The sequence below is a fragment of the Amycolatopsis solani genome (genome assembly GCF_033441515.1).
In the GTDB taxonomy this organism is placed as follows: Bacteria; Actinomycetota; Actinomycetes; order Mycobacteriales; family Pseudonocardiaceae; genus Amycolatopsis; species Amycolatopsis solani.
Genome location: NZ_JAWQJT010000001.1, coordinates 4,091,106 through 4,148,047, shown reverse-complemented (window position 1 = coordinate 4,148,047; position 56,942 = coordinate 4,091,106). Strand labels below are relative to the sequence as shown.

Genomic DNA, 56,942 nt, shown 5'->3' with positions numbered 1-56,942 from the left:
TGGTGCCGTTCGACGCGAAGGCTCCGCTGACGACGCCGAACACGCTCAACGTCACCGATGCCGCCGTGCGGAAGGCGTTCGGCGACGCGCTCGTCGAGCTGCGCACGGCCGGGCTCCCGCCGGACGCGAAGCTGCGGGACGGCCAGGCCGTCACCCGCAACGGCGAACGCATCCCGATCCACGGCGCGCAGGGCTTCCTCGGCGTGCTGAACGTGATGACGCCGGTGTGGGACCCGGCGCGCGGCAACGCCGAGGTGGCGCACGGGTCGAGCTACGTCCAGGTGGTCGGGTTCAGCGGGCACGGGTGCCCGGACTCGTCGACGTTGCTCACGTACTCGCAGTCGTCGAACCCGAAGTCGCCGTACTTCAGCGACCAGACGAAGCTCTACAGCCGCGGCGAGTGGGTCAAGGGCCGCTTCTGCGAGGCGGACATCCTGCGCTCCCCCGCGCTGCGGATCGTCGTGCTGCGCTGAGTCCCCGGCGGAGGCGGGCGCTCAGCCGCCCGTCTCCGCCGCCAGCGCGCGCAGGTCGGCGAAGGCCTCGTCGAGGTGCTCGTCCAGGCCGCGCGCGGATTCCTCGATCCACGCTCCGGCCGCGTGGTGGAAGGTGAGCCAGCCGACGTGCGCGGCCAGCGCGGCCGTCCGGTCGGCGACGCCCCGCGCGCGCAGCGCCGCCGCCAGTGCGTCGCTCATCGCCGCGGCCTTGGCCAGATCGCGCTCCCGCAACGCCGGGGTCGCCGCGATGACCGCGAGCCGCGGTTCGGCGAACGGCCGGTTGCCCTCGATGATCCGCCCGGCCTTCCGGAACGCGCGGATCAGGACTTCGAGCGGCGGCAGCCCGTCGGGCGCCGCGGTCACCGAAGCCGTCAGGTCCGCCCGAAGGGTGGCTTCGCCGTCGAAGAGCACTTCGCGCTTGTCCGGGAAGTGCCGGAAGAACGTGCGCTCGGTGACGCCGGCCCGCGCGGCGATCTCGGCCGTGGTGGTCTGGTCGAACCCGCGTTCCCGGTACAGCTCGAGCGCGGCCTGCTGCAGGCGGCGACGCGCTTCTTCTCCACTCCGGGGCACCTCGTCAGCTTACCTGTAGCGACAGTCGCTGACACTACGAGGTAGAGTTCGTAGCGTCAGTCACTGTCACCAACCGGGAGATGCCTTCATGCACGTCTTCGTCACCGGTGGTTCCGGCCTCACCGGACCCGCCGTCGTCACCGAGCTGATCGCGGCCGGCCACACCGTCACCGGCCTCGCGCGCTCCGACGCCTCCGCCGCCCGGCTGGAGTCGCTGGGCGCCACCCCGCACCGGGGCTCACTGGAGGACCTCGACAGCCTGCGGACCGGCGCCGAAGCCGCCGACGCGGTGCTGCACATGGCTTTCGGGGGCGACTTCACCGACCTCGAGGACATGACCCGCCGCGACCGGACCGCGATCGAGGCGCTCGGCGCGGTCCTGGTGGGTTCGGGCCGGCCGTTCGTCAGCACGTCCGGCACGCTGGTCATGCCCGCCGGCCGGGAAAGCACCGAGCGGGACGAGCCCGACGCGGCCGGGCTGGCCGCCTTCCGGATCGCGGGCGAGCGGGCCTGCCTGGACTTCGCCGGGCGTGGCGTGCGGGCGAGCGTCGTCCGGCTCGCGCCGACCGTCCACGGTCCCGGTGACCACGGCTTCATCGCCTGGCTCGTGGACACCGCGCGCAAGACCGGGCAGTCGGCCTACGTCGGCGACGGCGCCAACCGCTGGCCCGCGGTGCACCGGCTCGACGCGGCCGTCGTCTTCCGCCTGACCCTGGAGGGCGCGCCGGCCGGGAGCGTGCTGCACGCGACCGCGGAGAACGTGCCGTTCCGGCGCATCGCGGAGACGATCGGGCGCGGCCTCGGCGTGCCGGCGGTTTCGCTGACCCCGGAGGAAGCCGCCGGGCACTTCGCCAGCCCGTTCATCGCCCGGGCCTACGGCACCGACGCGCCCGTCTCCAGCGCGTTCACCCGGGAGCTGCTCGGCTGGTCACCCCGCCATCCGACGCTGCTCGACGACGTGGCGGACGGCGACTACCTGTAGGACGTCAGGCCTGGGGCTGCTGCTGGCTCGCCAGGGTGCCGGCCGCCATCCGGCGGGCGACGTCCTTGCGCAGCCACAGCAGCCACAGCCAGATCGCCAGGAAGATGACGCCGAGCACGGTGATCGCGGGCAGCCAGAACACCAGCGCGATCAGCACCACCTGCAGCGCGAGGATCAGCGGCACGGCCCACGGGCGCTTGACGAACCCGCAGGTCACGACCAGCAGGACGGCCACCGCGATGACGGTCCAGCCGACGCCGGTGCTGATCCCGCCGCCGAGCTTGTTCACCACCGGGAGCGCGAGGGCGACCGTGATGCCCTCCATGATCAGGGTGCCCGACATCACGCCGCGGAAGCCCTTCATCGGGTCCTTCGGCTTGGGGGCTTCGGTCGGCTCGCTCACGCCGGCTCCTTCCCGAACAGCGTCCGCGTTTCGCCCGCGGTGACCACCGAGCCGGTGACGAGCACGCCACCGCCCGCGAGCGGCTCCTCGGGGTCGTCGCCGGCCTCCACCAGCGCGATCGCCGTCTCGATCGCCGTCTCCAGGTCGGTCTCGGCGACCACCCGGTCCTCGCCGAACACCGAGATCGCCAGCTGGTTGAGCTCGTCCAGCGGCATCGAGCGGGGCGAGGAGTTGCGCGTGACGACGATGTCCGAGACCACCGGCTCGAGCGCGTCGAGGATGCCGTGCGCGTCCTTTTCGGCCATCACGCCGACCACCGCGACCAGGCGGCGGAAGGCGAACTCCTCGGCGACGGTCGCCGCGAGCGCGCGGGCGCCGTGCGGGTTGTGGGCCGCGTCGATCATGACCGCGGGGGCCGCGCGGACCCGCTCCAGCCGTCCCGGGGTCTCGACCTCGGCGAACGCCTCGCGCACGGCCTCGATTACCAGCTGCTTGTCCTTGCCCGCGCCGAAGAACGCCTCGACCGCGGCCAGCGCGAGCGCGGCGTTCGCGGCCTGGTGGGCGCCGTGCAGCGGCAGGAAGATGTCGTCGTACACGCCGCCGAGGCCCTGCAGCTTCAGCAGCTGCCCGCCCACGGCGACTTCGCGCTCCAGCACGCCGAACTCGCTGCCGGCCCGCGCGACCGCCGCGTCGACCTCGACGGCGCGTTCCAGCAGCACCTTCTGCACCTCGGCGTCCTGCTCGGCGATGACGGCGACCGAGCCGGGCTTGATGATGCCCGCCTTTTCGCGCGCTGCGCTGACCGCGTCGGGCCCCAGGTACTCGACGTGGTCGAGCCCGATCGGGGTGATGACGGCGACGTCGGCGTCGGCGACGTTCGTGGCGTCCCAGGCGCCGCCGAGGCCCGCTTCGAGCACGGCGGCCTCGACCGGCGCGTCGGCGAAGGCGGCGAACGCCATCCCGGTGAGGATCTCGAACTTGGTCATCGCGACGCCGTCCGCGGCGGCACCGTCCACCATGGCGACGTACGGCGCGATGTCGTGCCACAGCTCGGCGTAGCGCGCCGCGGAGATCGGGTGGCCGTCGAGCGCGATCCGCTCGGTGACCAGCTGCAGGTGGGGGCTCGTGTAGCGGCCGACGCGCAGGCCCATCCGGGTCAGCAGCGCGTCGATCATCCGGGCCGTGGAGCCCTTGCCGTTCGTGCCGGCGACGTGCAGCACCGGGTAGCCCTTGTTCGGCTCGCCCAGCAGCTGCGTCAGCGCGGAGATCCGGGTCAGCGACGGCTCGATCTTCGTCTCCGGCCAGCGCTGGTTCAGCTCGGCCTCGACGGCCATCAGCTCGCGGCGGGCTTCGGGGCCGTCCGGGCTGCCGTAGACCTCGGGTGCGCCCTGGTCGTCGAGCTCGTGCAGCTCGGCGTCCTCGGGCACGGTCAGGTCGGGCACCGGGCCGGTGGCGAGGTTGTCGCCCAGCTGGCCGACGCCGCCGATGCCACCGCGCGCACCGCCGCCGGCCTCGAACGCGGTGTCGCGGACGTCCAGCTCGGGGTCGTGGTCGTCGGACTCCTCGTACCCCGACGTCCCCAGTTCGTCGACGCCCGCGAAGCTGTCCAGATCCGACAGGTCCGGCTTCCGACCTGTCTCATCCTGCGGCACTGACTCTCCTCCGGCCTGGGGTTTCGCACTTGCCTTCCGAGTCTACGTGCGTGGCGGATGGCACTCTCGACGCATGCCGTTCAACCACAACGACCACTACCACCCGCTCCTGCTGGACCTACTGCCACCGGGACCGGGCCTCGCGCTGGACGTCGGGTGCGGCACCGGCCGGTTCGCGCGGCGGCTGGCCGCGACCGGGATGGCGGTGGAGGCGATCGACGTCTCGGCGGCGATGGTCGAAGCGGCGGCGGGGCTCGGTTCGCCCGGGCCCGGCGAGATCGTCTACCGGCAGGCCGACGTCACCACCGACGCCCTGCCCGAGGCGCACTACGACTACATCTCCTGCCTGGCGTCCCTGCACCACCTGCCGTTCGAGACGCTCGCCAAGCTGCGGCGCGCGCTCGTGCCCGGCGGGGTGCTCGTGGTGCTCGCCCTGGCGCGGCCGAGCACGCTGCCGGACTGGGTGCGGGCGATCGCGGCGGTGCCGGTCAACGCGCTCGCCCGGCTGGTCGTCTACGCCGGCGAGCGGCTGAACGGCGGCGCGGAAGACGGCCCGAAGGCCCCGGTGGTCGACGACTACCCGACGCTGGCCGAGGTGCGCCGCGAGGCGGCCCGGCTGCTGCCAGGGAGCACCGTCCGCGTGCTGTTCTTCTGGCGCACGCTGATCACTTACCGTGAGCACGGCGAGGGTGACCCGACTGGCGGGTGAAGTCCCCACCCCGGCGGACCGGCGCTCGCTAGATGTGGAAGGGAGCGTTCCGCAGAACAGAACGGGGTCTTCATGCGCATCACCCGGCTGCTCGCCGTCGTCTTTTCGGCAGCCATCCTCCTGCCGGTGCCGGCCACCGCCGCGTCCGCGGCACCCATCGGCAGCTACGTCGCCCTCGGCGACTCCTACACCTCCGGGCCGTTCGTCCCGGTCCAGCGGCTCGACCCGCTCGGCTGCGGGCGGTCCACCGCGAACTACCCGTCGGTGCTGGCCGCGGCACTGCGGGCCGGCCGGTTCACCGACGTCAGCTGCGCCGGCGCGGACACCACGAACATGACGCGGCCGCAGGGCGTGCCGTTCAACGGCACCAACCCGCCGCAGCTCGGCGCGCTGCGGATCGACACCGACCTGGTCACGCTCGGCATCGGCGGCAACGACTACGGCGTGTTCAGCAGCCTGACCTCGACGTGCCCCGGCCTGCGGGCGAGCGACCCGACCGGCAACCCGTGCGAGCGGCACTTCGACGGCTCCGTGACATCGGCGATCGACAACATCGGGCCGCGGGTGGAGGCGGTGCTCGCCGCGATCCACGAGCGTGCGCCGCGGGCGCGGGTCCTGCTGGTCGGCTACCCGCGGATCGCGCCGGACAAGGGCTACTGCCCGGACGTGCTGCCGTTCGCCGACGGCGACTACGCGTGGCTGAACAGCGTCGAGGAAGCGCTGAACCGGACGCTCGCCGACGCCGCGGACGCGGACGGGAAAGCGGAGTTCGTCGACACCTTCGGCCCGTCACGCGGCCACGACGCCTGCGCGCGCGGCGGTTCGGCGTGGATCAACGGCAAGGACCAGAACGTCTTCGAGGCCGCCGCCTACCACCCGCTCAAGACGGGGATGGCGGGCATCGCGGCGGTCGTGCTCAAGGCGCTGCGCTAGCTCGGCCGAGGCGGCACTTTCCCTATGAAAGTGCCGCCTCGGCGAGCTCAGGAAGCCGGCAGGGCCGCGAGCCGCGTGGTGATGCGGTCGATGTCCGAGGCCGCGGTCTCCTTGCGGACCTTGATCTTGTCGATCACGGGGGCCGGGGCCTTCGCGATGAACGCCTCGTTGCCCAGCTTCGCCTCCGTCTGCGTCAGCTCCTTCCGGGCCGCCGCGAGGTCCTTCTCCAGGCGCTTGCGCTCGGCCGCCACGTCGACCGTGCCGGAGAGGTCCAGCTCCACCGTCACGACGCCGTCGGTCAGGGCCACCTCCAGGGACGCGCTCGCCGCGAAGTCCTCCGAAGGCGGAGTCAGGCGCACCAGCGACCGGACCGCCTCCTCGTGGCCGCCCGTGTAGCCCGCGAGGCGGGACGCCACCTTCTGGCCCGGCTTCAGGCCCTGGTCGGCGCGGAAGCGGCGGATCTCCGTCACCAGCTTCTGGACGTCCGCGATCCGCGCGTCGGCGACCGGGTCCGCGTAACCCTCGAAAGCAGTGGGCCACGAAGCGATCACCAGGGACTCACCGCCGGTCAGGGCCGTCCAGAGCTTCTCCGTGATGAACGGGATGAACGGGTGCAGCAGCCGCAGCACCGTGTCCAGCACGTGCCCCAGGACCGACCGCGTCGCCGCGACCCGCGCGTCATCGCCTTGGTACAGCTGGACCTTCGCCAGCTCCAGGTACCAGTCGCACAGCTCGTTCCAGGTGAACTGGTAGAGCGCGCCCGCCACCTTCGCGAACTGGAAGTCCTCGAACAGGCCGTCCACTTCGGACACCAGCGCGCTCAGGCGGCCCAGGATCCAGCGGTCGGACTCAGTGAGCGAAGCAGCGTCAGGCAACGGAGCAGAGACCGAAGCCCCGTTCATCATTGCGAACTTCGTGGCGTTCCACAGCTTCGTGCAGAAGTTGCGGGAGCCCGCCGCCCATTCGTCGGCCAGTGCCATGTCCGCGCCCGGGTTCGCGCCGCGGGCCAGGGTGAAGCGGGTGGCGTCCGCGCCGTACGCGTCCATCCACTCCAGCGGGTCGATCACGTTGCCGCGCGACTTCGACATCTTCTTGCCGTTCGCGTCGCGGATCAGGCCGTGCAGGTACACGTGGTCGAACGGCTGCTTCCCGGCCATCTGGTGCACGCCGAACATCATCATCCGGACCACCCAGAAGAACAGGATGTCGTAGCCCGTCGACAAAACACTCGTCGGGTAGAACTTCGCCAGGTCGTCGGAAGACGACGGCCAGCCCAGCGTCGACATCGGCCACAGGCCCGAGGAGAACCACGTGTCCAGCACGTCCGGGTCCTGCGTCCAGCCGTCACCCGACGGCGGCTGCTCGTCCGGGCCGACGCACACCACTTCGCCGTCCGGGCCGTAGTACACCGGGATGCGGTGGCCCCACCACAGCTGGCGCGAAATCGTCCAGTCGTGCATGTTGTCGACCCAGTCGAAGTACCGCTTGCCCAGCTCCGGCGGGTGGATCTGCGTGCGGCCGTCGCGCACCGCGTCGCCGGCCAGCTTGGCCAGCTCCTCGACCTTGACCCACCACTGCAGCGACAGCCGCGGCTCGACCACCGTGTCGCAGCGCGAGCAGTGCCCGACCGCGTGCACGTACGGGCGCTTCTCGGCGACGATCCGGCCCTGCTCGCGCAGCGCCGCGACCACCGCGGGCCGCGCCTCGAACCGGTCGAGGCCCTGGAACGGACCGGGCACCGTGATCTCGGCCTTCTCGTTCATCACCGTGAGCATCGGCAGGTCGTGGCGGCGGCCGATCTCGAAGTCGTTCGGGTCGTGCGCCGGGGTCACCTTGACCGCGCCGGTGCCGAACTCGGGGTCGACGTGCTTGTCGGCCACGATCGGGATGCGGCGGCCGGTCAGCGGGAGCTCGACCTCGGTGCCGACCAGGTGCGCGTACCGCTCGTCGTCCGGGTGGACGGCGACCGCGGTGTCGCCCAGCATCGTCTCGGCGCGGGTGGTCGCCACCACGATGGCGTCGCCGCCGTCGCCGTAGCGGATCGACACGAGTTCGCCGTCGTCGTCGTTGTGGTCGACTTCGATGTCCGACAGCGCGGTCTGGCAGCGCGGGCACCAGTTGATGATCCGCTCGGCGCGGTAGATCAGGCCCTCGTCGAAGAAGTTCTTGAACACCGTCTGGACGGCCTTGGACAGGTTCTCGTCCATGGTGAAGCGCTCGCGCGACCAATCGACGCCGTCGCCGAGGCGCTTCATCTGGCCCAGGATCTTGCCGCCGTACTCGGCCTTCCACTCCCAGACGCGCTCGACGAACTTCTCGCGGCCCAGGTCGTGGCGCGAAAGCCCCTCGCCGGCCAGCTGGCGCTCGACGACGTTCTGCGTCGCGATGCCGGCGTGGTCCATGCCCGGCAGCCACAGCACCTCGTAGCCCTGCATGCGACGGCGGCGGCTCATCGCGTCCATCAGGGTGTGGTTGAGGGCGTGGCCCATGTGCAGCGAACCGGTCACGTTCGGCGGCGGCAGTACGATCGAGAACGGCGGCTTCTCCGACGAGGCGTCGGCCGTGAAGTACCCGGCCGCTACCCAGCGGTCGTACATCGGTGCTTCCTCGGCGGCCGGGTCCCAGGCACCCGGAAGGTCGGTGGTCTGCTGCGGAGCGTTCTCGGTCACAATGGACAAGTCTACGAACCCGTCACGGCGGGTCACCCAGGGGGAAGGCACTCGGGATGGCAGAGCCTCAGCAGCCGCAGGATCCGGACGACCGGCGCCTCGAGACGCACCCGGACCTGATGAACCCCGATTGGCAGAAGTACGCCGAGCGGGACGCCTGGCTGGGCGCCAAGAAGGACCTCAAGAAGCGCCGCAAGCGCGAGCAGCGCGCGGGCGGCTACCAGCGGCCGGGGCAGAGCCGCTGGCCGGGCGTGCTGGCCCTGCTCCTCGTGGCCGGCCTGGTCGCCGCGGCGATCATCGTGCACCAGATCCAGGGCGTCGGCGTCAACGAGGACCCGTTCGTCTTCTTCGGCGTCAGCGCCTAGCACCGTGAGTCACCCCCGGAGCGGGGTGCATCACACCCAGATACACAGTCTGGACTGAACAGTTAAACTGTGTGCATGGGCGAAGTACCTCCGCACGTGGCCGAGAGCGCCGGCTGGATCCGCGGGGTCGTCGGGCAGCTGCACCGGCGGCTGCGCCAGGTCGACAACGCCGGGATCCTCACGCCGTCGCAGTCCGCCGTGCTCAACCGGCTGCACCGCGAGGGGCCGGCCACCCAAGGCGAGCTGGCCGCCGCCGAACACGTGCGGCAGCAGTCCATAGCCGCCACCCTCGGCGCACTCGACGAACTCGGCTACCTCGCCCGCACCCCCGACCCGGCCGACCGGCGGCGCGTCGTGCTCAGCCTCTCCGACGCCGGGCGCGACACCGTGCGCGGCATCCTGCAGCACCGCGAAGAGTGGCTGGCCCAGGCGCTGCTGGACGAGCTGTCCCCCGCCGAGATCGACACCGTCACGCGTGCTCTGCCCTTGTTGCAGCGCGTCGCCCAGCACTGAAGGAGCACCTCACGACCACCCTCACCGCACCCGCGAAGTTCGGCGCCCGCCTGGTCACCCCGCTGGTGGCCGGCGCGGTGCTCAACCCGATCAACTCCACCCTCATCGCCGTCGCGCTGGTGCCGATCGGGCAGAGCTTCGGCGCCGGGCCCGGCCGGACCGCCTGGCTGATCTCGGCGCTGTACCTCGCCACCGCGGTCGGGCAGCCGGTGGTCGGGCTGCTGGTGGACCGCCACGGCGCCCGCCGCGTCCTGCTGGGCGGCGCGACGCTGGTGATCGTCGCCGGGATCGCCGGCATGATCCCGCTCTCCGTGGAATGGCTGACGGGTGTACGGGTCGTGCTCGGCCTCGGCACGTGCGCCGGCTTCCCGGCCGCCATGGCCGTGTTGCGCCACCACGCCGAAGCGAGCGGCCAGGGCGTACCCGCCCGCGTGCTTTCGGTGCTGTCGATGTCCGCGCAGACGGTGATGGTGATCGGCCCGACGCTGGGCGGGCTGCTGATCGGGCTCTTCGGCTGGCCGGCGATCTTCGCCGTCAACATCCCGCTCGCCGGGCTGTCGCTGGTGCTGGCCTGGGCGTGGGTGCCGAAAGACGACCGCGGCGCGCACACCGCCACCCGCATCGACGTGCTCGGCATCACGCTGTTCTCCGCGACGCTGCTGGCGCTGCTGTTCTTCCTGATGAACCCGGGTGCCGAGGCCTGGCTGCTCGCTGTCGTCGCCGCTTTCGGGGCCGCCTTCGCGCTCGTCGAACTGCGGCGCGACCACCCGTTCCTCGACCTGCGGATGCTCGCGGCCAACCAGGCGATCCTGCGCACCTACCTGCGGCAGGCGCTGAGCTTCATGGCGATCTACGCGGTCATGTTCGGCTACGTCCAATGGCTCGAAACCACGCGGCGGCTGTCCGGGGAGGCGGCCGGGCTGATGCTGCTGCCGATGTCGGCCACGGCGGTCTGCGCGGCGGCCTTCTCCGGGCGCGCGTCCGGGATCAAGGCACGGCTGATCACCGTCGCGGTCGCGCTGGCCGGCGGCTCGGCGCTGCTGCTGTTCGTCCACGACGGCACGGGGGTGGGCGCGCTGCTCGCGCTGGCCGCGTTGTTCGGCCTCGCACAGGGCCTGACCAGCGTCGCGAACCAGACGACGCTGTACCGCGAAGCGCCCGCCGACCAGATGGGCACGGCGAGCGGCCTGTTCCGGACGGCCCAGTACCTCGGCGCGATCGTGGCCTCGACGCTCATCGCCCTCTGCTACGGCCCCCACGCGGACTCGGCGGGACTGCACCGGCTGGCCATCGCGCTGGTCGTCATCAGCGGCCTGCTGCTCGCCGTCACGATCGCCGACAAGGGACTCAAGCGCGACCCCTGTTAGCGCGCGCGGTGATCGAGGCGCACGATGAACGCATGACTCGCGAAGCGCCGGCGCAGGACGTGGACGAGACCCGCCTCGAGGTGGGCAAGCCGAAGGGGTGGGCGGCCGGGATACCCGGTGTCGCCGTGTCGCTCGCGCGCAGCGTCGAGCAGATGGGCACCGGCCGGACGATCAAGGCGTTGCGGCTGCTGAACCAGCGTGAAGGCTTCGACTGCCCCGGCTGCGCGTGGCCGGAACCGCGTGAGGTCGACGGCGAGAAGCGCAAGCTGGCCGAGTTCTGCGAGAACGGCGCCAAGGCCGTCGCCGAGGAAGCCACGAAACGACGGGTGGACCGCGACTTCTTCGCGCAGCACCCGATCGAGGACCTGCGCGCCAAGACCGACTACTGGCTCGGCCAGCAGGGCCGGATCACCGAGCCCTTCGTGCTTCGCGAAGGCGCGACGCACTACGAACCGATCTCCTGGGACGACGCGTTCGAGCTCGTCGCCGGCGAGCTGAAGGCGCTGACCGACCCGAACGAGGCGTTCTTCTACACCTCGGGCCGCACCAGCAACGAGGCCGCGTTCCTCTACCAGCTGATGGTGCGTTCCTTCGGCACCAACAACCTGCCGGACTGCTCCAACATGTGCCACGAGTCCTCGGGCGCGGCCCTGTCGGCCACCACCGGCGTCGGCAAGGGCTCGGTGAGCCTGGCCGACATCCACAAGGCCGACCTGATCGTCGTCGTCGGGCAGAACCCGGGCACCAACCACCCGCGGATGCTCTCGGCCCTCGAAGTCGCCAAGGGCCGCGGCGCGAAGGTCATCGCCGTGAACCCGCTGCCCGAAGCCGGGCTGATGCGGTTCAAGAACCCGCAGAACGTCCGCGGCGTCGTCGGCAAGGGGACGCCGCTGGCCGACGAGTTCGCCCAGATCCGCCTCGGCGGCGATCTGGCGCTCTTCCAGGCCGTCGGGCACCTGCTGCTCGCGTGGGACGAAGAAGCGCCGGGCACGATCGTCGACCGCGAGTTCGTCGCGCAGGCCACCGAGGGCTTCGACGACTACGCGAAGCACCTGCGGGAGATCGACTGGCCCGAGGTCGAGCAGGCCACCGGGCTGCCGCGCGAGCAGATCGAGCGCGTCGCGCGGATGATCGCCACGTCCGAGCGCACGATCTACTGCTGGGCGATGGGCCTGACGCAGCACAAGCACGCCGTGCCGACGATCTCGGAGATCGCGAACCTGGCGCTGGTGCGCGGGATGATCGGGAAGCCGGGCGCGGGCCTGTGCCCGGTGCGCGGGCACTCGAACGTCCAGGGCGACCGGACGATGGGCATCTGGGAGAAGATGCCGCAGTCCTTCATGGACGCCCTCGCCGCCGAGTTCGGCATCGACGTCCCGCGCGAGCACGGCCTCGACACCGTCGACACGATCCGCGCGCTGCGCGACGGCCGCGGCAAGGTCTTCTTCGCCGTCGGCGGCAACTTCGCGTCGGCGACGCCGGACACGGACGCCACCGAGAAGGCGCTCGAGTCGTGCTCGCTGACCGTGCACGTCTCGACCAAGCTCAACCGGTCGCACGTCGTGCACGGCCGCACCGCGCTGATCCTGCCGACGCTCGGGCGCACCGAGCGAGACGTCCAGGCGACCGGCGCGCAGTTCGTCACGGTCGAGGACTCGATGTCGCAGGTGCACACCTCACGCGGCCGCCTCGAGCCGGCCAGCGAGCACCTGCTGTCGGAGGTCGCGATCGTCAGCAGGCTCGCCGAGAAGCTGTTCGGCGCCGGGCACGCCGTGCCGTGGCGGACGTTCGAGGCCGACTACGACCTGATCCGCGACCGGATCTCGCGGGTCGTGCCGGGCTGCCACGACTACAACCGCCGGGTGCGCGAGCCGGACGGGTTCGTGCTGCCGCACGCGCCGCGCGACTCCCGCGAGTTCACCGGCACCGCCAACGGCAAGGGCAACTTCACGGTGTCGGAGCTGGAGTACCCGCGGGCGCCCGAGGGCAGGCTGCTGCTGCAGACGATGCGCAGCCACGACCAGTACAACACCACGATCTACGGGCTTTCCGACCGCTACCGCGGCATCGAGAACGCCCGCCGGGTGGTCCTCGTCAACCCCGACGACCTGGCCGGGCTCGGCGTGGCCGACGGCGCGCTGGTGGACCTCGTCTCCGAGTGGAGCGACGGCGACCGCCGCGCACCGGAGTTCCGCGTCGTGGCGTACCCGACGGCCCGCGGCTGCGCGGCGGCGTACTTCCCCGAAGCGAACGCGCTGGTCCCGCTGGATTCGGTGGCGGACAAGTCGAACACCCCGGTGTCGAAGGCGATCGTGGTGCGGCTCGAGCCTCAGCCGCGGTAGTCGCGCTGCAGTGTCTCGGTCATGCCGGTGACCACGGCCTGGACGTTGTCGAGGGTCGCCGGCGGGATGAGGGCGGCCTCCGTGCCGCCGTCGGCGATGGCCAGGCTCAGCACGACGTTGCCGGAGCGCACGGCTCCCCACTGCTCGGAGAACCCGGCCTCGTCGCCGACGCCGGTGGCGAGCCGGACGCCCGAGTGGTCGCCGAGCGCGTCGGTCATCAGCTGGGTGGCCTGGGCGGCGGCGTTGGCGGTGTCGGAGTCGGTGAACCGCACGACGGCGATCGTGACGACCCGGTAGTCCTGCGGGTTCGGCTTCCCGCCGCCGAGGTCTCGGGCGAACAGGCGCTTGCAGCCGGTGAGGTCGTTGCCCTCGGTCGAGCGGTCCTGCGGCACCACCTTGGCGTCGGCCGTCTTGATCGAGTCGGGCGGGACTTCGACGGTTCCCGGGGCCAGCCGGTCGCGGGTGTCCGCGCCGGGCAGCTTGCACGCGTCGATCGACTCGGGGTAGTGCGCGGTCCCGGACGCCGACTGGCACCCGGCGCACAGAACCGCGGAAGCGAGCACCGGAAGGAGCCACCCTCCGCGGGCAACGCTGATGCGCATAGGTTTCGGACTTTCGCTATTCTTTGAAATCGACTTTCCGGTTCGCCACCGGTCCGGTGATCTTTTCCGGTCCGTTCCGCGGTGCTCCCGCCGACGGTCATCGCACCCTGCCTCACCAGGCAGGCAGCGTCAAGACCACTCACCCGCGTGGTTCGCCGTGGTCCGGTCGGAGGAAAACACCATTGCGGGGCTTTGCGGAAAATCTTCGCGCGATTTCACGAAATCCGGCGCCGGGCGCCGTCAATTCACGCAGACGACCCCGCTCGAGGTGATCGGCTCGTCACCGGCCGCCGGGGCACCCCCGCCGCCGGTCGCGCCGGGGCCCGCGTACACCGAGCCGAGCACGACCTCGATGTGCCCGGCCGGCACCGCCGCCGACACCTGCGTCGTCAGCCCGCCCAGCAGCTTCGCCACCTCGGCGCCGCGGTCGGCCAGCTCGGCGCCGAAGCGCACCAGCGACGTCCGCCGCGTGGCCGTGTTGCCGGTCGCGCCGGGGGTGAACCCCTTGTCGCGCAGTAGGCCGGACACGCGCGCCGCGAGCCCTTCCCGCGGCCCCGCGTTGGAGACGTCGACGGTGGGCCCCTGCGCCTGCCCCGACGACGCCGGCGGCGCGACCGGGCCGATCAGGCTCGCCGCGAACGCCTTGACCGCATCCGGGTCGACCTGCACCGCGGTCGCGCGACGGTCCGCCGGGTCGTACCGGTAATCGGGGTTGACGATGGGGATCGTCTCGAACTGGATGCCGCCGCCGCTGACCCCGCGCATCTGGGCCACGAAGTCGAGCAGGTTCCACGACGCGTCGAGCACCACCGAGCGCTTCACCGCGTCGATGAGGTCCGAGAGCTTCCCGGGGTCCCCCAGCGTCCCCGCCGACAGCACCTGCCGCGCCAGCCCGGCGAGGAAGACCTGCTGGCGCCGGACGCGGTCGAAGTCGCCGCCCCGGAGGTTGTCGCGCTGCCGGACGAACGCGAGCGCGTCCGGGCCCGAGATCCGCTGCGGCCCGGCCGGGAAGTCGGCGCCCGAGTTCCGGTCCTGGGTGGCCGCCTTGAGGCAGACGTCGACGCCGCCGATCGCCTTGCTGATCTCGGCGAAGCTGAGCAGGTTGACCTCGGCGAAGTGGTCGATCTTGACGCCGGTGAGGTCCTCGACGGCCTGCCGGGTCGCGCGCCGCCCGGCGGTGAGGGCGCCCTGGTCGACCTTCGCCTTGTCGGTCTCGCCCGCGGTGCGCAGCCGCCGCGCCTCGGCGGCCTTCGCGCGCCCGAAGGCGGCGTTGATCTTGCCCTTGCCGCCGGGCATCGACACGTAGCTGTCGCGCGGGATGGAAAACGCTTTCACCTGCTTCGTCCCGTTCGGGATGCGCAGCACGATCAGGGTGTCGGTGAGGTCGTCGCCGTTGGCACCGACCCGCAGTTCCCGCAGCATGTCCGGCGATAGCGGGTTCCCCTGGGGATCGGTGCGGGCGTCCCGGCCGACGAGCAGGACGTCGAGCGAGCCGTCCGCGGGCTGCTCCCCCGGGCTGGTCTCGCCGTCGGCGTCGATCACGCTGTCGCGCGTGACTTCGTCGAGGGCGCGGAGGTTCGCGTAGCCGTACGCCGTGCCGCAGAAGACGACCAGCGCCAGCCCGGAGACGACGATCTTGCCCAGTGGGTGCACGCCCTACCGACGCGTCCCGCGCGACGGCTGCTGCACGGGTGAGCCAGGTCACATGCGCAGGTGGGAGGCGCCGTTGAGGTCGAGGATCGTGCCGGACGCCCAGGTCGCCTCGGCCGAAGCCAGGTAGACGACGGCCGCGGCGACCTCCTCGGGCGTGCCGACCCGGCCGAACGGGCTCTGCGCGCGCAGGGCGTCGTCGATCCGGTCCGCCACGCGCTCGGTGGCCGTGAAACCGGGCGCGACGGACGTCACGGAGATGCCGTGCGGCGCGAGGGAAACGGCGAGCGACTGGCCGAGTGAGTGCAGCGCGGCCTTGCTCGCGCCGTACGCCGGGTGGTCGGGCTCGCCCTTGAACGCCCCGCGCGACCCGATGTTGACGATCCGGCCGGGTGCGCCGCGCCCGATGAGGTGCCGGGCGACGCAGTAGCTCAGGTTCGCCGCGCCCACGAGGTTGACGTCGAGGGTGCGCCGCCAGACCCGCTGCCAGTCCGCGTAGGACACGGCGTCGACCGGGTGCGCGGTCTCCGCCGACGTCGCGACGGCGGCATTGTTGACCAGCACGTCGACCCCGCCGAGCCCGGATTCGGCGGCGTCGGCGATGCGCCGCGCCGCCTCCGGGTCGGCGAGGTCGCCGCTGATCAGCAGGTGCCCGTCGCCGTCCAGCCGCGAAAGCGTTTCCCCGGCGTCCGCGGCGCGGTGTCCGTAGTGGACGGCCACCCGGTCACCCCGCGCCGCGAACGCCGTGGCCACCGCACGCCCGATGCCGCGGGACGCGCCGGTGACGAGAACTCCCCTGCTCATCCGAAAAGCTGTACCAGCTTCAGGAACAGCTGGTACACGCCGTACCCGAACGGGATGACCACCCACGCCCAGGCCAGCACGATCAGCGGCACCCGGTTGGGCTTCGACGTCGAAGGCTCGCTCATCGGGCTTCACTCCTCGCGGCCGCCGGGACCGGCTCGTGGTACTTCTCCTTGACCGGGCGCACCAGCTCGTTGGCCACGAAGCCGACCACCAGCAGGCCGATCATGATGTAGAACGACAGCTCGTAGAGCGCCGGCCCGGACTTGCCCGCCGCCTTCTCGCTGTCGGCGATCCGGTTGACGATCAGCGGGCCGAGCACGCCGGCCACCGACCACGCGGTGAGCAGCCTGCCGTGGATCGCGCCGACCTGGTAGGTGCCGAAGAGGTCCTTCAGGTAGGCCGGGATCGTCGCGAACCCGCCGCCGTAGAAGGACAGGATCACCATCGCGCACAGGATGAACACGAGCTTCGACGAGTTCTCCGTGAGCGCGATCACCAGGTACAGCACCGCGCCGACGCCGAGGTAGGTGCGGTAGATGTTCTTGCGCCCGACCAGGTCCGAAGTGGACGACCAGACGAACCGGCCGAGCATGTTGCACAGCGACAGCAGCGCGACGAAGCCCGCCGCCGCGGCCGTGCCGACCGGGGTCGAGGTGTTCTTGAAGAAGTCGACGATCATCGGGGACGCCTTCTCCAGGATCCCGATGCCCGCGGTGACGTTGAAGCAGAGCACGACCCACAGGCACCAGAACTGCGGCGTCTTGATCGCGTTGGCGGCCGAGACGTTCGCCGTGCTGATCATCGCCTTGCCGTGGTCGGTCTTCGGCTCCCAGCCGGCCGGCTTCCAGTCGTCGGCGGGCACGCGCACGAGGAGCCACCCCATCGACATGAACACCGCGTAGACGAGGCCGTGGACCAGGAAGGCCGTCGCGATGGTGCCGGTGGTCGGCGTGGTGCCGAGCATCGACGACGACCACGGCGAGGCGATCAGCGCGCCGCCGCCGAAGCCCATGATCGCGATGCCGGTGGCCATGCCCGGCCGGTCCGGGAACCACTTGATCAGCGTCGACACCGGCGAGATGTAGCCGATGCCGAGCCCGACGCCGCCGATCCCGCCGTAGCCGAGGACGACCAGCCAGAACTGCCCGGTCGCCACCCCCAGCGCGGAGACGAGGAAGCCGCTGGCGAAGCAGCACATCGAGACGAACATCGCCCAGCGCGGGCCGTTCTTCTCCACGAGCGTGCCGCCGAAGGCCGCCGACAGGCCGAGCATGACGATGCCGAGCTGGAACGGCAGCGAGCTCTGCGTACCGTTGAGGTGCAGCGTCTTCTCGAGCGGGGTTTTGAACACGCTCCACGCGTAGGCCTGCCCGATCGACAGGTGTGCCGAAAGGGCCGCCGGCGGCACCAGCCAGCGCGTCCAGCCAGGCGGTGCCACGATCCGGGATCGGTCCAGGAAGCCGAGAGCCATCGGTTCCCTCCGTAGAGTGGGGATGATGGAGGGAATGTATTACTAAATACCCGGCGTTGCACCAGTGGAGTGTCAAACTTCCGGGCGGAGAAGGGTGAACGGATGGGCAGGGTGACCGTGCGCAGGCCGGTCCGGCGGATTTCGGCGACCGGCGACCGGCGCCGCCCCGACTCGCTCGCCGCCGAAGAGCCCCTCGAGCTGCGCGTCGGCGGCAAGGCGCTCGCCGTCACCATGCGCACCCCGGGCAACGACGTCGAGCTGGCCCACGGCTTCCTGCTGTCCGAAGGCGTGATCGGCGGCCGCGAGGACATCGCGGTCGCCCGCTACTGCGACGGCGTCGACGACCAGGGCCGCAACACCTACAACGTCCTCGACATCGCGCTGGCCCCGGGCGTGGCCCCGCCGGACACCGGCGTCGAGCGCAACTTCTACACCACCTCATCGTGTGGTGTCTGCGGCAAGGCCGCGCTCGACGCGGTCAAGCTCAAAACCCGCTTCTCCCCCGCCGACGCACCCTTCGCGGTGAAGACGGAGACTCTGGCGGGCCTGCCGGACGCGCTGCGCGCCCGCCAGAAGGTGTTCGCCACCACGGGCGGCCTGCACGCGGCGGCGCTGTTCACCCCGGACGGCGAGCTGGCGGTGGTCCGCGAAGACGTCGGGCGGCACAACGCGGTGGACAAGGTACTGGGCTGGGCCGTCCTCGAGGGTCGCGTCCCCGCGCCCGGCCACGGCCTCCTGGTGTCCGGGCGCGCGTCGTTCGAACTGGTGCAGAAGGCCGCGATGGCGGGCATCGGCCTGCTGGCGGCGGTGTCGGCCCCGTCGTCGCTGGCGGTGGAGCTGGCCGAGGAGAACGGCATGACCCTGATCGGCTTCCTGCGTGGCGACTCCATGAACCTCTACACCGGCGACCACCGGGTCTTGGTCTAGGCGCCGACCCAGTTGCCGTGGAAGCCGTTGGGCACGCGGTCGGGCAGGTGGATCGCCGCCACCGTCTCCAGCGTTTCGGCGTCCAGCACCGTGAGGTCGCTGCGCCGCGAAGCCGGGTCGTAGACGAAGCCCATGAGGACGCCGTCGTCCTCGGCCGCGTCGTCGTGACTCGGCACGAACACGAACTCACCCGGCTGCCGTCCGCCGCCGAACGCGCGCTCCTGGCGCGAGCCGGTGCGGAAGTCGTGCTTGAACAGGGAATCGCCCGGGTTCGCCTCGCCGTCGGTCGAGATCGCGTAGCCGTAGCGGTGGGGCCGGCCGACGAGCCGCTCGTCGACGCGCGGGAACTCCTGGCCCCGGTCGTCGAGCCGCTCCTCGATGACCTTGCCCGCGTTGAGGTCGACGGTCCAGCGGTCCAGCGTCGGGCCGCCCTCGCCTGGGCCGTGCAGCTCGCGGTCGAACATCTTCGGGTGGCGCACGACGTCCAGCACGATGCCGTCGCCGTCGTCGTAGGCGTTGAGCGGGTGGAAGACGTAGCAGGGCTCGACGTCGAACCAGCGGACGTCCCGGCTCTGGCCGTCCCGCGGCATCACGCCGATCCGCGCGGGGTACTTCTCGTTCCAGCGGTAGGGCAGGCCGCCGTTCGCGCCGATCTTGTTCGCCATCATCGCCGACACCGGATCCGGCACGCGCACCTTGCCGACCATCGCGGAGAGCACCAGCTTCGCGGGGGTGCGCAGCGCCGTGGGCACGTTGGCGGAGACCGCCATCCCGGCGTTGAACGTCACCGGCAAGTCGTAGAACACGACGTACTTCTCGGTCAGCGAGAAGTCGTGCATCATCGGTGACCCGGTGACCTCGACGTCGACCGTGCGGCGGGCGCGGCCGGCCGCGTCGATCACCGAGTACTGGACCTTGTTGCCCATGCCGAAGAAGTACGAGACGGCGTGCAGCTCGCCGGTGCGCGGGTCGCGCTTGGGGTGAGCGGTGTAGCCGCCCGGGAGCGTGCCGTCGAAGTCGCAGCGGCCGACGGTGTCGAGCTCTTCGGTCAGTTCGTAGATCGGCGCGCCCGCCTCGACCAGCGCGAGCGTCTTGCCGGCGTGGCCGATGACGTTGGTGTTCGCGCCGAGGGCGTCCAGGCCGCAGAACCGGCTCGCGTCTTCGCCGTTCAGCGTCGCGGTCACCGACGCGTTGCGCACCCAGCGGTTGCGGTACCACTCGGCCTTGCCGTCGCGCAGGCGCACGCCGTGGACCATGCCGTCGCCCATGAACCAGTGGTAGGCCGCCGGGTCCACTTCGGACAGCGGGTTGGGGCCGTTGCGCAGGTAGCGGCCGTCGAGGAACTCGGGGATCCGCCCGGTGACGGCGAGCTCGGTGATCGTGTGCTCCCGGCTGACCGGGGCGAAGTTTCCTTCGAGGAACTTGTTGCCCATTGCGTGACCCCTCCGCGCCGTCCATAACTCGGTTATGGATACAGGTATAACAGGGTTATGGGATACTGGCAAGCATGAGCCCCAAACCGCGCGCGACCGACGTCAAGGCCCGGCTCGTCGAGGCCGCCATCCGGCTGCTCGACGACGGCGGCCCGGAGACCCTGCAGGCCCGCAAGCTGGCGGCGGAGGTCGGCGTCTCGACGATGGCGGTGTACACGCACTTCGGCGGCATGGCCGCGCTGGTCGACGAGGTGGCGCGCGCGGGCTTCCTGCGGCTTTCGGAGTGGCTGGCCGAGGTCGGCGAGACCGGGGACCCGGTCGCGGACATCTTCAGCCTCGCCCGCACCTACCGGCAGGCGGTCGCCGAGCAGCCCCAGCTGTTCGCGGTCACGTTCGGCCAGTCCGCACCGGGCGGCAAGCGGGCGACGCTGTCCGACCTCACCACCGAGGAGGGCCGCGAAGCCGCTCCGGAGGGCTTGGAGGCGTTCGAGCACATCGTCCGCGCGACCGAACGGGCCATCGAGGCCGGCCGCTTCCGGCCCGCGGACAAGTACCAGGCCGCCGCCCAGCTGTGGAGCGCGCTGCACGGCTTCGTCACCCTGGAGGCGTCCGGCCACTTCGGGCCCGGCGAACAGGGCATAGACCACATTTTGATACCCCTCGGCATCACGCTCGCCGTGGGTCTCGGGGACACTGTGGACCGGGCCGAGCGCTCCACGGAGGTCGCGAAGGCGGCTTGGCGCGCGAGGACCCGAAACGCCGGGCAGGGTGGGAACGACTAACCCGGCGAGCGGGACGCGAGGGGAACGCGGAGCGGGTGCGCGGCGTCCTATGGGAGCAGGCGGGGGACGGAGACAGGTGAACGAGGAAAACGGGGACGCGGAGCACGCGGGCGGTGGGGACCAGCCGCAGCCCGCGAAGGCGGTCGCGGAGGCGGCGGTCCAGGGCGCGCGGCGCTGGCTGAGCCGCCGCTCGGTGCTGATCGCGGGCGCGTCGGGGCTGGCCGTGACCGGCCTGGCCGTGGGCACGGCGACCGGCAAGCTGCCGTTCAGCCAGGCCCTGCAGCGCACGCTGGGCGTGACGTCGTCGAACCCGACGACCCAGCTGGGCAGCACCCGCGTCGAGCGCGTCTACTCCGCGGCCCGCGGCCGGATGGTCGACCTGGTGTTCATCCTGCCGTCGAAGACCCCGCCCAAGGGGCTGCCGATGTCCCTCGTGCTGCACGGCCTGCACGGCAACGCCCGCAGCGCGGCCCCGACCGGCACGCTCAAGCAGCTCGCCAGCGACGTCGCCCGCAAGGCGGTCCCGTCCTTCGGCTTCGTGGCCGTCGACGGCGGCGACAACTACTGGCACCAGGTCCACCCCGGCGACGACCCGATGGCGATGCTGCTGGAGGAGGTCCCGCAGTGGCTGCGCGCCCGCGGCTTCGCCGGCCCGACCGGCCTCCCGTTCGCGTGCACGGGCGTCTCGATGGGCGGCTTCGGCGCCCTGGTCTACACCCGCCGCCGCGTGGAACGCCGCCAGCCGCCGTCCGCGGTGGCGACACTGGCCCCGGCGCTGATCACGTCGTGGCCGGAGATGGCCAAGCGCCACATCTTCCCGGACATCCAGGACTGGACGTCCCTGGACCCGCTGCGCCACATCGACGAGACCAAGGGCGTCCCCAACGGCATCTGGTGCGGCACGGAGGACTCGTTCATCACGGGCGTCCGGCGTTACATCGACGCGGCCCGCCCGGCGGTCGCCCACACGGCGCACGGCAAGCACGGTGACCCGTTCAACCGGACCGTGGTGCCTAGTTTGATCAGCTTCCTCGGCAAGCACGTCCCCCGCACGGACTGAGGCCTGCTCGGCTGGCCGGGGGGTCGCGAATGAGTCATTGGGGACCGCGGAGGTCGCGAATGAGTCATTCGCGACCATCGGGTGACCGGTGCGGGGCTGCGACCGGCGGCCGGCGCGCATCAACCGGCTCGGGCGGGCCCAGCGCGGGCACGGCGAGCGGCGGCGCGGCAGACCTGGACGCGGCGGACCTCGGCGCAGCAGCTCGCCCACCCGAGTGCCGCGAATGAGTCATTGGCGGCCCCACACGTCCCGAATGAGTCATTCGCGACCCCGAGCCCGGCTCAGCGGCAGCTGAAGTGGACCCGGGTCGTCGTGCGGCCCGGCACCCAGTACGTGCGGACCAGGTCGGCCAGCCGGTTCACCAGCAGCAACCCGCGCCCGCCCAACGTCGACGCCGGGGGTGGGATACGGCCGGCCAGCGGGTCGGTGATCGTGCCCGCGTCCGTCACCTCGCCGACCACCTCGTCCGGCGCCGACCACAGTCGCAGGGTGCCGGTGCCGCCGCCGTAGAGGACGCTGTTCGTCGTCAGCTCGGCGATCGCCAGTGCGAAGTCGTCCCGGCGTGGGCGGCGGAGACCATGGCGGGCCGCCCAGATCTCCGCGTAGCCGCGCAGCGACGCCAGCTGGGCGATGTCGAACATCCGCTCCAGCGCGCCCGGCGGGGGCTCCAGCGGGCGGCTCAGCTCCGCGCGGACGCCGTCGGGGTCGAAGCGCGGGCTCACGAACGGGCCCGCCAGCCCCCACAGCTCGGAGTGCGTGCGCTCGGCGTCGGCCAGCATCGACGGGGTCAGCGCCGCCACGTCGTACGGGCACAGCACCGCCAGGTCGCGGCCCGCGAAGGCGCGGTTGAGCAGGGCTTCGTGCTCCACGCACGCCGGGTATTCGGCGTCGGTGCGGCCGGCCCAGACCGGCTCGCCGACGATCCGCACCGGGCCCGCGTACCCGGCGGTGAGGGCGTGCATCGAAGGCAGGATGGCGCCGGGATTGCGGCCCGCGCGGCTCAGGTCGATCAGCCGGACGTCGTCCGCCCGGTGTTCCAGTGCCTTCTCGATGAGCAGGAGGTTGCGCCCGGGGACGGCGACGACCACGGGCTCACCGCGCTCGAGTCCCTCGAGCAGGAACGGAACGACACCGTCGAGGTACTCTGCGTCACCAGAGTAGAAAAGTGCGGGATGCCGGAAGGGTTCGGGGGCATCTACCACGCGGGGGGCATACCCAGCCGGTCACGACGTCAAACGCGCCGAACGCCGGATTTTCACTCCACCCAGCGGCCGACGACCGAGATCAGCCAGAAGCCGACCATGGTCGCGAGCGCGAACAGCAGCACCCAGTTGACCAGCTGACGCCGCTCGGTCACGCCGCGGGCCTGCCACAGCCCGTAGCCCGCGACGAGGAACAGCGGCACCGGGATCAGCGGCAACGGCGACAGCCGCGCCACCACCGCCACCACGCACGTGCCGGTGAACACCGCCAGCACGCCCATCAGCACGCGGTTCAGCCACGGGTACCGGTCGAAGACGGACGCGATCACGCGCTCGCTCAGCTCACGGAACCCGAGGACCGGCCCGACGGCCACCGCGACGGTGGCCGGGGCCGGTGGCGCTTGCACGCCGCCACCGGGGGCGGTGCCCCCGGTACCCGGGAAAGAGTCAGCAGTCATTCAGCTTTTCCTGTCGGTCTCCGGGCCCGGAGTGGCCCGGAGACGGCCGGCCTCAGGCCGACTTTTCGCCGCGCTCGCTGCGCGTGCGCCGAGTCGGCTGCCGGGCGACGATCGTCGGGTTCACGTTCTCCCGGACGGTCTGCTCGGTGATGACGACCTTCGCCACGTCGTCGCGGCTCGGGATGTCGTACATGACCGGCTGCAGCACCTCTTCCATGATGGCGCGCAGCCCGCGGGCACCCGTACCCCGGAGGACCGCCTGGTCGGCGATGGCCTCGAGCGCGGTCTTGGTGAACTCGAGCTCGACGTTGTCCATCTCGAAGAGCTTCTTGTACTGCTTCACCAGGGCGTTGCGCGGCTGGGTCAGGATGTTGACCAGCGAGTCCTTGTCCAGGTGGTTCACCGTCGCCACGACCGGCAGGCGGCCGATGAACTCCGGGATCAGCCCGAACTTGATCAGGTCCTCGGGCATGGTGTCGGAGAAGACGTCGCTCTCCTCGATCTCGGACTTCGTGCGGATCTCCGCGCCGAAGCCGAGGCCACGCTTGCCGACCCGCTCGTTGATGATCTTCTCCAGCCCGGCGAACGCGCCGGCCACGATGAACAGCACGTTCGTCGTGTCGATCTGGATGAACTCCTGGTGCGGGTGCTTGCGGCCGCCCTGCGGCGGGACCGAAGCGGTGGTGCCCTCGAGGATCTTCAGCAGCGCCTGCTGGACACCCTCGCCGGACACGTCACGGGTGATCGACGGGTTTTCGCTCTTGCGGGCGATCTTGTCGACCTCGTCGATGTAGATGATCCCGGTCTCGGCCCGCTTGACGTCGTAGTCCGCCGCCTGGATGAGCTTGAGCAGGATGTTCTCGACGTCCTCGCCGACGTACCCGGCCTCGGTGAGCGCCGTGGCGTCCGCGATCGCGAACGGCACGTTCAGCAGCTTCGCCAGGGTCTGCGCGAGGTAGGTCTTGCCGCACCCGGTGGGGCCGAGCATCAGGATGTTCGACTTCGCGAGCTCGACCGACTCCTCCTTGGAGTCCTTCGGCCCGGCCTTGTCGTCCGCCTGGATCCGCTTGTAGTGGTTGTAGACCGCTACCGCGAGCGTCCGCTTGGCGTCTTCCTGACCGATGATGTACTGCTCGAGGAACTCGTGGATGTCGGCGGGCTTGGGCAGCTCGTCGAGCTTGACGTCGCCGGCCTCGGCCAGCTCCTCCTCGATGATCTCATTGCAGAGGTCGATGCACTCATCGCAGATGTAGACCCCGGGGCCGGCAATGAGCTTCTTCACCTGCTTCTGGCTCTTCCCGCAGAAAGAACACTTCAGCAGGTCTCCGCCGTCACCGATCCGTGCCATGGCCTGTGACCTCGTCCCCTCCGGCGCGGGTTTCCGCGCCTGACTGTGTTGCCACGGTGCGGCCCCGGTCACCCGTGACCGAGCGGAGCCGCACGCATTGCCACTGACGGTACCCGTCCGATGCCGCGAGCGGGAACACCCACGAGCTCCGGGAGCACGTCAGAGGACGACCCTAAACCAGGATGCCGGTGTGTGTCGTCTTCTCGACACACACCGGCCTGGCGGATCTACAGAGCCGACGCCTTCCGGTACGGCAAGACCTCGTCGATGATGCCGTACGACTTGGCCTCGTCGGCCGTCAGGATCTTGTCCCGCTCGATGTCCTTGCGGATCTGGTCCGCGTCCTTGCCGGTGTGCTTGGCCAGGATGACCTCCATCTGGCGCCGCACCCGCTGGATCTCGTTCGCCTGGATCTCCAGGTCGGAGACCTGGCCGTAGGTGCCCTCGGTGGCCGGCTGGTGAATCAGCACGCGCGAGTTCGGCAGCGCGTAGCGCTTGCCCGGCGTGCCGGCCGACAGCAGCACCGCGGCGGCCGAGGCGGCCTGGCCGAGGCAGTACGTCTGGATGTCCGGGCGGACGAACTGCATGGTGTCGTAGATCGCCATCAGCGAGGTGAACGAGCCACCCGGCGAGTTGATGTAGATCAGGATGTCGCGGTCCGGGTCCTCGTGCTCGAGGTGCAGCAGCTGGGCCATCACGTCGTTGGCCGACGCGTCGTCCACCTGGACGCCGAGGAAGATGACCCGCTCTTCGTACAGCTTGTTGTACGGGTTCGACTCCTTGACGCCGTAGCTGGTGCGCTCGACGTACGACGGGAGGATGTACCGCGACTGGGGGACGGCCGGTGCCCGGAAGTCACCCGGGAGCCTGAAGTTGCTCATGATCGACTCTCCTGTGTGTACTTCGCGCTCAGTTCGAGGCCGGACGGGCGATGTCGCGGGTGAGGACGTGATCGACGAACCCGTAGTCCTTCGCCTCCTGCGCGGTGAACCAGCGGTCGCGGTCGCCGTCCGCGATGATCTGCTCGACCGTCTGCCCGGTCTGGTCCGCGGTGATCTGGGCCAGCTCGCGCTTCCACTTGTTGAACAGGTCCGCCTGGATCGCGATGTCCGACGCGGTACCGCCGACCCCGGCCGAGGGCTGGTGCATCAGGATCCGCGCGTGCGGCAGCGAGTAGCGCTTGCCGGGCGTGCCCGAGGAGAGCAGGAACTGCCCCATCGAGGCCGCCATGCCCATCGCGTACGTCGCGACGTCCGGGCGGATCAGCTGCATGGTGTCGTAGATGGCGAACCCGGCCGTGACCGAGCCACCCGGCGAGTTGATGTAGAAGCGGATGTCGGACTCGGCGTCGTCGGCGTCGAGCAGCAACAGCTGCGCGGTGATCCGGTTGGCGACTTCGTCGTTCACCTCGGAACCGAGGACGACGATGCGCTCCTGGAGCAACCGCTCGAACACCGAGTCGGTGAGGGTGAGCCCTGCGGTGCCGGACCGCGCCTCGGGCGTGTGCTGCGTCACGTCTGCCTGCCTTTTCGCCGGCGGTGGCCCGGTGCTGACGGCCACCGCTGTCGTTTCAGATGCTTGAGATCTTGTATCCGACCCTAACGAACTTGGGCGGTGCAGAATGCCTGACACCGCCCAAGTTCGCTCACAGCTTCACTCCGCCGGAGTCTTCGCCGTCTCGTCGGTGACCTGCGTCTCCTGGGTTGCCTCGTCGGCGGCCGGCTCGTCCGAGCCGAACAGCTCCGAGAGGTCGACCTCGGCACCGGAGCCGTCGGTCACGGTGGCCTTGCGGACCACCGAGGCCAGTGCCTTGCCGCGCCGGACGTCGGCGTAGATCGCGGTCAGCTGGCCGGACTGCTGGGCACGCTGGACGTACTCGTCCGGGCTGATCCCGAAGCGCTGGGCCTGGTAAATGATCCGCTCGGTGAGCTCGCCGTCGTTGACCGAGACCTCTTCCTTGTCGGCGATGGTGTCCAGCAGCAGCTGCGTGCGGACGGCCTTCTCCGACTCGGTGCGGGTCTCGGTGTCGAACTCTTCGAGGGTGCGGCCGTCGGCCTCGAGGGCCTGCGCGAACTGGGCCTCGTCGTGGTCGAACGGGTGGATCGCGTCGTGCTTGCGGTTCTCGATCTCGGCGTCAAGGACCTTCTCCGGGATCGGCACCTCGGTGCGCTCCAGGAGCTCGTCGAGCACCTTGTCGCGGGCCTGGACGCCCTGCTGCATCTTCTTGACGCGGCCGAGGCGCTCGCGGAGGTCGCCCTTGAGCTCCTCGATCGTGTCGAACTCGCTCGCCATCTGGGCGAACTCGTCGTCGGCCTCGGGCAGCTCGCGCTGCTTGACCGACTGGACGGTCACGGTCACCTCGGCGTCCTTGCCGGCGTGGTCGCCGGCGACGAGCTGGGTGGTGAACGTTTTGGTCTCGCCGGCGTTGGCACCCACGATGGCCTCGTCGATGCCGTCGACGAGCTGGCCGGAGCCGATCTCGTAGGACAGCCCGGTGGTGCTCGCCTCCTCGACGGTCTCGCCGTCGACGGTCGCGGACAGGTCGATCGAGACGAAGTCGCCGGTCTCGGCCGGGCGCTCGACGCCGGTCAGCGTGCCGAAGCGGGCTCGCAGCTCGTCGAGCTGCTCGTCGACCTCGGCGTCGGTCAGCTCGACGTCGTCGACGGTGACCGCGAAGCCTTCGAGGTCGGGCAGCTCGATCTCCGGGCGCACGTCGACCTCGGCGGTGAACTCCAGGACGTCGCGGTCCTCGAGCTTGGTCACGTCGAACTCGGGGTTGCCGAGCGTGCGGACCTCGTTCTCGCGAACGGCCTCGATGTACTTGGCCGGGATGGCCTCGTTGACGACCTCGTCGAGCACCGGGCCGCGGCCGATCCGGCTTTCCAGGACGCGAGCGGGCGCCTTGCCGGGCCGGAAGCCCGGGATGCGCACCTGCTGGGCGATCTTGCGGTAGGCGCGGTCGAAGTTCGGCTTCAACTCGTCGAACGGCACCTCGACATTGATCTTGACTCGCGTCGGGCTCAGCTGCTCGACGGTGCTCTTCAAGGTCTTCTCCTCGAGCGGTAACGATTGTGTAGGACAATCCTGCGGAAATGGCCCCGGTCACCTGCAGTCCGGGACGTCCGAGTCTAGGCCAGTGGCCCGCGCCGCCGGGGCCGGGGCCACCTGCGGCGTCACGACCCGAGCATCCGGCCGATCACCCAGCGCATCTGGCCGCTCGCGTGCTCCGCCGAGCCGCTGGGCTGCACCAGGTGCGAGAGCAGCAGCCGGACGAACGCTTCGACGGCGACCGCCCACTCCGACGGCGTCAGCCGGACCTGCGGGTACGCGCCGGCGAACACCGCCGCGACGGCCTCGACGGCCCGGCCGAGCACCGCCTCCGGCTGGGAGGTGAGCAGCGGGAGGAAGTCGTCGCGGCCGCCCTGCGCGCCGCCGAGGGCGATCCCGACCAGCGGGTTGGCGCGGGCGGCTTCGATCGTGTGCCGGAAGGCCGCGGTGACGCCTTCGACCGGGTCGTCCGGGTGGGCGTCGACGTCGGCGCTGACCCGCGCGACGAACCGGTCGGTCTCGGCGAGCATCAGCGCCTGGGCGAGCTCGGCCTTGGAGCCGAGTTCGTTGTAGACGGTCTGCCTGCTGACCCCGACGTGCGCGGCCAGTTTTCCCATCGTCACGGCGGCCCAGCCGTCCGCGGCGATGACGTCCTCGGCCGCGGCCAGCAGCCGTTCCCGGGTGCGCGCCGGGGCGGGGTGGGTGACGGCCTTCACAGCGCGAGCTTACCCACCGCTAACGTTCCGCTGGCGGGCACCTTTTTTCGAAGCCTGCCAGAACGTTTACAAACCCCGTCGAGTTGTCTACGGTGACTCCCGCCTCGCCCAGAGCTTCTCGACCGAGGAGACCGCTCGATGCCCGTCGTCGACACCCCGCCGCGCGGCACCGGGACGTCGTCGCCGGTGCCGGCCCGCTCGGTGCCTTCGCCCCGCATTCCCCTGCCGGCCGCGTCGGTGCCGACGCTCCTGCTGTTCGCCGGCGGCGTCACGCTGTGGACCACCGCGACCTGGCTGCTGCTGACCGGGATCGCGCCGCCGGTGTTCACCGTGCCGCTGCACGCGATCGTCACCTTCACGATGTTCACCGTGGTGCACGAGTCGGCGCACCACGCGGCGGGCAAGCTGACGTGGGTCAACGAGGTGCTCGGCAGGCTGGCGATGCCGTTCGTCGCCGCGTACGCGTCGTTCCCGCTGCTGCGGTTCGTCCACAGCGAACACCACCGCAACACCAACGCGGACTCGCACACCGACCCGGACGCGTGGACGTCGCAGGGTGCCTGGTGGTCGCTGCCGTTCCGGTGGCTGACCATCGACTTCTGGTACGCGCGGTTCTACACGGCCCGCGTCCGCACCCGTCCGCCGCAGGAACGCGCGGAGACGATCGTCGCGTTGTCGCTGGCGTTCGCGGCGGCCGCGGCGCTGATCGCCTCCGGCCACGGGGTGGAGCTGCTGCTGGGGTACGTGCTGCCGCAGCGGCTCGGGCTGGCCGTGCTGGCGTGGTGGTTCGACTGGCTGCCGCACCACGGGCTGCCCGCGGCGAAGCCCCGCGACAAGTTCGGCACCACGCGGGTGCGGGTGGGGCTGGAGTGGCTGATGACGCCGATGATGCTCTACCAGAACTACCACCTGGTGCACCACCTCCACCCCGCCGTGCCGTTCTACCGCTACCTGCGGGCGTGGAAGGACAACCGCGAGGCCTACCTGGCCCGTGACGTCCCGATCATCACGGCGTGGGGCCGCGAGCTGACCGCGGCGGAGTACCGCGCGTGGCGGCGGCTGACGTGCGACCTCGGCCGCGAACCCGACCCGGAGCCGCCCCCGCTCGGGCCGAGCCGCTTCCACCGGCTGCGCGTGCGCGAGGTCCGGCCGCTGACCGCGGACGCCGTCGCGATCACCTTCTACGTCCCGCCGCAGCTCACCGAGGAGTTCCGCTTCACGCCCGGCCAGCACGTGGCGGTCCGCGCGGTGCTCGACGGGCGGCCGGTGCGGCGGACGTACTCGATCTGCGCGCCGGCGGAGTCCGGCGAGCTGCGGATCGCGGTGAAGCGGCGCCCGGGCGGCGCGTTCTCGAGCCACGCGACCACGGCGCTGGCCGTCGGCGACTTCCTCGACGTGCTGCCGCCGTCCGGCGGGTTCACGCACACGCCGGATCCCGCGCGGACCGCGCACTACGTCGCGCTGGCGGCGGGCAGCGGCATCACGCCGGTGCTGTCCATCCTGGTCAGCACGCTTTCGGCGGAGCCGCACAGCAAGGCGACGCTGCTGTACGTGAACACCTCAGGCGCGACGACGCTGTTTTCGCGGGAGCTCAGTGCCCTCGCCGAGGGCTTCGGCGGGCGGCTGCACGTCGTCCACTACCGCACCGACGAGCGCGACCCGGACCTGCACGCGCACCGGCCACGCCAGTTCGACGTGATCGGCGAGGCGCTGGCGATTTCGCACGAGCGCTACCAGCGCGGCCGCCTCGACGCCACGCGGCTGCGCGCCCTCCTGCAGAACCGCCTGCACCCGGCGAAGGTCGACGAGTGGTTCCTGTGCGGGCCGCGGGGTCTCACGGACCTGGCCCGCCGCACCCTGGCGGACGCCGACGTCCCGGAGGAGAACGTCCACTTCGAACTGTTCCGCGGCGCGGCGCCCCTGCGCGACCCGGCGGGCACCCCGGCCACGGTGTCGGTGACCCTGGGCGGCACGACGACTCCGATCCCGGCCGCGGCCGGCGAAACGGTGCTGGACGCGGCCCTGCGCGCGGGCTTCGAGGTCCCGTACTCGTGCCAGGGCGGCGCGTGCGGCACGTGCCAGGCGACACTGCGGCACGGGCAGGTGGACATGGACGTCCGCTACGCGCTGACGGAGGACGACGTGGCGGCGTCCCGGATCCTGACGTGCCGGGCCCGGGCGACGACCCCGGAGGTCGCGGTCGACTACGACCGCCGCTGACCCCCGGGGCGCCCGCGCTCAGCCGGTCCGGGTGGGGGCGCCCGACGGCGGGGTTCCCTGGCCACCGCCGCCGGGCTGGGCGCCCGTCTGGCCCTCCGTCACCGACGTCGCCGTGGCCGTGTCGCCCGACTCCGTGGCCACCACCGTGATCGTGTCGCCCGTCGCCAGGCCCGTCGCCTGCGCCGACGTGATCGTGTACGTCTTCGTGAAGCCGTCGTCGCTCTTCGCCGTCAGGGACGTCGCGCTCAGCTCCGTCACGTCGCCCGTCTGCATGATCTTCGTGACGTAGCCGCCGTTCCCGTCCGAGGACACGTACTCCCCGTGCAACGCGGAGCCCAAGCCGCCGCCCGGGCCGCCGTTCATTCCGCCGCCGTTCATGCCGCCCGGGCCCATGGCCGTGCCGGTCGACGCCGAGGACGACGAAGCCGCCCAGACCGCCGCTCCCCCGCCGGCCACGATCACCGCCGCGACGGCGCCCGCCGCGATCTTCTTGCGCGGGGACCAGCTCGCCCTCTGCGGCGTGCCCGGTGCGGGCGCGGCGCCCCACGTCTGGTCCGGTGTGGACGGTGCCTGCGGTGTGGTCATCGTGGTGCTCCTTAACGAGATCCTGCGGTGGGATCCACGGTGCGGCCCCTCGCTGTGCGCGGACTGTGCCCGCCGTCAGCCGTTCCTGTGACCGGAGGAATCGGGCACCCGGCACCGCACAGCCGCCTCACAGGCAGCACACAACCCGCACACACGGCCCGGCCGGACGCTGGACCCATGGCCGCGCGAACCCCTTCGTCACGCCCCCGCCGGGGGCGGCTTTCGCTGCGCGCGAAGCTGACCGGGTCGATGGTCGTGCTGCTCACCGTGGTGTGCCTGATCGTCGGCGTCGTCAGCGAACTCGCGCTCGACCTCTTCCTCACCCGCCAGATCGACCAGCAGCTGGCCGCCGCCGCGACCCGCTCCCTCGTCTTCGCGAGCAACGCCGGTCCGAAGCCGGCCACCGGCCCGCTGCCCGGCGACCAGGGCCAGCACCCGCTCGGGCAGAACGTCGGCACGGTGAGCGGCACCTTCGACGGGACCAACCTCGTCCACGACGACAGCATCTCCGAACACGGCGAGCGCCTGCAGCTGACGGCGGCCCAGCAGGCCGTCATGCGCTCGGTGCCCGCCGACGGCGAGCCGCACACGGTGACCTTCGACGACCTCGGCGAGTACCGGCTGATGGCGCTGCCGGTCGCGGGGACCGGCGAAGTCGTCGTCACCGGCCTGCCGCTGGCGCCGGTCACCGCCACGCTGGTCACCGTCGGGCTGATCCTGTTCGGCGTCGCCGCCGCGGGCGTGCTCGGCGCGGCCTTCCTCGGCGCGTTCGCGGTCCGCCGCACGCTGCGCCCGCTCGACCGCGTCGCGGCCACCGCCGGGCAGGTCACCGAGCTGCCGCTCGACCGCGGCCAGGTGGCGCTGTCGATCCGCGTCCCGGCGTCCGACACCGACCCGCGCACCGAGGTCGGGCAGGTCGGCTCGGCGCTCAACCTCATGCTCGGCCACGTCGCGCAGGCCCTCGAAGCCCGCCACGACAGCGAGATCCGCGTCCGCCAGTTCGTCGCGGACGCCAGCCACGAGCTGCGGACGCCGCTCGCCGCCATCCGCGGGTACGCCGAACTGGCCGCCCGCGGCAGCGCGCTGGTGCCGCCCGACGTGGCGCACTCGATGGACCGGATCCAGTCCGAGGCCGTCCGGATGTCGGCGCTCGTCGAGGACCTGCTCCTGCTCGCGCGCCTCGACGCGGGGCGCCCGCTCGACGTCCGCGACGTCGACCTCACCCGCCTGGTCGCCGACGCGATCGGCGACGCCCAGGTCGCCGGCCGCGGCCACCGCTGGCTCCTCGAGCTGCCGCCGGACCCGGTCCTCGTGCACGGCGACGTCCAGCGCCTGCACCAGGTGCTGGCGAACCTGCTGGCCAACGCCCGCGCGCACACCCCGCCCGGCACCACGGTCGTGACCGCGCTCGCCCGCTCGGCTGACGGCAGCGCCGTGCTCACGGTGACCGACAACGGCCCGGGCATCGACCCGAGCCTCCTCCCGGAGGTCTTCGAGCGGTTCGCGCGCGGTGATTCGTCGCGTTCTCGCACGGCCGGCAGCACCGGGCTGGGCATGGCGATCGCGTCCGCCGTCGTGCTCGCCCACCACGGCACCATCGAGGTGCACAGCCGGCCGGGACGGACCGAGTTCGCGGTGCGCCTCCCCGTGGCCGTGCCCGCACAGCGGGTGCACAGCATCGGCACAACCCGGCCCCAGCTGGGCACCGGAAGCTGATCCCATGACCGCCTTAGCGTCACGCGAAACCGTCGTGACTCCTTCCGCGCCCGTCCGCGCCACCTGGCACCGCCCCGCCCTGGCCGTCCTGCTGCTCGGCACGGCCGTGCTCTACCTCTGGGGCCTCGGGGCGTCCGGCTGGGCCAACGCCTTCTACTCGGCGGCCGCGCAGGCGGGTTCGCAGAGCTGGAAAGCACTGTTCTTCGGCTCCAGCGACGCGGCGAACGCGATCACGGTCGACAAGACCCCGGCGGCGCTGTGGGTGATGAGCCTCTCGGCGCGCCTGTTCGGCGTCAACGCGTGGAGCGTCCTGGTGCCGCAGGCGCTGATGGGCGTCGGCTCGGTCTGGCTGCTGCACGCGACCGTCCGGCGGACGTCCGGCCCGGCCGCGGGCCTGGTCGCCGGGCTCGTGCTGGCCCTGACCCCGGCCGCCGCGCTGATGTTCCGCTTCAACAACCCCGACGCGCTGCTGGTGCTGCTCCTGGTCGCGGCCGCGTACTGCGTGGTCCGCGCGGCCGAGAAGGCGAGCCCGCGCTGGCTCGCGCTGGCCGGCGTCGCGGTCGGTTTCGGGTTCCTGGCGAAGATGCTGCAGGCGTTCCTGGTGCTCCCGGCGTTCGCGCTCGCCTACCTCGTCGCGGCGCCGGTGCCGCTCGGCAAGCGGCTGCTGCACCTGCTGGGCGCGCTGCTTTCCACGGTAGCGGCGGCCGGCTGGTACCTCGTGGTGGTCGCGCTGTGGCCGGCGGCCGACCGCCCGTTCATCGGCGGCTCCCAGACGAACTCGTTGTGGGAACTGGTCTTCGGCTACAACGGCTTCGGCCGCATCACCGGCGACGAGGTCGGCAGCGTCGGCGGCGGCGCCGGCCGCGGCTGGGGCTCGACCGGCCTGACCAGGCTCTTCGGCACCGAGATGGCGGGCGGCATCGCGTGGCTGCTGCCGGCGGCCCTGCTGGCACTGGGCGCCGGCCTGTGGTTCACCCGCAGCGCCCCGCGCACCGACCGCTCCCGCACGGCGCTGCTCCTGTGGGGCGGCTGGCTGGTCGTGACGGCGCTGGTGTTCAGCTACATGGGCGGCATCATCCACCCGTACTACACGGTGGCACTGGCCCCACCGATCGCGGCACTGGTCGGCACGGCGGCGGTCCAGCTGTGGCGCCTGCGTTCCCGCCCGGCCGCCTCCGGCCTCCTGAGCGGCGGCGTGGCCCTGACGGCCCTCACGGCGTACCTGGTGCTGGCGGGCTCGACGTGGCTGGCCCCGACGATCCTGGTGGGCGGCCTGCTGGCCACGGTGGCGCTGTTCTTCGCGGCCCAATTGACTCGCTGGGCCGCCACCGCGGTCGCCGTCCTCGCCCTCGTCGTGACGTTGTCGGGCACGGGCGCGTACACCCTGGCCACGGCATCGGCGCCCCACAGCGGCGCAATCCCATCAGCAGGCCCGTCCTCCGGCTTCGGCGGCGGACGCGGAGGTGGCCCGGGTTCGCTGCTGAGCACGACGACGCCCGGCGCTTCGCTCACGTCGTTGCTGCAGCAGGACGCCTCCCACTACACGTGGACGGCGGCCACGGTCCTGTCCAACGCGGCGGCGGGCTACCAGTTGGCGAGCGGCGCCCCGGTGATGGCGGTCGGCGGGTTCAATGGGACGGACCCATACCCGACGCTGGCGCAGTTCCAGCAGTACGTGGCGAGCGGCCGGATCCACTACTTCCTCGGTGAGGGCATGACGATGCAGGGCAGCAGCGGTTCCGACGCGGCCCAGCAGATCGCCGAGTGGGTGGCCGAGCACTATCAGTCGTCCACTGTGGACGGTGTAACGGTCTACGACCTGACTACCGCCAACTAGCAACCGGACGACTACTCTCCGTTGAAGATTGACAGGGGGCTATCTCACATTCAGTAAGCATGAAATCATCGCCGCACCCTGCGGCATGCATGGGGAGCGTGCCAAATGGACTTAAGCGTGGCAACTCGTTCCCTCAGGCTCGCACGAATAGGGCCTATGACGAACGGGAGTCCATCGGTGGCCGACGCTGTGGTTGGGCAGGTCAGAAGGCTGGGCCAGCTCGACAAGCTGATCAACGCCTTCGGCGAGGAGGCATTCCTCACCGATCACTTCCACCGCCAGCAGGCCGGTCGAGGCGTTCTGTTCGCGGCGTGGATCAAGGGCAAGGCTGCCGGCGTGGTTTACCTGCGCCTCGAGAAGGCCGAAGAGAAGAAGATCGACAGGTACCTCAAGGGCGTCCCCCAACTCACCCATCTCGAGGTTCTGGAGAAGTACCGCAGCAAGGGGGTCGGCCGCGCTCTGATCAAGGCCGTCGAGAAGCACGCCGCAAGTCTCGGCAACGAGCGGATCACGCTCGCGGTGCGGACCGACAACGACCGGGCCGCCCGACTCTACGAGCGGCTCGGGTACGAAGACTGGGGACACCAAAAGGTGACTTGCCGCGCCTATCCGATCCCAGCCAAGGGATGGTTCCCGAAGCGCGAGCGGGAAATCTGCCACGTGCTCGTCAAGAACATCACGAGCGTCATGCCCACACCCGCGCCATCGGCCGAGCCGGCGGTAGCTGCTTTCGCCTGAGTCCGGCGCTGATACGCCCGTCGACACCAGGCTGAGCGATGTTGCCGATGCGCAGCGTCGTGAGCGCCTCCTCGATCCCCCATCCGCCGCGGTGGTCACGCCGGAGTTCACGAACGTGCCTGCGCCAGCGCACGCAGTCGCTCTGCCAAGCGCGCAAGTAGTCGACGCACAGTTCCGGGCTGATCAGGTGACTGCGACCGATCGCGGCCTTCAGCGCATTGACCATCCTCCCTCGCTGCGCCGGCTCGATCACTGACGCCTCTACCCGCGAGATCGTCGTCCGGATGACCTCTCGTCTCGCGGCGATGAACGCAGCCCAGTAGGTGGCGTTGGCGTCCGCAAGACCCCTGCCGTTGTCCAACAGACCGAACACACCTTCGGCGAGGGTGTCGCCCAGTTCCTCACCTCGTGCCCGCCGCGGATCGCTGTACGGGTCGTAGTCGTATTGGAACGCGGACCCCGTGACAGCCGACGAGCGCAGCCGCAGCCCGTCCAGCAAGAAGAACCAGTCTTCGTTGTAGATATTGGGGAAGAACGAGCCGAGGGCGGATTCCCCGACCACCATCGCTCCACCGCCGATGAACGTGTCCTGGCAGACGCCAACGTCGCGGAGTGCGTGGCAGACGACCGAGTTGTCCGGCATGCCGGTGTTCGCGAGACCGACGACTGGGTGCTCTTGGAGCAACCCGGCCGCAGCGAGGAGGTCACCCGGCTTCGGCAGCACGATGTCGTCGTCGAGGAAGACGATCCGCTTCCACCCGGCGAGGCTCGCCACGAGCAACCCCAGATTGCGCTTCAGGCTGGTGTCGGCGTGGCGGTGGAACCGCGTCTTCCGGAGCAGCTTGTCGGTGGCGAACTCGGGCACGACACCGGGAGGCAGCAGGTCCACGTCGATGGCGGTCACCCGGACGCCCGCCCGCTTGGCCACCAAGGCCGCGGTGGACGCGTTCGCCCGCAGGCTGCACAACAACAGCAAGTGCGTGTTGAGCTGCTTCGCCGCACTGATGGCGTGCTCGAGGTAGGCGGACGGTCGCCCATTGGGCACGATGATCGCGTCCAGCGGCGCGTGCGGTGCCCCGGCGGCTTCGACGGGGGTCAGCAGTTCTCGGTGGGACTCGTGCTGCCTTGCGTTCACGCGGCAGCCTCCGGCCATTCGTGCAACCGGTTCTCCTCGAGGGTCCAGTCCGGGGTGAGCCCCATGCCCGCCACCACGGGCACCCGGCTGATTATGCTGAAGGATTCGGCGTCGCCGAACCGCTGGCTCAAGTACTCCTGGTTCCGGTCGCGGAACCGGCTGTCCGTCAGCGCGCGGACCGCTCCGAGCGTGCCTCGACCGTACATGCCGTTGCACACGGTCACCGTGCGCTTTTGGTTGAACGGACTGACGCCGCGGTAGAAATGGGCCACGTCCTCCAAAAGCCGGCCTCGACTATCCAACTCCGGCGGGAAGAGCGTCTTCTTGCCGTGACGTTCGACTTCGAAGCCACCGTGCCCGCTGGTCGGCTCGTTGCCGTCGCGAACGACCTGCAGCACCGGCAAGTCGACGCGTTCGATGACGTCGCGAGTCACCGTGTTCCAGTCGACTCCGCCGAGCAACACCAGGTGGGTCGTGTAGAGGTCAGGAGTCAACTCGTCATTCGTGTGAAAAGTGACCGCGTTTTCCGGGTTCGTCGCCCTGATGTGCCCGAACAACTCGATCAAAGCATCCGGGTCGGCGTAGGTGTACAGGGAGGCGAAGTCGGCGCTCTCCGGGTCGGCGTAGGAGAAGTGTTCCCTGAGCTTCGCGGGGAGCTGAGCGCAGACGATAGTGATGTCTTCGCCTTCTTGGAACTTCCAGACCTTCGCCCGCGGCACCGGGTTGCCCCTCTTGCCTTCGCGGAGCACCAGTAGCTCTTCCAGGAGGCCTTTGCGCTCGGCACGCTCCTCGTCCGTCAGTTCTTCCACCGGGAGAACGCGCAAGCTTTCGGCGCTCATCGACCGGCGGGTCGCGAACAGCGTCGCGTAGGCCTCCAACCGCTTCACCGGCGGGCGGACCACCTTGTCGGTGTTCTCCCACGACGAGATGAGCGAGACGCTGAGCGGCTTGTCCCCGCCGAGCGCTTCGGCCAGTTGAGCCTGCGTGATGCCGGCTTCGGGCCAATGCCGCTCGCGCAGGTGCCGGAGGCGGCGAGGCAGCTCAGGCCGCGGCATGCTCGGGGACACGACCTCGCCACCCTTCAGCAAATTTCAGCACTGCCAGCAGGTGCGCTGATCATACTCCTCACGGAGCAACCCCATCGCGGCAACCTCCAAGTCTGAAGACTGAAGTGTTACGTCTGGCCTAATTCCGCCGCACCAAACCGATAACGTCGATCCATCTCGGTTGTTCCAAGGTACTCCATCCCATACAGTGAACTTGACTGAACTTCAGTTCACACCTGAAGGCAGGAGCGGGCCATGGACACCTCAGCCGACTTACCCCGGCACTGGGCCGTCGTTCCGGTCGACATCGAGAATGCGACCGGACGGATGGACTCGGTGCGTTCCCAGCCCCGCAACGTCCTCTTCTCGCCGCTCGATGAAGCCTGGCGGCCGCCTGGACCGGCCCCGGCTACCGCGGCCGGCTCGCCGACCGAGGTGAGAACGCGCCGCGTCTGGTCCGCCCGGACGACATCGACATCACCTGCCGTCTCGTCGACGCACCCGAACTCGAGCGACAGCTGCGTATCAACGCCGGACGCGTCGCGCTCCGCGTCTCGCAGGAGATGCACCGCTCGGTCGTCCGGCACGGCTTCCCCGACGTCGAGGCGGCCGAACCGGAAGAGGACCTGATCGCCTCGGACCGCAACGGAGGTGGGGCAGTGGAACCGACGGCATTCCCAGCCGGTCCGGCTCCGGCCGACCGGCGGGCGACGCGCGATCTGCGGCGGCAAGGGGTGATCAGCACCGGCCGGAGACGACTGACGGTCTACCCGCTTGGCCGAATTTCGACGAATCGCGAGCTGAATCCCGCCTTCTGAGTCACCTGACACACAAGGCGCGGCGTTCCGGAGGTTTTCTGGATCCACCGAGGAGGAGGGCACTCAATGGACCCCTACACCACCGCCGCGCCGCGCGGCAGCCGCTGGCGCCGCGGCGTCTACGCCGCCGGGCTCGTCATCCCGTTCACCGCGTCCCAAGTCTGGGCGCTGCTGGTGCTGCTGCGCCTCGCGCCGCTCGACGGCCTCGTCGGCCAGGCCGTCGTGCTCGTCCTGATGGGATCCGTCGCCGCGGTCTGGGCGGGGTGGCGGTGGACCTGGCGGCTCGGCAAGGACAAGGACCTGCGGCCCGCCCCCAAGACCCGGATCCCGACATGACGTCCGGGCCGGCGATCGTCGCGGCCATCGTGGCCGCGACCGGCGCCGGACGTCTCCTGCACCACCTCGGCGGTGTCCTCCGCCGACGCCCGACCGAAAGGAGCACGGACATGACCAGCAAGCAGCCGTCCTTCCCGCTGCGCGTCTACCACTGGCGGTGGGAGATCCTGGCCGTCACCCTGCTCCCCTACTGCGTCGTGACCTTCGCGCTGTGGGCGGGTCCGCTGTGGGCGTCGGCGCTCCTGGCCCTCACGCTCGGCTGGGCGGTGCTGCGCCGCCGCCAGGTCCGCGCCCGGTTCCGCGCGGTGGCGCTGCAGCACCGGCTGCGGGCGGTGTTCCCGCACCTGCGCCTCCCCGGCGGCCGGCCCACCATCCTCTGGAGCCGTCCGCGCGGCGGTGACGTCGTCGTGTCGCTGTACGGGCGCGAGGCCTTCGACCACCTGCACCGCCACCGCTCGGTCCTGGCGGAGGCGTGCTCGGTGCCGGAGGTGTACGTCGACCGGCACCCGCGGTACGCGAGCCTGGTGACGCTCACGATCAGCGCGGACGCGCCGAAGCGCGAGCCGGGCCGGGCGTCCTTGCCGAGCAACGTGGTGCCGCTGCGCGCCCACAGCTGAGCGCCGCTGCCCGGTGTCCACCGCTCGGACACCGGGCGCGGCGCACAGCAACCGCACAGAGAGATCACACGATCACCAAAGCGGCGGCCGCGACCGTGGGGGCATGACAGCCACCGCCCCCGCACCGCGGCCCGGGACCGTCCCGGTCGACCTGGCCGGCCCGCAGCCCGTTCTCGACGTCGTCATCCCGGTCTACAACGAAGAGGCCGACCTCGAACCGTGCATCCGACGGCTGCACGCGCACCTGGCCGAACACGTCTCCTACCCGTACCGGATCACCGTCGCGGACAACGCGAGCACCGACGCGACGCTGCAGGTGGCGGAAAGACTGGCCCGCGAGTTCCCCGAGGTGGCCGTCCACCACCTCGACGAAAAGGGCCGCGGCCGCGCGCTCAACGCCGTCTGGCGGGCCTCCGACGCGGCTGTCCTCGCCTACATGGACGTCGACCTCTCCACCGATCTCGCCGCGCTCGGGCCGCTCGTCGCGCCCCTGCTCTCCGGGCACTCGGATCTCGCCATCGGCAGCAGGCTCGCCCGGGGGGCGCGAGTGGTGCGGGGGCCGAAGCGCGAGTTCATTTCCCGCTGCTACAACCTGATCCTCCGCTCGACGCTGGCCGCGAAGTTCAGCGACGCGCAGTGCGGCTTCAAGGCGATCCGCGCGGACGTCGCCCGCGAGCTGCTGCCGCACGTCGTCGACACCGGCTGGTTCTTCGACACCGAGCTGCTCGTCCTGGCGCAGCGCGCCGGGCTGCGGATCCACGAGGTGCCGGTCGACTGGGTCGACGACCCGGACTCGTCGGTCAACATCGTCAAGACCGCCACCGAGGACCTCAAGGGCATCGCCCGCGTCACGAAGGCCACCTTCACCGGCGAAATCCCGGTCAGCAAGCTGCGCGAGCAGCTCGGCCGTCAGCCGATCGGGATCGACGCGCCAGGCGTGCCGCCGCGGCTGGTGACGCAGCTGGTGCGGTTCGCCGCGATCGGCGTCAGCAGCACGCTCGCCTACCTCGTGCTGTTCCTGCTGCTGCGGACGGTCGTCGGCGCGCAGGCCGCGAACTTCACCTCGCTGCTGGTGACCGCGATCGGCAACACCGCGCTGAACCGGCGGCTCACGTTCGGCATCCGCGGCCGCGCCGGCGCCGGGCGGCACCAGTTCGAAGGGCTGATCGTGTTCGGCCTCGGCTTGGCGCTGACGAGCGGATCGCTGGCGCTGCTCAACGGATCCACCACACCCGGCCTCGTCCTGGAGATCACCGTGCTCGTGCTGGCGAACCTCGCCGCCACGGTGCTCCGTTTCCTGCTCCTGCGCGGCTGGGTGTTCAACCCGCGCCGCCAGGCCGCCACCCAGAAGGAGTCCTGATGACCGCCGTCCTGCCCGCCCCGGTTTCCGAACCGAGGCACCGGAAGGAGTCCGCGCCGCACGCACCGCCGCGCTGGGTGCGCCCGGCCGCGTTCGGGCTGCTGGCCGCGACCGCGGTGCTCTACTTCTGGAACCTGACCGCGTCCGGCTACGGCAACTCCTTCTACGCGGCGGCCGTGCAGTCCGGGACGCAGAGCTGGAAGGCGTGGCTGTTCGGCTCGCTCGACTCGGGCAACGTGCTGACCGTCGACAAGCCGCCGGCCGCGTTGTGGGCCGGCACGTTGTTCGCGCGGATCTTCGGTTTCTCGAGCTTCACCGTGCTGGCACCGCAGGCGCTGATGGGCGTCGCGTCCGTCGGGATCCTGTACCTCACGGTGAAGCGGACCTCGGGCCCGGTCGCCGGGCTGCTGGCAGGGGCGATTCTGGCGGTGACGCCGGTAGCGGCGCTGATGTTCCGGTTCAACAACCCGGACGCGCTGCTCGTGCTGCTCATGGTCGCGGGCGCCTACTTCGTCGTGCGGGCCACGGAAAAGGCGAGCCCGCGGTGGCTCGCGCTGGCCGGCGTCGCGATCGGATTCGGCTTCCTGACGAAGATGATGCAGGCGTTCCTGGTGCTGCCCGCGTTCGGGCTGGTGTACCTGCTCGCCGCGCCGACGTCGCTGGGCAGGCGGCTGCTGCACCTCGGCGGCGCGGTCGTCGCGCTGGTCGTCTCGGCGGGCTGGTTCATCGCGCTGGTCGAGCTGTGGCCGGCGGCGTCGCGGCCGTACATCGGCGGGTCCGAAGGGGACAGCCTGCTCGAACTCGCGTTGGGCTACAACGGTTTGGGCCGCATCTTCGGCGGCGAGGGCAACGGCGGCGGCATGGGTGGCGGCATGGGCGGCAACACCGGGTTCGGCGGGTCGACCGGCCTGTTCCGGATGTTCGGTTCGAGCTTCGGCACGGAGATCTCGTGGCTGCTGCCCGCCGCGCTGATCGGGCTGGTCGCCGGGTTGTGGTTCACCCGCCGCGCGCCGCGCACCGACCGCACCCGGCTGGCGCTGGTCCTGTGGGGCGGCTGGCTGGTCGTGACGGCGGCGGTGTTCAGCTTCATGAGCGGCACGGTCCACCCGTACTACTCGGTGGCGCTCGCGCCGGCGATCGCCGGGCTGGTCGCGATTTCGGGCCGCGCGCTGTGGCAGGGCCGCACGAACCTCGCGCCGCGGGCGGTGCTGGCGGGGATGGTCGTGGCGACGGCGGTGTGGTCGTTCATCCTGCTCGACCGGACGCCCGACTGGTTCCCGGCGCTGAAGTGGTTCGTCGCGGTGCTGGGCGTGCTGGTCGGCACGGTGCTGGTGATGGGCGCGCCCGCGTCGCGCCGGCTGGTCGCCGTCGTGGCGGCGGCCCTGGTCCTGACCATCGGGGTGTCGTCCGCGGCGTACGGCGTCGAGACGGCTTCGGTGGCCCACAGCGGTTCGATCCCGACGTCCGGCCCGACGTCGAGCGGCTTCGGCGATGGTGGTTTCGGTGGTGAGGATTCTTCGTCGAGCGCGGTCGGTTCGCTTTTGGCGAAGACCACGACGACGTGGGCCGCGGCGACAACCGGCTCGCAGAGCGCGGCATCGCTGGAACTGGCCAGCGGCAAGGCGGTGATCGGAATCGGCGGCTGGAGCGGCTCGGACCCGGCCCCGACGCTGGCCGAGTTCAAGGCGTACGTGGCGGCGGGCGAGATCAAGTACTACATCGAGGGTGGCCGGGGAGGCGGGCCGGGGGGCGGTTCGTCGGAGATCACGGACTGGGTGACGGCGAACTTCACCGCCACCACGGTCGACGGCCAGACGGTGTACGACCTGCAGAGCTGACGGCACGCACCCAGGGGCGTGAGCGCGATCCGGCGCTCACGCCCCTTTCGGGCGCAGGTGGTGGCTGATGTCGCCGACGAGGTCCACCGTCACCCGGCGTTCCGTGAAGTGCCACTGGCCGCCCCGGGCGGCGAACCGGTCCGCGTACCGGCCCGCCGCGATCGTCTGCAGCGGCAGGCCCGGAACCGCCTGCAGCACCGTGAAGTACGCGCTCGAAGTGGCGGTCGATCCCGTCACCTCCACCGCCACGTTCGTCGTCACGTGCTTAGTGCGCGGGGTTCCGTCCTCGTACACGATCACCGTCTCGCGCAGCATTCGCTCGACCGCCGCCGCTCCGAACGACGAACCGCCGCTGCCCACGAACGATCCGTGCGCGAACAGCTCGCCCACCCCGGCGAAATCTCCCGCGTCGACCAGGGCGGCGTAGGAAAAGATCAAGTTCGCCAGCGCCCGGTAGTCGTCCACCGAAACGATCTTACAGGGAAAGTACAAGTACTTTCCCTAGTGCGCGCCACGCCGCCAGCGGCGGAAACGCACGGCAAAGTCTCAGACGGTCCACAGGTTCGGCGCGGATCATGGGCTTCAGAGGGGATGAGGAGGCCGCGATGATCACCACCCGTCCGGGGTACCCGCGCTGGCACACCGCGAGCGCGCAGGGCCCCCGCTCGCTCAACGCCGACGCCGTCGGGGCGTACGCCGCCGCCGGTGGGCCCGGCGTCGTCTTCGCGCTCGCCGACGGGGTCGGCGACGATCCCGCCGCCGCCAAGGCCGCCCGTGCCGCCGCCGCGGCCGCCGCGCGCACTCCCGTCCACAAAGGACCGGTCGAGGCGGTGCTCGCCGCGCAGCGCGCCGTGCGCCAGCAGACCGGCGGGGACGCCGTGCTCGTCGTCGCGATGCCGGCCGAACACGGCGGCTACCGCATCGCCTGGGTCGGCGACGCCCGCGCGTACTCCTGGGACGGCACCACGCTCTCCCGGCTGACCACCGACCACACGCTCGCCGAGTACTTCCGCGCCCGCCACCAGCCGGTGACGCCGCGGATGGAGCACGTCGTCACGACCAGCGTCCGCACCACCGAACCGCACGAGATCGGCACGGCCGAGACCACGAGCGCGGGCCTGCTGCTGACCAGCGACGGCATCCACAAGCCGCTCGCCGGCGCCGGCATCCGCGCCGTGCTGGCCCAGCCGGGCACGGGCGCCGCCGAACTCGTCGAGGCGGCGCTGGCCCGCGGCGGCTCCGACAACGCGACCGCCATCTACGTCGAACCCCTGGAGGCCGACAGCACGACGGTGCGATTTCCCGTCGCCGCGTGAACCCGGTTAACCCCGTTTCAGCTGCCGGTACTCCCGCAGCACGAGGACGATGATCACGACGTCGAGCGCGGCGAAGAACGGCAGCGCGATCGAGTGGGTGTGCACGGCCCGGAAGATCTCGTAGACCACGAAGGCGGCGAGGATGACGGCGGCCACCGGGTAGGCGCGGACGATCTTGCGGGCCAGCGCCCACACGAGGCCGAGCTTGATGAGCCCGTGGGCCAGCAGGTAGGCGACGGCGAACGTCTTGGTGTCACCGTCGATGAAGTTCTCCGTCGCCGACTCCAGGTGCCGCGCGAGGGTGCCCGAGGGGTCGCCGAGCAGGTCGCGTGTGATCACCGCGTGGGTGAACCCGCTGACGGCGGACGCCGGGATGAAGGCGAGGATCAGGGCCCCGACGACCTGCAGAGCGCCGTCGAGGCCCTTGATCGCGATGGCGACCCGGAAGAACTTCTCGGTCGCCGTGGTCTTCGCTTCCGTCATGCACCCCAGCTCAGCACAAACCGCAGGTCAGCGCACCTGGGACAGAGCGGGCGGAACGGACTTCGTGCCCCACGTCGTCGGCGTGTCGCTCAGCGAGAATCGGATCTTGCCCGCGCGGAGCAGGTCCGCGTGGGAGATCCAGCCGCGGTCGTAGCCGCGCGACCCGACCCGGACGTCCTTGGTGTACTGCAGCTTCGCCGCGCTCGCGCCGGGTGCCTCGATCTCGATCTTGCGGCCGCCGGCCGGGCGGATCTCGACCTTCTCGAACATCGGGGTGCTGAGCAGGTACGTCCCGGAGCCGGGCTGGGCTTCGAAGACGCCGGTCATGCCGAAGACGAGCCACGACGAGATGGTGCCGAGGTCGTCGTTGCCGGGCATGCCGTACGGCGTGTCGGTGAAGAGCGTCCGCGCCGCGCGCAGCACGGCCGACGTCTTCCACGGCGCCCCCGTCCAGCTGTACATCCAGGGTGCGTGCAGGTCGGGCTCGTTGTTCGGGTTGAAGGCGAAGTTGTTGTGGTAATCGTACGCGCCGTGGACCCAGGAGTCTTTGGCGGCCTTCGCCGGGTCGGTGAGCAGCAGCGGCAGGTCGAAGAACGTGTCGAGCCGCTTCTCGGCCTGCGTCGGGCCGCCCATCAGGCCGAACAGCTTGGCCGTGTCCTGCTGGGCGAGCCACTGGTACTGCCACGGCGTGCCCTCGTGGAAGCCGGTCGACTGCGCCGGGTCGGGGTTGCCGACGCCGGTGCCGTCCGCGGCCTTGGTGCGCGGGAAACCCGTGAACCCGTGGGATTCGACGCCGGTGTCCCACAGGTTCGCGAAGTTGCCGCAGCGGGCGGAGAGCGTCGCGGCCTTGTCGCGGTAGCCCAGCCCGGCCGCCATTGTGGACAGTGCGCAGTCGGCGAGCGCGTATTCGAGGGTCGCCGAACCGGCCTGGCGGGTGTCGCCGTAGGTGTAGCCGGGGAGGTCCTGGTAGCCGATCCAGCCGTTCTTCACGTACGTCGGGTTGCCGTCGCGGCCGCGGAAGACGGACTGGTCCGCCGGCACCTCGTTGGCGTTGCGCCACAAGGCGTCGAAGAGCTGGCGCGCGGTCTTGTCGTCCAGGATGCCGCGGCGGTAGTTGTCGACCACCCACGGCGTGACGGGGTCGCCGCTCATCACGTTCGTCTCGCCGCCGCCGAGCGCCCAGCGCGGGACCCAGCCGCCGTCCTGGTAGATCTTGAGGACGGACTTGGTCATGTCCGCGGCCTTGTCCGGGTGCAGGAGCGCGACCAGCTGGTTCTGCGAGCGGTAGGTGTCCCAGAGCGAGAACATCTGGTAGTACGTGTCACGGCTGCGGTGCACCGCGTCGTCGAAGCCGCGGTAGGAACCGTCCACATCGGACCCGACGGACGGGTGCAGCAGCGACCGGTACAGCGCGCTGTAGTAGGTGCGCTGGTCCGCGGTCGTCCCACCGGCGACGCGCAGCCGGTTCAGCTCGTCTTCCCAGGTGTCGTGCGCTTGCTTTTCGGCCTTGCCGAACGACTTGGGCTGCTCGGTGCCGCGGTTCAGCCGGGCGCCGTCGACCGACGTGTACGACAGGCCGACCGAGGCGCCGACCTGGTTCTTCTCGGTCCCGAAGCTGAGCCAGGCGCCGGTGCGCCGGCTGCCGAGCTTCGCGTCACGCTGGTTCGCGGTCAGCTTGTCGTCGGTCCAGGTGCCGAAGCCGGTGAACTTCCGGTCGAACTTGGCGCTGAAGAAGACCTTGTAGCGCTCTTTCTGGGTCTCCCAGCAGAAGTTGCCGCCCTGCAGCCAGCCCTCGACGGTGTCGTCGCCGACGACGTGCACGTCCCCGGCGTAGGTGTAGCCGTTGCTCTCGCCGACCTCGATCAGGACGTTCTGGCTCGCACCGGCCGGGAAGGTGTAGCGGTGCTGGCCCGTGCGCTGGGTGGCGGTCAGCTCGGCTTCGACGCCGTTGCCGAGCTTGACGCCGTAGTACCCGGGCCGGCGCGTCTCGTCGGCGTGGCTGAACTTGGCGCCGTACTGCGCGGGATCGCTGCTGGTCACGGCGCCGGTGGTGGGCATGAAGCGGAAGTTGCCCATCGTCTGGCAGCCGACCCCGGAGAGGTGGGTGTGGCTGAAGCCGAGGGTCGTGTCCTGGGCGTAGTCGTAGGACGCGTACTTCTTGAGCTGGGTGTCCGGGCTGAGCTGCACCATCCCGAACGGGGTGGTGGCGCCCGGGAAGGTGGTGCCGTCCCCGTTGTTGCCGATCGAGGTGTCGACGAGCGTGGTGGGGTCGTCGGCGAACCTCGGTCCGGCGGCCTGCGCGGGGGTCGCGAGGGCCATCGTGGTGGCTCCGGCGAGCAAGGTGGCAAGGACGCGTGTCCGCGCTCTCATCCCGTGTCCTCCTGACAACGTTGTCACATCGGTCGTGTGATCTTTTCCGTTGTCCGGTGGACATTGCAAGCCCCGCACGCCGGATCAGACCTGGTGCGTCACGTGCCCACCGAGGATGGTCGCCGTCACCGGGAGGTTTCGCAGGTCCGACGGCGACAGCGCCGACGGGTCGGTCGCCGTCACCATGAGGTCCGCCACGTCGCCCACCGCCACGCCGCGGCGGCCGTCCGAGGACGCGGCCAGTGCGTCGGGGAACGGGATCGACTGCTCCGGGTGCCACGGCGGCCGGTCGTCGTCGGTGCGGGCGACCGCCGAGGCGATCCCGTCCCAGGGGTCCAGCGGTGCCACCGGGGCGTCCGAGCCGAACTCCAGGCGGGCGCCCGATTCCAGCAGCGACCGGTACGGGAACGCGCGCGAAGTCCGGCCGTGCCAGTGGCGGTCCGCCACGTCCCGGTCGTCGGGCTGGTGGGCCGGCTGGACCGACGCCACCAGGCCCAGAGCCGCGAACCGCGGGACGTCGGCCGGGGCGAGCAGCTGCGCGTGCTCGATGCGGCCCGGGCAGCCGACCTCCTCGAACGCGTCCAGGGCGATGCTGTTGGCGTGGTCCCCGATCGCGTGGACCGCCGGGAGCAAGCCGTGGTCGAAAGCCCGCCTCAGCAACGGAACCAGCGCGGCCGGCGGCAGTTCCAGCAGTCCCGGGGAACCGCTTCCCGGGTAGGGGTCGTGGCAGTAGGCCGTGCGGGTGTTGAGGGAGCCGTCCACGAAGAGCTTGAACGGGCCGACCGTGACGAGCCCGCCGGAATCCGGGAGGACGTCGCCCGTGCGGTGTCCGCGCTCGATGGTCTGGTCCAGGAGGTGCTTCGCGATCACGCACGACACCCGGGTCGACGGCGTACCGCGGCGGGTCCAGTCCGCCACCGTGTCCGCGTACTCGTAGTCGACGATCCGGGTCACGCCGCGCGCGGCCGCCGCCGCCAGTGCCTCGGCCACCCACGCGTCCTGCGTTTCGATCGACGCCGTGGGGAGCTGGGCCGTCGCGCTCATGCAGTCGGCTTCCAGCAGGACGCCGGTCGGGTGGTCGCGGCCGATCAGCTTCAGGGCCGCCGGGCTCAGCCAGAGGGTGTGGAGGTCGGCGCCGAACAACGCGACCGCGCGGCCGGGCAGCGCGCGCTGCAGCATGTCCTTGTGCGGCAGGTCCGGCCACAGCCCGTCGCGGAAGCCCGCGCCCACCACCAGCTCCGACTGCGGCGCGGGCGTCGCCAGCAGATGCGCCAGCAGCAGCTCGATCGCCTCCGCCGCCGACCGGGCCGCGTCCAGGGGGATGCGACGGCGGGACGTCGCCCACTGCACGACGTGGACGTGCGCGTCCACCAAGCCCGGCAGCAGCGTGCCGCCGTGCCCGTCGACCACCCGAGCGGCGAACCCGGCGGACCCGGGCTCGGTGATGGCCGTGACGCGGCCGTCGTTCACGCGGACGTCCGCGAGCTCGCCGCCGAGCCCGGGGCGCACGCGGCGCAGCAGGAGATCGTCCATGCCGCTTACCTTGCCAGCCTGCCCCCGTCCGGGTGAAGCACGGCTTGGTACGGGGAATTTCCGGGTACCAGAAGCGTTGTAAGAGATGGCAGCCGTCGCCCGCCGAAGGGTCAGGGCCGGTCCATGGGCGCCGCCTTCACAAGCCGCGCAGGGTTCGACTCCCTCGGTTGCCGCTCAGGCCGGGATGTCTCGTCGTCGCAAGGCGACGAGGCCGCCCAAGCCGGCCGCCGAAGCGATCAGGACCAGCCACAGCACCGGGGCCACCGAGAACGTCCCTCCCGGCAAGCGCGCCAGGTGCTGGAACGGCGAAACGCCCAGCACCGCCGGGCTCCACCGCAAGGCCGATCCCACCAGCGACACCAGCAGGAACGCGCCCAGCAGCCCCCACGCCGCCGCGGCGAAGCGCGGGACGAAGCCGATCAGCGCCGCCACCAGCCCCGCCATCACCCACACCGCAGGCAGCTGCGCCAGCGCCGCCGGGACCAGTGACGCGCCGGTCCCGTACGCCAAGCCGGTCGCCAGCCCGGTGACCGCCAGCAGGAACGCCGAACCCGCGAGCGCGATCAGCCCGTGCGCCGACGCCCAGCCGGTCCGCCCGACCGCCGTCGCCAGTACCGGTTCCGCGCGGCCCGCCGCCTCCTCGGCTCGCAGCTTCAGCATCGCCTGCACCGCGTACCCCGCCGCCACGAGGCCGAACAACGTCATCGTGCCCGCGAGGTAGGCGTCCGTCACCGCGCCACCACCGCCGACGCGGGAGAACACCGCCCCGACGGCCGGGTTGTCCCGCATCATCTCCGCGACGTTCCGCGCGACCCCGCCCATCAGCAGCCCGATCAGCGCGAGGCAGCCGGTCCAGACCACCAGCGTCCCCCGCTGCAGCCGCCAGGCCAGCGCCCACGGCGAGCGCAGGGACGCCTTCGCCGTCGCCCGCCCCGGCCGCGCGGGCAGCAGGGCCGCACCGAGGTCACGCCGTGCGGACACCGCGACCGCCACGGCCACCAGCAGCCCCGAAGCCGAGACGCCCAGCGCGAGGACCCACCACTGTTCCCCCGCGAACGGCCGCAGCCGGTGCGCCCAGCCGATCGGCGACAGCCACGAGAGCCAGCCCGCCGAGCCGCTGCTGTCGCCCGCCGCGCGCAGCAGGAACGCCAGCACCAGCACGCCGATCCCGATGCCCCGCGCACCGCCCGTACCCCACGTGAGCTGCGCCGCGACCGCACCGACGCCGGCGAACACCCAGCCGCACAACGAAAACCCGAGCCCCAGCGCCAGCGCGCCGGCGGCGGGGACGCCCTGCGCGGCCAGCCCGGCCCCGGTCACCAGGCCGTGGACCAGGCACGCCCCGCAGGCCGCGATGACCGCGGCCGCCAGTCCGGCGTGCCGCCCGACGACGGTCGCGCCGGTCAGCTCCCGACGGCCCGCCTCCTCCTCGGCCCGGGTGTGCCGGACGACGGTGAGCAGCGCGATCAGCCCGGCGACGACCGGGACGAACCCGCACTGCCACGCCAGCAGGTTTCCTGCCGACGGGCCGTAGAGCGGGCCGTTGCGGACCACGAACGTCGCGCTGGACGCGTTGAGGTCGTAGAAGCGCTGCCGCGACAACGCGTCCGGGTACGCCGCCTCGATCGACGACAGGTAGCCCATCGGCGCGGCCGCGAGGCATACGATCCACAGCGGCATCAGCAGCCGGTCGCGGCGCAGCACCAGCCGCAGAAGGGCGAAGGTCCCGGTCATCGCGCCGCTCCGACCGGCTCGTAGTGGCGGAGGAACAGCTCCTCGAGCGTCGGCGGGCGGCTCACCAGGTTCCGCAGCCCGGCCCCGGCCAGGTGCCGCATCACGTCGTCCAGCGACGACTGGTCGACGGACAGGTGGACGTGAGAGCCGTACGAGCTGAGGTCGTGGACGCCCGGCAGCGACCCCAGGTCCGCCGGCACGTGCGCGAGCGACGCGTCGATCGTGATCCGCCCGAGGTGCCGCAGCTCGTCCAGGGTGCCCGACTCGACGGTGCGCCCGGCCCGGATGATCGTCACGCGGTCGCACAGCGCCTCGACCTCGGAAAGGATGTGCGAAGAGAGCAGCACCGTCCGGTCGCCGCGTTCGCGCTCCTCCGCGACGACCTGCCGGAACACCTCTTCCATCAGCGGGTCGAGCCCGGACGTCGGCTCGTCGAAGACCAGCAGCTCCACATCGGACGCCAGCGCCGCCACGAGCGCGACCTTCTGCCGGTTACCCTTGGAGTAGGTCCGGCCCTTCTTCCGCGGGTCGAGGTCGAACCGCTCGATCAGCTCTGCGCGCCGCCGGACGTCGAGGCCGCCGCGCAGCCGGCCGAGCAGGTCGATGACCTCGCCACCGGTGAGGTTGGGCCAGAGGGTGACGTCGCCCGGCACGTACGCGAGCCGCCGGTGCAGCTTCGTCGCGTCGGTCCACGGGTCGCCGCCGAGCAGGGTGACGCGGCCGCCGTCGGCCCGCACCAGCCCCAGCAGGACGCGGATCGTCGTGGTCTTGCCGGCGCCGTTGGGCCCGAGGAACCCGTGCACCTCGCCGGTGTGAACGGTCAGGTTGAGCCCGTCGAGGGCCTTCGCCGGACCGAACGCCTTGGTGAGGCCGTCGGCGGTGATCGCTTCGGCCATCGTCATTCCTTCCGTTCGTACGCGGCCAGCGCTTCGCGGGCCTTTTCGAGGACTTCGGCGTCGCCGAGCGGGTTCAGGAACAGGTGCCCGGCGGCCAGCGACATGCGCAGCATCGCCTCGTTCGTGCCCGGCTCCTCGCCGAGCGCGCGGGCGACGTGGTCCTGCAGGATCATCAGCCCGCCGGTCATCGCGGCGAGCGCGGCGGCGACACCTCGCGGGTCGGGCATTTCCATGCCCGACCCGCGGAAGTAGCGCTCGGTGCCGTCGACGATCTCGACGAACTGGGCGGCCGCGGCTTCGGAGCCGTCGATCATCGCCCGGCCCAGGTACCGGCGGAACAGCAGCTGGCGGGCGTCGAACGTCGGGAGGAACCCCGGGTCCGCGACGCCTTTCGCCAGCACCTCCTCTTTGAACTTGAGGAGTTCGTCGAAGACGTAGGTGTCGCAGGCCTCGCGCAGGCCGTCCTTCGAGCCGAAGTGGTGGCGGATGAGCCCGCCCGACACCCCGGCTTCCTCGGCGATGTCCAGGATGGACGTCTTTTCCATGCCGCGTTCGGTGAACAGCCGGATGGCGGCGTCACGGATCCGGGCCCGCGCGGTGAGGTCTTCGGTGCTCATGCCCGTCCTATACGTGCGTGTAGTCGACTACACATGAATGTAGCCCCCTATACGCACGTATAGCAAGGCCGCACTTTCACGTGAAAGTGCGGCTTTGCGTTACCGCTCAACCGGGCAGTGGATTAGGCCATTCGGCTCGCAACCAATTGCGGTCTTTGGGCTAACTGTCTTATTGCTGACGAAGATCCCACACTGTGTACTGCTCGGACGCACATCTTCACGAAGGGTCGTTTCAGTGACACAGCACAGACCGCGCTGGAGACGGCGGGCCGGGATCACCGTCCTCGCCACCGCTCTCGGCGCCTCCGTCCTCGGCGTCGCCGTTCCCGTGGCGTCCGCCCAGCAGGCTCCGCCCTCGACCGGCGTGGCCGACGGCAAGACCCTCGACGAGCACGACCGCGCGCTCGTCGCCGAAGCCGAAAAGGCCGGGAAGCCGGACGTCACGCTGCTGATCGCGGCGGAAAAGGGCCAGACCGGCACCGCCGTGAACGAGCTCAAGGCGCTCGGCGGCGTCGTCGAATCCACCGACACCAAGCTCGACTACGTCAAGGTCAGCATCCCCACGGACAAGGCCGAGAAGGCCGCGAAGCTCAAGTCCGTGAACGCCGTCGACGTCGACGGCCTCATCGTGCGCGACGACCCGAAGCCCGACGGCGCGACCACCCCGCTGCCGCAGCCGGCCCCGGGCAAGAACACCCCGCGCGTCAACCCGTACCTGCCGACCGGGGACACCTACGCGGCGCAGTTCGGCCAGGTCCTGCCCAACTGGGACGGCAAGGACACCACGGTCGCGGTGCTCGACTCCGGCGTCGACCTCGACTCCCCCGCGCTGGCCACCACCAGCCACGGCGAACGCAAGATCGTCGACTGGTACAACGCCAACGCCACCAACTCCGGCGACGGCACCTGGGTCAAGCAGTCCACCGCGACCTACACCGGCGCCTTCACCGCGAACGGCAAGAACTGGACGGCCCCGGCCACCGGCGGCCCGTACACCTTCGGCGTCTTCAGCGAGACCGCGGGCGACCTGGGCGGCGCGGACAGCGAGACCGGCGGTGACGTCAACCGCGACGGCGACCGCGCCGACTCGTGGGGCGTGCTGCTCGACAGCGCGACCAAGGAGGTCCGGGTCGACCTCAACGGCAACGGCGACTTCACCGACGAGAAGCCGATGACCGACTACGCCAAGAAGTACGACTACGGCTTCTTCGGCACGGACAACCCGGCGACCGACGTCGCCGAGCGGATGGCCTTCGTGGTCCAGACCGACAAGCCGGGCTACGTCGGCATCGGCATCTCCGGCGCCGAGCACGGCTCGCACGTCGCGGGCATCGCCGCCGGCAACGACCTCTTCGGCGGCAAGATGGACGGCGCGGCCCCGGGCGCGAAGCTCCTGGCCGTCAAGGTCTGCCTCACCGGCACCGCCTGCACGTCGTCGGGCCTGATCGACGGCGTCGTCTACGCGGCCAGCCACGGCGCCGACGTCATCAACATCTCGATCGGCGGCCTGCCGGCCCTCAACGACGGCAACAACGCCCGCGCGGAGCTCTACAACCGCACGATCGCCGAGTACAACGTCCAGATCTTCATCTCGGCCGGCAACAGCGGCGCCGGGGCGAACACCGTCGGCGACCCGTCGGTGGCCACGGACGCGATCTCGGTCGGCTCGTACATCACCAAGGAGACCTGGCTGTCGAACTACGGCTCGGTCACCAAGAACGCCGAGTCGCTGCACCCGTTCTCCTCGCGCGGCCCGCGTGAAGACGGCGGCTTCAAGCCGGACATCATCGCGCCCGGCGCGGCGATCGCGACCATCCCGCGCTGGGAAGCGGGAGGCCCGGTGGCCGGCACGTACGGCCTGCCCGCGGGCTACGCGATGCTGCAGGGCACGTCGATGGCGTCGCCGCAGGCGACCGGCGCGGCGGCACTGCTGGTGAGCGCGTACAAGGCGACGCACAAGGGCCAGCGGCCGCCGGTCGCGCAGCTGCGCTCGGCCATCAAGTCGACCGCGCGGTTCGTGCCGGGCATCGACGCCTACGCACAGGGCGCGGGCCTGTTCAACGTCCCGGCCGCGTTCGTCGCGCTGTCGCTGAACCCGAAGCCGGACACCGTTTCGACGTCGGTCGAGGTGCACACGGCGCTGTCGGGCCTGCTGGCCACCCCGAACACGGGCGTGGGCATCCACGACCGCGAAGGCGTGACCACGGGCAAGTCCTACACCCGCACGTACACGATCACCCGCACCACGGGTTCGGCGCAGCCGGTGCCGTACTTCGCGCGGTGGACGGGCAACGACGGCACGTTCTCGTCGAAGTCCACGGTGGTCCTGCCGCTGAACACGCCGGTGAAGTTCGACGTCAAGGTCGACCCGAAGAAGGCGGGCGCCCACTCGGCGGTGCTGAACCTGGACAACCCGCTGACCATCGGCGTCGACGTGCAGACCCTCAACACGGTCTTCGCGCCGCAGGAGTTCACGGCGGACAAGGGTTACCAGATCGACGTGTCCGGCAAGATCGCCCGCAACCAGGCGACCAGCTACTTCGTGCGGGTGCCGCAGGGCGCCAGCGCGCTGAAGGTCGACCTGGACGCCGGCGCCGGCGCGCCGGGCAAGGGCCAGGTGCGGTTCCTGCGCTACGACCCGACCGGTGTCCCGGCCGAGGCGAGCACGTCCACGACGTACTGCTACCTCCCCGACGCGGGTGCCGGCTGCCCCGGTGGCACGCCGACCAGCCGCACGATCGCCAACCCGCTCCCGGGCGTGTGGGAGATCGTCGTCGAGGCGCGCCGGACGTCCGATGCGGCCGACTCGGCGTACAAGCTGTCGGCGTCGGTGCTGGGCACGGCCATCGCGCCGAACCCGGACACGATCGCTTCGGCCACGCTGAACACGCCGATCGCGCGGTCGTACACCGTGACGAACACCCTCGGCGCGTTCACCGGCAAGCTGAACGGCGCCACGCTGGGCAGCGCGAAGGTGGCGCGGCCGTCGATCGGCGAAGGCGCGCAGCAGCAGTACCAGATCGCGGTGACGCCGGGCTCGACGTCGCTGACCGCCACGATCGGCAAGACGTCCGACGTCGGCGCCGACCTGGACCTGGTGCTGTACAACTGCACGACCGGCTCGTGCGTGCTCGCCGGCCAGAGCGCGGACGGTGACTCCGAGGAGTCGGTGACCATCGCCAACCCGGCGGCGGGTGTCTGGGTCGCGCTGGTCGACGGGTACGCGGTGCCCGCGGGCACGACCGAGTTCGACTACCTCGACGTGTTCACCAACCCGGCCTTCGGGTCGGTCGCGGTGACCGACGCCAACGCGGCGCACGCGTCGGGCAGCTCGTGGACGGTGCCGGCGACGGTGACCGCCACGGCGGCCCCGGCGGCCGGCCGGACCCTGCGCGGTCAGCTGACCGTGCAGACCGACACCGGTGTCACGGTCGGCTCCTCGCTGGTGCTGATCAACGCCGTCAGCTAGTCCCGCTCAACGGAAACCGCCCCGGGTTCGCCCGGGGCGGTTTTCGCTTTTCTGGTGACTTCCCGACGCAAGATTGCGTATGTCCGGTGAGGTGTTGCCCTGGTTCAGTGCGTGTCCGTATGGTCTCCGAACATGCGCCGGATTTCGATGTTCTTCGCCGCGCTTCTCTTGCTGGCGGCCACTTTGCCGGGTGTCGCGCACGCGGCCGCGCTCTCTTCCCGGACCCACCTGTTCTACTACCCTTGGTACGGCGGCAGTTCCACCGGCTACCGGCATTGGCAGCAGGGTGGGCACACGCCGCCGTCGGACATCGGCGCGAACTTCTACCCGGTGCTGGGCGCGTACGACTCCGGTGATTTCTCCGGCGCCGTCGAGCAGCACATGCGCTGGATCGAGCAGTCCGGCGCCGGGGTGATCGTCTACAGCTGGTGGGGCCAGGGGTCCTATGAGGACGGCCTGGCGGCGGGCGTACTGGAAGCCGCTGCCCGGCACGGGATCCGTGTCGCGTGGCACCTCGAGCCCTACAGCGGGCGAACGGCGGAGTCCACCGTGGCCGACGTGAACTACCTTCTGGGGCGCTACGGCTCGAGCCCCGCGTTCTACCGCGAAGGCGGGCGGGGCGCGTTCTACGTCTTCGAGAGCCTGCGGATCACCGACTGGACGGCGCTGGACCAGGTGCGCTCGTCGGCGATCGTGCTTGCGCAGACGACCGACACGAGCAAGGTCGCGCACTTCGGCGGGATGTACACCTACGACGCGATCGCCGGGGCCACCGCGCCGGGCTGGCGCGAGGCGGGCGCGTACTGCGAGGCGAACGGGCTCGTGTGGGCGCCTTCGGTCGGGCCCGGCTACGTCGACGACCGCGCGGTGCCGGGCAACACGACCCCCACCCTGGGGCGCGACAACGGCGCGACCTACGACCGGGAGTGGCAGAACGCGCTTTCTTCGCAGGCGGACTGGGTCTCGGTGACGTCGTTCAACGAATGGCACGAAGGGTCGATCATCGAGCCCGCGCGGTCCGCGCCGCCTTCGGGCGCCTACGAGACGTTTTCCGGTGCCTACGGGACTTCGGGCGCGGCTTCGGAAACCGCTTACCTGGACCGGACCCGCTACTGGGCGGCCCAGCTCGGCGGTCCGCCACCCGCGTCGGTCAACCTCGCGCAGGGCCGGCCGGTCACGGCGAGCGGGTCGCAGGGCGGGTACCCGCCGGGGAACGCCGTCGACGGGAACGCGTCGAGTTATTGGGAGAGCACGAACAACGCCTTCCCGCAGACGTTGACGGTGGACCTCGGCGCGCCGGCTCCGGTCGGCCGGGTGGTGGTCAAGCTGCCGCCGTCGTGGGGCCGCCGGACGCAGACGATCGCGGTGAACGGCGGGAGTCCGGTGGGGTACGTGTTCGACCCGGGGAGCGGGAACGCGGTGACGATTCCGGTGTCGAGCGCGGATCGGTACCTGCGGCTGGTGTTCACCGGCAACAGCGGGTGGCCCGCGGGGCAGGTGTCCGAAGTGGAGGCTTACGCCTCCTGAGCGGGTGCCGGGGTGCGGCGCGATGTAGTGAATGACTCATTCCTGTCGTCCGACGACAGGAATGAGTCATTCACGTCGTCCGGGCGGCGGCACCACCGCGCGCGCTTACGCCTCCTGCGCCCGGCTGACGAACGGCGCCGGGTCGGCGAGCACGCGGTGCACGATCCGCCCCGCCGCCCCGAGTGTCGCGGCGTCGCCGCCGAGGCGTGAGGCCGTCAGCACCGGCGGGGCGCCGCGGAGACCGCCGA

Annotated in this window: 50 protein-coding genes (2 of these 50 cut by a window edge); 22 read left to right on the top strand and 28 right to left on the bottom strand. The window is 71.0% G+C overall.

All coding sequences use genetic code 11. The features are described from left to right. Nucleotides 1-473, top strand: the 3' end of a protein-coding gene (locus SD460_RS19170; protein WP_290055230.1) for a penicillin acylase family protein. It extends 1,876 nt beyond the left edge of the window; 473 of the gene's 2,349 nt are visible here — the last part of the coding sequence; the start codon falls outside the window, past its left edge; it ends in the stop codon at nt 471-473. Between the two features lie 21 nt (nt 474-494). On the opposite strand, the gene SD460_RS19165 is transcribed toward SD460_RS19170, so the two are convergent. Continuing rightward, the gene (locus SD460_RS19165) at nt 495-1,064 is read right to left on the bottom strand and encodes a TetR family transcriptional regulator (protein ID WP_290055232.1); all 570 of its coding nucleotides are present in this window, start codon (nt 1,062-1,064) and stop codon (nt 495-497) included. 88 nt (nt 1,065-1,152) lie between these two features. On the opposite strand from SD460_RS19165, the gene SD460_RS19160 reads away from it, so the two are divergent. Next, nucleotides 1,153-2,046, top strand: coding sequence for an SDR family oxidoreductase (locus tag SD460_RS19160; RefSeq protein WP_318306461.1), 894 nt, complete (start codon nt 1,153-1,155; stop codon nt 2,044-2,046). Nucleotides 2,047-2,050: 4 nt separating this feature from the next. On the opposite strand, the gene SD460_RS19155 is transcribed toward SD460_RS19160, so the two are convergent. Both SD460_RS19155 and folC read right to left on the bottom strand, forming a co-directional pair. Then, on the bottom strand, nt 2,051-2,410 hold the full coding sequence (locus SD460_RS19155; RefSeq protein WP_396126838.1) for a DUF4233 domain-containing protein: 360 nt from the start codon (nt 2,408-2,410) through the stop codon (nt 2,051-2,053). Between the two features lie 35 nt (nt 2,411-2,445). Beyond that, nucleotides 2,446-4,101, bottom strand: a complete 1,656-nt coding sequence (folC, locus tag SD460_RS19150) for a bifunctional tetrahydrofolate synthase/dihydrofolate synthase (protein WP_290055239.1) — start codon at nt 4,099-4,101, stop codon at nt 2,446-2,448. A 73-nt stretch (nt 4,102-4,174) separates the two neighbouring features. On the opposite strand from folC, the gene SD460_RS19145 reads away from it, so the two are divergent. Both SD460_RS19145 and SD460_RS19140 read left to right on the top strand, forming a co-directional pair. Continuing rightward, entirely contained in the window at nt 4,175-4,810 is a 636-nt protein-coding gene (locus SD460_RS19145; RefSeq protein ID WP_290055241.1) for a class I SAM-dependent methyltransferase, read from the top strand. A gap of 72 nt (nt 4,811-4,882) precedes the next feature. Continuing rightward, the gene (locus SD460_RS19140) at nt 4,883-5,743 is read left to right on the top strand and encodes an SGNH/GDSL hydrolase family protein (RefSeq protein WP_290055243.1); all 861 of its coding nucleotides are present in this window, start codon (nt 4,883-4,885) and stop codon (nt 5,741-5,743) included. A gap of 47 nt (nt 5,744-5,790) precedes the next feature. Here the strand turns inward: SD460_RS19140 and SD460_RS19135 are convergent, their stop codons facing one another. Next, complete coding sequence (locus SD460_RS19135; protein WP_318306460.1) at nt 5,791-8,412, bottom strand: valine--tRNA ligase; 2,622 nt, start codon at nt 8,410-8,412, stop codon at nt 5,791-5,793. Nucleotides 8,413-8,468: 56 nt separating this feature from the next. Here SD460_RS19135 and SD460_RS19130 point away from each other — a divergent pair, with 56 nt between their 5' ends. The 4 genes from SD460_RS19130 to SD460_RS19115 all read left to right on the top strand — a co-directional run bounded on the left by SD460_RS19130 (nt 8,469) and on the right by SD460_RS19115 (nt 12,999). Then, nucleotides 8,469-8,777, top strand: coding sequence for a hypothetical protein (locus SD460_RS19130; protein ID WP_290055247.1), 309 nt, complete (start codon nt 8,469-8,471; stop codon nt 8,775-8,777). A 75-nt stretch (nt 8,778-8,852) separates the two neighbouring features. After that, nucleotides 8,853-9,290: a MarR family winged helix-turn-helix transcriptional regulator gene (locus SD460_RS19125; protein WP_290055249.1), complete on the top strand. Its 438-nt coding sequence runs from the start codon at nt 8,853-8,855 to the stop codon at nt 9,288-9,290. A gap of 65 nt (nt 9,291-9,355) precedes the next feature. After that, a complete protein-coding gene (locus tag SD460_RS19120) occupies nt 9,356-10,657 on the top strand; it encodes an MFS transporter (protein WP_318306459.1) in 1,302 nt (433 codons plus the stop codon). Nucleotides 10,658-10,689: 32 nt separating this feature from the next. Next, nucleotides 10,690-12,999, top strand: coding sequence for an FdhF/YdeP family oxidoreductase (locus SD460_RS19115; protein WP_318306458.1), 2,310 nt, complete (start codon nt 10,690-10,692; stop codon nt 12,997-12,999). On the opposite strand, the gene SD460_RS19110 is transcribed toward SD460_RS19115, so the two are convergent. The 5 genes from SD460_RS19110 to SD460_RS19090 form a co-directional block, all read right to left on the bottom strand. Next, entirely contained in the window at nt 12,987-13,562 is a 576-nt protein-coding gene (locus SD460_RS19110; protein WP_290055256.1) for a hypothetical protein, read from the bottom strand. The genes SD460_RS19115 and SD460_RS19110 overlap by 13 nt on opposite strands. Before the next feature lie 279 nt (nt 13,563-13,841). Then, nucleotides 13,842-15,254: an LCP family protein gene (locus SD460_RS19105; RefSeq protein WP_290055257.1), complete on the bottom strand. Its 1,413-nt coding sequence runs from the start codon at nt 15,252-15,254 to the stop codon at nt 13,842-13,844. 48 nt (nt 15,255-15,302) lie between these two features. Further along, entirely contained in the window at nt 15,303-16,055 is a 753-nt protein-coding gene (locus SD460_RS19100) for an SDR family NAD(P)-dependent oxidoreductase (protein WP_290055259.1), read from the bottom strand. Further along, nucleotides 16,052-16,180, bottom strand: coding sequence for an MFS transporter small subunit (locus tag SD460_RS19095; protein ID WP_290055261.1), 129 nt, complete (start codon nt 16,178-16,180; stop codon nt 16,052-16,054). The genes SD460_RS19100 and SD460_RS19095 overlap by 4 nt, the downstream gene beginning before the upstream one ends. Continuing rightward, complete coding sequence (locus SD460_RS19090) at nt 16,177-17,529, bottom strand: L-lactate MFS transporter (protein ID WP_290055263.1); 1,353 nt, start codon at nt 17,527-17,529, stop codon at nt 16,177-16,179. The genes SD460_RS19095 and SD460_RS19090 overlap by 4 nt, the downstream gene beginning before the upstream one ends. A 102-nt stretch (nt 17,530-17,631) precedes the next feature. On the opposite strand from SD460_RS19090, the gene fdhD reads away from it, so the two are divergent. After that, the gene (fdhD, locus tag SD460_RS19085) at nt 17,632-18,456 is read left to right on the top strand and encodes a formate dehydrogenase accessory sulfurtransferase FdhD (protein WP_290055265.1); all 825 of its coding nucleotides are present in this window, start codon (nt 17,632-17,634) and stop codon (nt 18,454-18,456) included. Here the strand turns inward: fdhD and SD460_RS19080 are convergent. Continuing rightward, nucleotides 18,453-19,889 carry a carotenoid oxygenase family protein gene (locus SD460_RS19080; protein WP_290055267.1) on the bottom strand — a complete coding sequence of 479 codons (1,437 nt, stop codon included), beginning with the start codon at nt 19,887-19,889 and terminating at the stop codon, nt 18,453-18,455. The genes fdhD and SD460_RS19080 overlap by 4 nt on opposite strands. Nucleotides 19,890-19,963: 74 nt before the next feature. On the opposite strand from SD460_RS19080, the gene SD460_RS19075 reads away from it, so the two are divergent. Continuing rightward, nucleotides 19,964-20,671, top strand: coding sequence for a TetR/AcrR family transcriptional regulator (locus SD460_RS19075; RefSeq protein ID WP_290055269.1), 708 nt, complete (start codon nt 19,964-19,966; stop codon nt 20,669-20,671). Between the two features lie 178 nt (nt 20,672-20,849). Then, on the top strand, nt 20,850-21,731 hold the full coding sequence (locus tag SD460_RS19070; protein WP_290055308.1) for an alpha/beta hydrolase: 882 nt from the start codon (nt 20,850-20,852) through the stop codon (nt 21,729-21,731). Nucleotides 21,732-22,012: 281 nt separating this feature from the next. Here the strand turns inward: SD460_RS19070 and SD460_RS19065 are convergent, their stop codons facing one another. From SD460_RS19065 to SD460_RS19035, 7 genes are all read right to left on the bottom strand, one after another. After that, nucleotides 22,013-22,933 (bottom strand): anti-sigma factor RsbA family regulatory protein, encoded by a 921-nt coding sequence (locus tag SD460_RS19065; RefSeq protein ID WP_290055271.1) that lies wholly within the window; start codon nt 22,931-22,933, stop codon nt 22,013-22,015. 53 nt (nt 22,934-22,986) lie between these two features. After that, nucleotides 22,987-23,391 carry a hypothetical protein gene (locus SD460_RS19060; RefSeq protein WP_318306457.1) on the bottom strand — a complete coding sequence of 135 codons (405 nt, stop codon included), beginning with the start codon at nt 23,389-23,391 and terminating at the stop codon, nt 22,987-22,989. Between the two features lie 52 nt (nt 23,392-23,443). Beyond that, nucleotides 23,444-24,739, bottom strand: a complete 1,296-nt coding sequence (clpX, locus tag SD460_RS19055) for an ATP-dependent Clp protease ATP-binding subunit ClpX (protein ID WP_290055274.1) — start codon at nt 24,737-24,739, stop codon at nt 23,444-23,446. Between the two features lie 227 nt (nt 24,740-24,966). Further along, complete coding sequence (locus SD460_RS19050) at nt 24,967-25,620, bottom strand: ATP-dependent Clp protease proteolytic subunit (protein ID WP_290055276.1); 654 nt, start codon at nt 25,618-25,620, stop codon at nt 24,967-24,969. A 28-nt stretch (nt 25,621-25,648) separates the two neighbouring features. Beyond that, nucleotides 25,649-26,254, bottom strand: a complete 606-nt coding sequence (locus SD460_RS19045; protein ID WP_247020600.1) for a ClpP family protease — start codon at nt 26,252-26,254, stop codon at nt 25,649-25,651. Nucleotides 26,255-26,392: 138 nt separating this feature from the next. Continuing rightward, on the bottom strand, nt 26,393-27,784 hold the full coding sequence (gene tig / locus SD460_RS19040) for a trigger factor (protein WP_290055281.1): 1,392 nt from the start codon (nt 27,782-27,784) through the stop codon (nt 26,393-26,395). A 128-nt stretch (nt 27,785-27,912) separates the two neighbouring features. Next, nucleotides 27,913-28,503, bottom strand: a complete 591-nt coding sequence (locus SD460_RS19035; RefSeq protein ID WP_290055283.1) for a TetR/AcrR family transcriptional regulator — start codon at nt 28,501-28,503, stop codon at nt 27,913-27,915. A gap of 138 nt (nt 28,504-28,641) precedes the next feature. Between SD460_RS19035 and SD460_RS19030 the strand changes: the two genes are divergently transcribed. Next, complete coding sequence (locus tag SD460_RS19030) at nt 28,642-30,723, top strand: fatty acid desaturase (protein WP_290055285.1); 2,082 nt, start codon at nt 28,642-28,644, stop codon at nt 30,721-30,723. An 18-nt stretch (nt 30,724-30,741) separates the two neighbouring features. Here the strand turns inward: SD460_RS19030 and SD460_RS19025 are convergent, their stop codons facing one another. Further along, nucleotides 30,742-31,308: a hypothetical protein gene (locus SD460_RS19025; protein ID WP_290055287.1), complete on the bottom strand. Its 567-nt coding sequence runs from the start codon at nt 31,306-31,308 to the stop codon at nt 30,742-30,744. 177 nt (nt 31,309-31,485) lie between these two features. On the opposite strand from SD460_RS19025, the gene SD460_RS19020 reads away from it, so the two are divergent. The 3 genes from SD460_RS19020 to SD460_RS19010 all read left to right on the top strand — a co-directional run bounded on the left by SD460_RS19020 (nt 31,486) and on the right by SD460_RS19010 (nt 35,599). After that, complete coding sequence (locus SD460_RS19020) at nt 31,486-33,024, top strand: sensor histidine kinase (RefSeq protein ID WP_290055289.1); 1,539 nt, start codon at nt 31,486-31,488, stop codon at nt 33,022-33,024. Nucleotides 33,025-33,028: 4 nt separating this feature from the next. Further along, nucleotides 33,029-34,861 carry a glycosyltransferase family 39 protein gene (locus SD460_RS19015; RefSeq protein WP_290055291.1) on the top strand — a complete coding sequence of 611 codons (1,833 nt, stop codon included), beginning with the start codon at nt 33,029-33,031 and terminating at the stop codon, nt 34,859-34,861. Nucleotides 34,862-35,038: 177 nt separating this feature from the next. Beyond that, nucleotides 35,039-35,599, top strand: a complete 561-nt coding sequence (locus tag SD460_RS19010; protein WP_290055293.1) for a GNAT family N-acetyltransferase — start codon at nt 35,039-35,041, stop codon at nt 35,597-35,599. On the opposite strand, the gene SD460_RS19005 is transcribed toward SD460_RS19010, so the two are convergent. Together SD460_RS19005 and SD460_RS19000 are read right to left on the bottom strand one after the other, a co-directional pair. After that, on the bottom strand, nt 35,547-36,734 hold the full coding sequence (locus SD460_RS19005) for a hypothetical protein (RefSeq protein ID WP_290055295.1): 1,188 nt from the start codon (nt 36,732-36,734) through the stop codon (nt 35,547-35,549). The genes SD460_RS19010 and SD460_RS19005 overlap by 53 nt on opposite strands. After that, nucleotides 36,731-37,801 (bottom strand): helix-turn-helix domain-containing protein, encoded by a 1,071-nt coding sequence (locus SD460_RS19000; RefSeq protein ID WP_318306456.1) that lies wholly within the window; start codon nt 37,799-37,801, stop codon nt 36,731-36,733. The genes SD460_RS19005 and SD460_RS19000 overlap by 4 nt, the downstream gene beginning before the upstream one ends. Before the next feature lie 863 nt (nt 37,802-38,664). Here SD460_RS19000 and SD460_RS18995 point away from each other — a divergent pair. The 4 genes from SD460_RS18995 (at nt 38,665) to SD460_RS18980 (ending at nt 42,749) form a co-directional block, all read left to right on the top strand. After that, nucleotides 38,665-38,934 carry a hypothetical protein gene (locus SD460_RS18995; RefSeq protein ID WP_290055299.1) on the top strand — a complete coding sequence of 90 codons (270 nt, stop codon included), beginning with the start codon at nt 38,665-38,667 and terminating at the stop codon, nt 38,932-38,934. Next, complete coding sequence (locus tag SD460_RS18990; protein WP_290055300.1) at nt 38,931-39,551, top strand: hypothetical protein; 621 nt, start codon at nt 38,931-38,933, stop codon at nt 39,549-39,551. Before SD460_RS18995 ends, SD460_RS18990 begins: the two co-directional genes overlap by 4 nt. Nucleotides 39,552-39,654: 103 nt before the next feature. After that, nucleotides 39,655-40,911: a bifunctional glycosyltransferase family 2/GtrA family protein gene (locus SD460_RS18985; RefSeq protein ID WP_290055302.1), complete on the top strand. Its 1,257-nt coding sequence runs from the start codon at nt 39,655-39,657 to the stop codon at nt 40,909-40,911. Continuing rightward, the gene (locus SD460_RS18980; protein WP_318306455.1) at nt 40,911-42,749 is read left to right on the top strand and encodes a glycosyltransferase family 39 protein; all 1,839 of its coding nucleotides are present in this window, start codon (nt 40,911-40,913) and stop codon (nt 42,747-42,749) included. Before SD460_RS18985 ends, SD460_RS18980 begins: the two co-directional genes overlap by 1 nt. Nucleotides 42,750-42,785: 36 nt before the next feature. Here the strand turns inward: SD460_RS18980 and SD460_RS18975 are convergent, their stop codons facing one another. Then, nucleotides 42,786-43,214, bottom strand: a complete 429-nt coding sequence (locus SD460_RS18975; protein WP_318306454.1) for a nuclear transport factor 2 family protein — start codon at nt 43,212-43,214, stop codon at nt 42,786-42,788. 140 nt (nt 43,215-43,354) lie between these two features. On the opposite strand from SD460_RS18975, the gene SD460_RS18970 reads away from it, so the two are divergent. Beyond that, nucleotides 43,355-44,065: a PP2C family protein-serine/threonine phosphatase gene (locus SD460_RS18970; RefSeq protein WP_318306453.1), complete on the top strand. Its 711-nt coding sequence runs from the start codon at nt 43,355-43,357 to the stop codon at nt 44,063-44,065. Nucleotides 44,066-44,071: 6 nt separating this feature from the next. Here SD460_RS18970 and SD460_RS18965 read toward each other — a convergent pair whose 3' ends face one another. From SD460_RS18965 to SD460_RS18940, 6 genes are all read right to left on the bottom strand, one after another. After that, nucleotides 44,072-44,548 carry a DUF2127 domain-containing protein gene (locus tag SD460_RS18965; protein WP_290059178.1) on the bottom strand — a complete coding sequence of 159 codons (477 nt, stop codon included), beginning with the start codon at nt 44,546-44,548 and terminating at the stop codon, nt 44,072-44,074. A 27-nt stretch (nt 44,549-44,575) separates the two neighbouring features. Next, nucleotides 44,576-46,918: a GH92 family glycosyl hydrolase gene (locus SD460_RS18960; RefSeq protein ID WP_290059179.1), complete on the bottom strand. Its 2,343-nt coding sequence runs from the start codon at nt 46,916-46,918 to the stop codon at nt 44,576-44,578. 84 nt (nt 46,919-47,002) lie between these two features. After that, the gene (locus SD460_RS18955) at nt 47,003-48,451 is read right to left on the bottom strand and encodes an amidohydrolase (protein WP_318306452.1); all 1,449 of its coding nucleotides are present in this window, start codon (nt 48,449-48,451) and stop codon (nt 47,003-47,005) included. Nucleotides 48,452-48,625: 174 nt separating this feature from the next. Next, nucleotides 48,626-50,185 carry an ABC transporter permease gene (locus SD460_RS18950; RefSeq protein WP_290059183.1) on the bottom strand — a complete coding sequence of 520 codons (1,560 nt, stop codon included), beginning with the start codon at nt 50,183-50,185 and terminating at the stop codon, nt 48,626-48,628. Beyond that, nucleotides 50,182-51,081: an ABC transporter ATP-binding protein gene (locus SD460_RS18945; protein WP_290059185.1), complete on the bottom strand. Its 900-nt coding sequence runs from the start codon at nt 51,079-51,081 to the stop codon at nt 50,182-50,184. Before SD460_RS18945 ends, SD460_RS18950 begins: the two co-directional genes overlap by 4 nt. 2 nt (nt 51,082-51,083) lie before the next feature. Continuing rightward, a complete protein-coding gene (locus SD460_RS18940; protein WP_290059186.1) occupies nt 51,084-51,698 on the bottom strand; it encodes a TetR/AcrR family transcriptional regulator in 615 nt (204 codons plus the stop codon). Nucleotides 51,699-51,933: 235 nt separating this feature from the next. Between SD460_RS18940 and SD460_RS18935 the strand changes: the two genes are divergently transcribed. Further along, nucleotides 51,934-55,167 (top strand): S8 family serine peptidase, encoded by a 3,234-nt coding sequence (locus SD460_RS18935; RefSeq protein WP_318306451.1) that lies wholly within the window; start codon nt 51,934-51,936, stop codon nt 55,165-55,167. Between the two features lie 132 nt (nt 55,168-55,299). Beyond that, on the top strand, nt 55,300-56,694 hold the full coding sequence (locus SD460_RS18930) for a discoidin domain-containing protein (protein ID WP_290059188.1): 1,395 nt from the start codon (nt 55,300-55,302) through the stop codon (nt 56,692-56,694). A gap of 105 nt (nt 56,695-56,799) precedes the next feature. On the opposite strand, the gene SD460_RS18925 is transcribed toward SD460_RS18930, so the two are convergent. Beyond that, nucleotides 56,800-56,942, bottom strand: partial view of an ROK family protein gene (locus SD460_RS18925; protein WP_318306450.1) — the final stretch only. The gene runs 1,021 nt beyond the window's last position; the window shows 143 of its 1,164 coding nt (coding positions 1,022-1,164); the start codon falls outside the window, past its right edge; it ends in the stop codon at nt 56,800-56,802.

Excerpts from the sequence above, each read along its gene's own strand:
- SD460_RS19015 (WP_290055291.1), top strand. The coding sequence starts at position 33,029 with ATGACCGCCTTAGCGTCACGCGAAACCGTCGTGACTCCTTCCGCGCCC.
- SD460_RS19080 (WP_290055267.1), bottom strand. The coding sequence starts at position 19,889 with ATGGGCAACAAGTTCCTCGAAGGAAACTTCGCCCCGGTCAGCCGGGAG.
- SD460_RS19145 (WP_290055241.1), top strand. The coding sequence starts at position 4,175 with ATGCCGTTCAACCACAACGACCACTACCACCCGCTCCTGCTGGACCTA.
- SD460_RS18990 (WP_290055300.1), top strand. The coding sequence starts at position 38,931 with ATGACGTCCGGGCCGGCGATCGTCGCGGCCATCGTGGCCGCGACCGGC.
- SD460_RS18940 (WP_290059186.1), bottom strand. The coding sequence starts at position 51,698 with ATGAGCACCGAAGACCTCACCGCGCGGGCCCGGATCCGTGACGCCGCC.
- SD460_RS19130 (WP_290055247.1), top strand. The coding sequence starts at position 8,469 with ATGGCAGAGCCTCAGCAGCCGCAGGATCCGGACGACCGGCGCCTCGAG.
- SD460_RS19030 (WP_290055285.1), top strand. The coding sequence starts at position 28,642 with ATGCCCGTCGTCGACACCCCGCCGCGCGGCACCGGGACGTCGTCGCCG.
- SD460_RS18950 (WP_290059183.1), bottom strand. The coding sequence starts at position 50,185 with ATGACCGGGACCTTCGCCCTTCTGCGGCTGGTGCTGCGCCGCGACCGG.
- clpX (WP_290055274.1), bottom strand. The coding sequence starts at position 24,739 with ATGGCACGGATCGGTGACGGCGGAGACCTGCTGAAGTGTTCTTTCTGC.
- SD460_RS19060 (WP_318306457.1), bottom strand. The coding sequence starts at position 23,391 with ATGACTGCTGACTCTTTCCCGGGTACCGGGGGCACCGCCCCCGGTGGC.
- SD460_RS18970 (WP_318306453.1), top strand. The coding sequence starts at position 43,355 with ATGATCACCACCCGTCCGGGGTACCCGCGCTGGCACACCGCGAGCGCG.
- SD460_RS18960 (WP_290059179.1), bottom strand. The coding sequence starts at position 46,918 with ATGAGAGCGCGGACACGCGTCCTTGCCACCTTGCTCGCCGGAGCCACC.
- SD460_RS18980 (WP_318306455.1), top strand. The coding sequence starts at position 40,911 with ATGACCGCCGTCCTGCCCGCCCCGGTTTCCGAACCGAGGCACCGGAAG.
- SD460_RS19090 (WP_290055263.1), bottom strand. The coding sequence starts at position 17,529 with ATGGCTCTCGGCTTCCTGGACCGATCCCGGATCGTGGCACCGCCTGGC.
- SD460_RS18965 (WP_290059178.1), bottom strand. The coding sequence starts at position 44,548 with ATGACGGAAGCGAAGACCACGGCGACCGAGAAGTTCTTCCGGGTCGCC.
- SD460_RS19140 (WP_290055243.1), top strand. The coding sequence starts at position 4,883 with ATGCGCATCACCCGGCTGCTCGCCGTCGTCTTTTCGGCAGCCATCCTC.
- SD460_RS19075 (WP_290055269.1), top strand. The coding sequence starts at position 19,964 with ATGAGCCCCAAACCGCGCGCGACCGACGTCAAGGCCCGGCTCGTCGAG.
- SD460_RS19050 (WP_290055276.1), bottom strand. The coding sequence starts at position 25,620 with ATGAGCAACTTCAGGCTCCCGGGTGACTTCCGGGCACCGGCCGTCCCC.
- SD460_RS19100 (WP_290055259.1), bottom strand. The coding sequence starts at position 16,055 with ATGAGCAGGGGAGTTCTCGTCACCGGCGCGTCCCGCGGCATCGGGCGT.
- SD460_RS18985 (WP_290055302.1), top strand. The coding sequence starts at position 39,655 with ATGACAGCCACCGCCCCCGCACCGCGGCCCGGGACCGTCCCGGTCGAC.
- SD460_RS18995 (WP_290055299.1), top strand. The coding sequence starts at position 38,665 with ATGGACCCCTACACCACCGCCGCGCCGCGCGGCAGCCGCTGGCGCCGC.
- SD460_RS18945 (WP_290059185.1), bottom strand. The coding sequence starts at position 51,081 with ATGGCCGAAGCGATCACCGCCGACGGCCTCACCAAGGCGTTCGGTCCG.
- SD460_RS19020 (WP_290055289.1), top strand. The coding sequence starts at position 31,486 with ATGGCCGCGCGAACCCCTTCGTCACGCCCCCGCCGGGGGCGGCTTTCG.
- SD460_RS18955 (WP_318306452.1), bottom strand. The coding sequence starts at position 48,451 with ATGGACGATCTCCTGCTGCGCCGCGTGCGCCCCGGGCTCGGCGGCGAG.
- SD460_RS19155 (WP_396126838.1), bottom strand. The coding sequence starts at position 2,410 with ATGAAGGGCTTCCGCGGCGTGATGTCGGGCACCCTGATCATGGAGGGC.
- SD460_RS19115 (WP_318306458.1), top strand. The coding sequence starts at position 10,690 with ATGACTCGCGAAGCGCCGGCGCAGGACGTGGACGAGACCCGCCTCGAG.
- SD460_RS19125 (WP_290055249.1), top strand. The coding sequence starts at position 8,853 with ATGGGCGAAGTACCTCCGCACGTGGCCGAGAGCGCCGGCTGGATCCGC.
- SD460_RS19095 (WP_290055261.1), bottom strand. The coding sequence starts at position 16,180 with ATGAGCGAGCCTTCGACGTCGAAGCCCAACCGGGTGCCGCTGATCGTG.
- SD460_RS19025 (WP_290055287.1), bottom strand. The coding sequence starts at position 31,308 with ATGACCACACCGCAGGCACCGTCCACACCGGACCAGACGTGGGGCGCC.
- fdhD (WP_290055265.1), top strand. The coding sequence starts at position 17,632 with ATGGGCAGGGTGACCGTGCGCAGGCCGGTCCGGCGGATTTCGGCGACC.
- SD460_RS19160 (WP_318306461.1), top strand. The coding sequence starts at position 1,153 with ATGCACGTCTTCGTCACCGGTGGTTCCGGCCTCACCGGACCCGCCGTC.
- SD460_RS18930 (WP_290059188.1), top strand. The coding sequence starts at position 55,300 with ATGCGCCGGATTTCGATGTTCTTCGCCGCGCTTCTCTTGCTGGCGGCC.